Origin of the sequence: Polaribacter uvawellassae (genome assembly GCF_039748955.1) — a bacterium.
In the GTDB taxonomy this organism is placed as follows: domain Bacteria; phylum Bacteroidota; class Bacteroidia; order Flavobacteriales; family Flavobacteriaceae; genus Polaribacter; species Polaribacter uvawellassae.
In genome coordinates, this window is record NZ_JBDIZN010000001.1 from 115,344 (window position 1) to 173,014 (window position 57,671).

The window sequence follows — 57,671 nt, forward strand, 5'->3', positions numbered from 1 at the left end:
CCTAAAATGGGAACCAAATTAAAAACAGTAAAACGAGAAGGTGTAGATGTTGTTTTTGCGTTGGATGTTTCTAAAAGTATGTTGGCAGAAGACATTGCGCCAAACAGATTAGAAAAAGCAAAACAAATTATTTCTAAAATTATTGATAAATTAGGAAGCGATAGAGTTGGTATTATTATTTATGCAGGAAATTCGTATCCGCTTTTACCAATAACAACAGATCATGCGGCTGCAAAAATGTTTTTACAAAATGCAAATCCAGATATGGTTTCTAGTCAAGGAACAGCCATCAACGAAGCATTAAATTTGGCAAAAACCTATTATAATAATGATGAACAAACCAATCGTTTTTTAATTATTATTTCTGACGGAGAAGATCATCAAGAAGACACAAAACAAGTTGCCCAAAACATGTCTAAAGAAGGTATAAAAGTATATACAATTGGTGTTGGAACAGAAAAAGGTGGCCCAATTCCGATGAAAGTTAGCGGTTCTTTAATTGGTTATAAAAAACACAAAGGAGAAACGGTAATTACTAAAAGAATGCCAGAAATGTTAGAAGCAATTGCAAATGCAGCTAGCGGAAGATATATTGATGGAAACAAAACCGAAAAACCAGTTGATTTTATTGAAGAACTAATTGCAAATGCACAAAAAAACGAATTTGAAACCAAACAATTTTCAGATTATAAAGACCAATTTCAGTGGTTTATTGGGCTTGGAATTTTCTTTTTGTTAATTGATGTTTTCTTTTTAGACAAGAAAACAAAATGGGTTAAAAAAATCGATTTATTTAACGAGCACTAAATACAAAATTATGAAAGTACATTATTCATTTTTACTGTTTCTGATGTTTTTTACATCACTTTTAACCGCTCAAGAAGTTAAAGATTCTATCGCTTTACAAAGAGAAGCAAGAAGTTTGTTAAGAGAAGGAAACGAATTATATCAGCAAGAAAAATACACAGACGCAAGTGTGTTATTTAAAAAAGCTTTAGAAAAAAGCTCGACTTATAAAAAGGCGAGTTATAATTTAGGGAACGCTTTATATCAACAAAAAAACTTTAAAGAAGCCGTGCCGCAATACGAAGTTTCTGCAAAAAGTGCTGAAGACAAATATACAAAAGCTGAGTCTTTTCATAATATTGGGAATGCTGCGATGGAGCAAAAACAATATCAACAAGCGGTAGATGCTTATAAAAATGCATTGAGAAACAATCCGAATGATGATGAAACTCGTTATAATTTAGCCGTTGCTAAAGAATTGTTGAAAAAAGAAAACGAGAAAAATAAAGATAAAAAAGACGACAAGAAGGACGATAAGAAAAAGGATAACAAAGACAAAAAAGATAATAAAGATAAAAAAGGCGACAAAGATAAAAACGACGATAAAGGAGATCAAAAGAAAGACGATAAGAAGGACGACAAAAAGAACGATAAAAAAGACGGAGATAAGGACAAAGATCAAAAAGATAAGAAAAATCCAAACGATCAAAAAAATAATCCGCAAAATCCTAAGCCAAAAAAGGGAAATATGACACCTCAACAAATTAAACAATTGTTAGAAAGTTTAAACAACGAGGAAAAGAAAACCCAAAAGAAAATGAATGTTAAAAAATCTAAAGGAACTAAAGTTAAGCAAGAAAAAGATTGGTAATTTCTGTTTTAATTTTTTTTAAAAGATATTATTTTTGACGATCAAAAAAATGAAAAACAAAAGTATTTACATTGTTCTATTTCTGAGTTTTATAGCTCAATCTATTTTTGCTCAAGTAGCCTTTAAAACTACTGTGAGCAAAAGTAAATTAGGTGTTAATGAACGCTTTAGAATTGTATTTTCTATTAACAAACAAGGAGCGGATAATTTTTCGCCGCCAAGTTTTAAAGATTTTAAAGTTGTTGCTGGTCCAAGTCAATCTGTAAATCAATCTTGGATAAACGGAGATGTAAGCTTTTCGCAATCGTACACGTATATTGTTGAACCAAAAGCTGTTGGAACGTTTTTAATTTCTGGAGCAACAATTCAATTAAACGGAAAAACTCTGACGTCGAATTCGGTAAAAATGAATATTCTAAAAGCAGTAGATGTTCCTCCAAATCCAAACGATCCAAATTATATTGCGCAACAAAACGTGCATTTAGTTGCAGAAGTTTCTAAAACGCAACCTTATGTTGGCGAAGGAATTTATGTAGAATATAAATTATATGTAAGCGAAAATATTAGTGTTAAAGATTTTTCTGTAACAGACACACCACAATATATTGGTTTTTGGAATCAAGATATAACAATTAATAATTTACAGATTAAAAGCGGAATTTATAACGGAGAAAACTACAGATATGTAGTGCTAAAAAAAGCATTGTTAATTCCTACTAAATCTGGTAAATTATTGATTGAACCAATGAAAATGGATATCTTAATTGGTGTGCCAACTGGAAGAGGAGATTTCTTTGGAAACCCGATTACTAGAAATATTACAAAAGTATTTTCATCAGCAAAAAGAGATATTAACGTAAAACAATTGCCGTTAGAAAATAAACCTGAAAACTTTAATGGTGCAGTTGGAGAATTTGATTTTGCAATAACTTCTAGTAAAAATGATTTAAAAGCAAACGAATCTTCACAAATAAAAGTTGCTGTAACCGGAAAAGGAAATTTAAAATTATTTGAACTTCCTGAAATTGAAACTCCAAAAGAGTTAGAAATTTACACACCAGAACACAAAGAGGCTATCAGAACTACGTTAAGCGGAATTCAAGGTTCTGTGTACAATTTATATACCGTTGTACCACAGTTTAAAGGAAAATATAAGATTCCTAAAGTATCGTTTTCATATTTTAATCCATCAGAAAAAAAATACAAAACCATTACAACAGAAGACCTGTTTGTTAATGTTTTAGAAGGAAAAGAAATTGTAAATACAACAAATACTATTGTTAAAAAAGATGTTGCCGTAACTGGAGCAAATTTTAGATATATTCAAACTAAAAGTAATTTTGAACCATCACAAAAAGTAGATTTCTTTAAATCAACTTGGTTTTATTTGTTGCTTTTACTACCGTTAATTGCAATTCCGATTGGAATTATAATTTACAATCTTTCATCAAAAAGAAATAATGATCTTGTTGGTGTAAAACAACGAAAAGCTGATAGATTAGCAAGAAAATATTTATCCGTTGCAAAGAAACAATTAGGTAATAAAGAAAAGTTTTATATCGCTTTAGAAAAAGCGTTACACAATTATTTAAAAGCAAAATTACAAATAGAAACTTCTGATATTAGCAGAGATAATATTATAGAAATTCTAAATTCTAAGCATATAGATAAGGTTACAATTAATGCCTTTATTGATGTATTAAATAATTGTGATATTGCTCGTTATACGCCAATTACTGTGGTAATGATGAATGATGATTTTGAAAAATCGATAAAAGTAATAACCGCATTAGACAAACAATTATAACAGATGAAAAAACTATTTTTCTTTTTATGTATGCTGTCTTCAACAATTTTTGTTGCGCAAACAAGCACAAAAATATTGTTTGATAATGCGAATCTTTTATACAAAGAAGGCAAGTTTGAAGAAGCAATAAAAATCTATCAAGAAATAGAAGCAAAAGATTCTATTTCTTCTACTTTATATTACAATTTGGGTAATTCTTATTACAAATTAAATAAAGTTGCTAGTACAATTTACAATTACGAAAAAGCATTATTATTAGATCCACTAAATAAAGATGCAGCAAACAATTTAGAGTTTGCAAAAAGAATGACAATTGATAATATTGAAGAACTTCCTAAAACATTTTTACAACGATTAGAAATTAATTATTTACAAAAACTATCATACAATCAATGGGCAATGTTAACAATTGTGTTTTCGTTTTTAGCTGCTACATTATTTCTGTTTTTTTACTTTTCAACGATTTCTAACAAAAAAAGAATTTACTTCTTAACCAGTATTTTATCTTTTCTCTTACTGATTATTTCGATGTTTACAACGTATCATCAATATCAAAAAGCAATCAACACAAAATATGCAATTGTGTTTTCAGCTAAAACATCTGTTAATAATGCCCCAACTTTAAATTCTGATGTCGTTTTTGAATTGCATGAAGGAACAAAAATTAGTGTTTTGGATGCCTTAGATAATTGGAAAAAAATAAAATTAGCTGATGGAAAAATTGGCTGGATTTCTTCCGATGACATTAAAATGTTAACTGAGTAATTCAGTTTATTTATTTTCTAAAAACGCTTCATCAACCATAATAATAAAAATTAAACTTCACTATTTTTTACTCTAAACTTGAAAAAAAATAGAAAAATAAAACAACTTTTAGGTTTTATTTGTAAACTTGCTTACGCTATCAGCAAACATAATTAAGATAGCAAAAAGTAATTCGAGCTTAATTATAAAAGATAAAAAATTACAAAACTTCTTGAAAACTAAATAATATGAATTTAAAAAACGTATTTAAAAATAATAAAGAGTGGATTAAAAATAAAATAACATCTAACCCAAACTACTTTGATGAGTTAGGTAAAGGTCAAGGTCCAGAATTATTATATATAGGTTGTTCAGACAGTAGAGTTACTGCAGAAGACTTAATGGGTTTAGGTCCTGGAGAAGTTTTTGTGCATAGAAATATTGCTAATATGATTACTGGTACAGACTTAAATGCAATGTCTGTGGTAGAATATGCTGTTGTACACTTAAAAGTAAAAGACATTGTAGTTTGTGGTCATTATGCATGTGGAGGTGTAAAAGCGGCAATGCAACCTGAAGATTTAGGAATTCTAAATCCGTGGTTACGTAACATTAGAGATGTGTATAGAATTCATAGAGACGAGTTAAACAGTATTACTTGTGAAGATGAAAAATACGATAAACTAGTAGAGTTAAACGTACAAGAACAATGTATAAATTTAATTAAAACAGCAGCAGTTCAAAAAGCAATTAGAGAAAGAGGTTTAAAAGTTCACGGTTGGGTTTTTGATATTCATTCTGGAAAATTAATCGATTTAGAAATTGATTTTAATACTATTTTAGAATCTATCAGAGAAATATATCGATTAGATTAATTAATATTTTTTATTCTACTTCTTTTATAATAGTATCAATTACATCTTCGTCAACTCCGTCTTCTTTTATTATTGATGGAAAAATTGTAGGCGCAATGCTTTTTACTGGTTTGTATAAAATAGATTCTTCTAGAGTTTCTTTATCTACAAAAGTAATTGAAGAGTTCATTCTATCAAAAAAGATAAAAATAATACTTAAAACCAATCCTATTTTTACCAAACCAAAAACACCGCCAAATATTTTATTTACCATTCCTAATGCGGCTAAATCTGCAAGTTTTGTTAAAAATTTTCCTATCAAACTAACAACTACAATTATCAAAATAAAAGTAATTGCAAATGCTGCTAAAGAAATTTGTTTTTCTGACCACGAAACACTTTCTTTTAAAAAATCTCCAATAAAATAAGAGAAATGAATTGAACCCCAAACACCGCCAATTAAAGCAACTAGCGAAGCAACTTCTATAAATAGACCTTTCATTAAACCTCTAACAAATCCAAATAATAAGAATACGGTAATTACAATATCAAAAACATTCATGCAGCACTATTTTGTTTATCTGCGCTAACTTACTAAAAAAGAACCAAAATATTATAGATAGTATGTATCTTTGTTGCTTATCTTGAGTTTATGACAGAAATTACTTCTTTAAAAGAAAAATGGAACTTGTTAGTTGTTAATTTATCAGCTCAATTTGCTGATGGAGATCCTTTAGATATTGATGCAATTATTTATTTAATTGGCATTCAAGAATTGGGACAAGGCCACCGAAAATTTAAAAAAGACGAAAAAATAAACTTAATGCATATTGCAATTTGCAAATTGTTAGAACCTTATGGTTATTACGAATTTGAGTTTTTTGACGACGATGGTTGGCCACATTATAAAGCAAAAACAGAGTTGCCTAATTTAAAACCTGGCGAACAATCTGTATTGATGAAAGAAGCAATTGTTTCTTATTTTGAAGGATTAGATTTTTTTAAGTAACAGATAATTTTCGAATCATAACCGATAGTAATTTCGGAAAAAAACGTTTTGTATAAACGCCTAGTTTTTCTTTAAATCCGGCAATATAAACTTCTTCTTTTTTAGCAAATATAGCTTTTACCATCATTTTTGCAAATCTATTCGGATCAATTCCGTTTTGTGTTGCAACATCCATTTTATTTTGTGCAGTTCCATTGCCAGTTAAGGCATTTATAGAAACATTGGTGTTTACAAATCCAGGGCAAACCAACGTAACTGAAATATTATTTTTATGATTTTCTGCTCGTAAACTATCAAAAAAACCATGCAAGGCATGTTTAGAAGCTGCATAACTTGAACGTAAAGGAGTTCCTATTTTACCAACAATACTTGTCGTTACAACAAATTGTCCGTTTTTATTTTCAATAAAATGAGGCAATAATGCTTTTGATAACGCAACAGTTCCTAAATAATTTATGTCCATAATTCGTTTATCAACAGCAATTGTGGTTTCGCTTGCTAATGATCGTTGACTAATTCCGCCATTATTTACTAAAATATCAATTCTTCCAAACCAATTTATTGCTTCAGTAACTTTTGTTGCTAAACTCACATATTCTTCTAAATCTAGCGGTAAAATTTTAATTGTATCTGAGTTTTCACATTCTTCTTTTACAGCCAATAATTTTTCTTCGTTTCTTGCTGATAAAATTAATTTTGCATCTAATTTAGAGAGCTGTATTGCCAATGCTTTCCCGATTCCAGATGATGCTCCGGTAATCCAAACAACTTTATTTGTGAAATTCATGTTAATAATTTTAAAGCAATGTAATTATTTTAAGTTATAAATAGTAATTTTGGAACGCTTCTTGAAACTTATCAAGAAATTAAATCCTATTTAATGAAAAAATTATTTTTACTACTCGCACTCATTTCATTTAGTTTACAAGCTCAATTTAAAATTAGTGGAGAAATGAATCCGCCTGGAAAATATACTTGGGTTATTTTATATAAAATTGAAGGTGCAAGACAAGTATTTGTAAAAAGTGGTAAAGTTGCAAATGGAAAATTTTCTTTTGAGTTACCGGCAGATGCAAAACCTGGAGCTTATAGAGTAAATTACAAAACAGAAGGAAGGGGATTTGCAGATTTCTTATTCAACAAAGAAGATGTTGCTTTTACTTTTAATCCAGAAAAAGCAGAAGAAACCATTCGTTTTTCTAAATCTACCGAAAATAAATTATACCAAGAATACATTACAATTGTTTCTTCTCAACAATATAAAACCGATTCTTTACAAATTGCTTATTTAAAAGATCCACAAGCTAAAACAGCTAGTTTATACAAAACTCAATTAGCAAAAATTGCTGCTTTACAAAAGCAATATTTAGCAAAATCTAAAGGTAAAATGGTGTATCATTTTATCAAAGCTACCAACAGACATAATAGTTCGGTTATTGCAAAAGATCCGCAAGTGTATTTAAAATCTATTAATGATCACTTTTTTGACACGATAGATTTTGACAATCAAGCGCTTTATAATTCTACTTTTTTGGTTGATAGAATTACAGATTATGTGTTTTACATGAACTATTCTGATGATCCAGCAAAACAAAAAGAATTATATAAAACAGCTGTAAAAGTGGTTTTATCAAAAACTAAAAATCAAACATTTAAAAAAGATCTTATTGAGTTTTTAATAACGCAATTTGTAAATGCTAATAATATTGAATTTGCAGATTATGTATTGAATTCTTACTATAAAAAACTTCCCACAAGTCTTCAAAGTACCGAGTTTACAGTTAATTATTTAGAACGAACAGCTGTAGGAATTGGAAGAATTGCGCCAGAAATTACTTGGAATACTAGTGGTAAAAACTATAAACTTTCTACCATTAACGAAGCAAATAATTATGTATTGGTTTTTTGGAGTACAGGTTGTGGGCATTGTTTAAGAGAAGTTCCGCAATTATATGAATTTACAAAAGACATTAAAAACTCAAAAGTAATTGCTTTTGGAATGGAAGACAACGATAGCGACTGGAAAAAACACACTAAAAAATATACCAATTGGCATAATGTTCTGGGTTTAAAAAAATGGGAAAATACAATTGCAAGAAAATATCAAATTTATGCTACGCCAACTTATATTGTGCTGGATAAAAACAAGAAAATTATAGCAAAACCAGAAACTCTAGAAGAACTTAAACAAATTATTAAGTATATAGAATAAGACTTAAAAAAATAGAAAAGCGTCTTTTAAATGTTCTATTTGAAAGGCGTTTTTTTGTTTTACAATTGCAATAATATCAAACCTAACTTCTACATCTAAATCGTTTTCTACCACAAAATTATCCATCGCAGAAACTAGTAATTTTATTTTTTTAGGATTGATAAAATCCTGTGGATTTCCAAAGTCAGAAGTAGAGCGTGTCTTTACTTCTACCGCAGCTAAAATGTCTTCTTTTTGGACAATAATATCAACTTCTGCTTTTAAAAAACGATAATTACGCGCAATAATTTTATAGTTATTTTGCACCAAATAATCAACCGCTAATTGTTCTCCTTTTTCACCAAGTATATTATGTTCTGCCATTTTTTATTCATCAAAAACCAAGGTAGAAATTCCTTCTTTAGTAACAATCATTTCTACAGTTCTTCCAAGAATTAACGATCTATTATCTGGTTCGTGTCCTGCAGGAAAATTAAACAATACAGGAAAATCATAATCAGCAACAACATCTAAAATTAATTGCTCCATAGAACTTCCCCATTTTAAAGAGTTTGTTTTTATCTTAGAAATATCTCCAACAATAATTCCTTTGCAATTATCAAAAAAACCTGCACGTTTTAAACTTTGCAACATTCTATCCATACTGTATTTATACTCGCCAACCTCTTCTATAAATAAAATTTTACCATCGGCATTCATTTCACTTTCTGATCCTAACATCGATGCCAATAAAGAAAGATTTCCGCCAATCAATTCTCCTTTTCCAGCTCCTTCTATATTCTCTTTAACAGAAACCAAACTGTAACTTAATTGCTCTCCAAAAATTGATTTTTTAAACGACTTTAACGTTTCTACAATCTTTTCAGCATCATCACCTAAACTTGTTCCCATCATTGCATGAATCGTTTCGTAACCCAATACATTTAAATGAGAATGTAAAGCGGTAATATCAGAATAACCGATTACCCACTTTGGACTTTCTATAAATTTTGTATAATCTAATCTATCTAAAATTCTGACTGTTCCGTAACCGCCTCTACCAGCCCAAATTGCTTTTATATTCGGATTGTCCATTGCTGTTTGAAAATCTTCTGCTCTTTCTTCATCAGTTGCAGAAAAATGACCTGCAGTATCAAACAAATGTTTTCCGTAAACAACATGTAAACCCCAACTTTCTGCCAATTCTTTTGCTTTATCTATAACATCTTTTCGGTTTGTTAAGATTCCTGCAGGAGCAACAATTGCAATTGTATCACCTTTTTGTAAATATGGTGGTGTAATTAAATTAGTTTTTGTGTTTTCTTGTGCATGTGTTTGATTGTTCGTAATAACAAACGAGAATAATACAATCAATAAAAGTTTTGTTGCTTTCATAAAAAAATGATTTTTGTAAATGTATCTATTTTTGACGGCTTAAAAAAATGAGTTTTCGTTGCTTTTCCGTACTTTTGCATTTCAAAAATCTGTCCAAAACAGGTTTTTAAATAAAATCAAAACGATAGAAATGAATACTCCAAAAAGATATACAATTACTGCTGCCTTACCTTATACAAACGGACCTGTACATATTGGTCATTTGGCAGGTGTTTATGTTCCTGCAGATATTTATGCACGTTATTTACGTTTAAAAGGCGAAGATGTTGTTTTTGTTTGTGGATCTGATGAACATGGAGTGCCAATTACTATCAAAGCAAAAAATGAAGGAATTACACCGCAAGAAGTAGTTGATAAATACCATAAAATCATTAAAAATTCATTTGCTGAATTCGGAATTTCTTTTGATAATTATTCAAGAACTTCGGCGGAGATTCATCATAAAACGGCTTCAGATTTCTTTACCAAATTGTACAATGATGGTGAATTTATTGAAGAAATTACAGAACAATTGTATGATGCTGAAGCAAATCAGTATTTAGCAGACCGATTTGTGGTTGGAACTTGTCCAAAATGTGGCAATGAAGAAAGTTATGGCGATCAATGTGAAAGTTGTGGAACAAGTCATAATGCCACCGATTTAATCAACCCAAAATCTTCAATTACAGGAAATGTTCCTACGTTAAAAGAAACAAAACACTGGTTTTTACCGTTGGATAAACACGAAGCATTTTTAAAAGAATGGATTTTAGAAAGCCATAAAAACGATTGGAAACCAAATGTATTAGGACAAGTAAAATCTTGGATTGATGATGGTTTACGACCAAGAGCTGTAACCCGTGATTTAGATTGGGGAATACCTGTTCCGGTTGAAAGCGCAGACGGAAAAGTATTATATGTTTGGTTTGATGCGCCGATTGGATACATTTCTGCAACCAAAGAATGGGCACAGCAAAACAATCAAGATTGGGAGCCATATTGGAAAGATAAAGACACCAAGTTGGTTCATTTTATAGGAAAAGATAATATTGTTTTTCACTGTATTATTTTTCCAGCCATGTTAAAAGCACACGGCGATTATATTTTACCAGAAAATGTGCCTGCAAACGAGTTTTTAAATTTAGAAGGCAATAAATTATCAACGTCTAAAAATTGGGCGGTTTGGTTGCACGAATATTTAATTGACTTTCCAGAAAAACAAGATGTATTGCGTTACGCATTAACCGCAACGGCGCCAGAAACAAAAGACAACGATTTTACTTGGAAAGATTTTCAAGCAAGAAACAACAACGAATTGGTTGCCATTTTTGGCAATTTCATCAATCGTGTCGTTGTTTTAACAAATAAATATTACAACGGACAGGTGCCACCTGCAGGAGAATTTTCTGAAGTTGATGAAGAAACATTGGCTGCTTTAAAAGAATTTCCGAATGTAATTTCTAGATCCATTGAACGTTATCGTTTTAGAGAAGCATCACAAGAATTGATGAATTTAGCACGTTTAGGAAACAAATATTTGGCTGATGAAGAACCTTGGAAAGTAATTAAAATTGATGAAGAACGTGTAAAAACAATAATGAATGTTGCTTTGCAAATTGCAGCTGGTTTAGCCGTTTTATCAGAACCTTTTTTACCATTTACATCAACAAAATTAAAAGGAATTTTAAATATTAATGAAACATTAACTTGGAATAATGTTTCAGAAAATGATGTATTGTTAAATGCAAATCATCAAATCAATAAAGCAGAGCTGTTGTTTGCTAAAATTGAAGACAAAGAAATTACAGCGCAATTAAACAAATTACAAGCTACAAAAACAGCAAACGAAAACGCTAAAAAAACAGTAGAACCACAAAAAGAAACCATCGAATTTGACGATTTTACCAAATTAGACATTCGTGTTGGAACTATTTTAGAAGCAACAAAAGTTCCGAAAACTAAAAAATTATTGCAACTAAAAGTAGATGTTGGCATCGATGTAAGAACCATCGTTTCTGGAATTGCAGAAAGTTTTAATCCAGAAGATATTATTGGACAACAAGTTACTGTTTTGTGCAATTTAGCACCAAGAACATTGCGTGGAGTTGAAAGTCAAGGTATGATTTTAATGACGGATACACCAGACGGAAAATTGGCTTTTGTAGAACCAGCTGAGAAAATTAAAAATGGTGGGCAAATAAGTTAACGACTTAAAGTTGTTGCTTTTTCTCGTATAATTTCTCCGATTAGTTTATTTTCAATTTTGCTTTCTAACCAAGATAAAATATCTAAATATAGAAAAGCTCTTTTTTCATACGGGTGATTTTCGAACTTCTGTAAACGCGCATAAATTTTCTTAAATTCATTTTTAATTTGATGCGGATATACATCACTTAAAGCTTTTATAGAAACAATAAATTCTTTTTGAACCGCTTGTAGATTTTGCATTTTCAACAAGAATTTGTAGGTATCCTTAAACTGTCTTTCTAAATGATAATCCATGCCACACTCGAAATGTGCAATCAAATTTAAAACTCTTGCAAAACACTGTAAATCTTCTGCAGCTTGTAAATTTTTAGAATCTATAATCTTAGTTAAATAGGTGATGCATTTTCTGTTTTCGCCCATTCCAAAATACAAACAAGCAATTTTGTAATATAAAATTACAATATGATGATCGTCTAATCTAGTTGTGTATTTTTTAATCTTTTGTTCTATTTCTTTTACCAAATATTCTCCTTCGTTAAAAGTGCCTTCTAAGAAATGTAAATGCAATTGATTGGCAGTATAATATTGAAAAATTAACAACTCTGTATTGCTATTTATCGGGATTTGCTCTTGTTTAATTTCTTCTTTAAAATAATTGAGTTCTTCTTTAAACTTCGAATAGTGTTTTAGAAAAAAAAGCGATTCTAATAAGTAGTTTTTTCCTTTTAAATAAAACACGGGATGTTGAGAAATTATTTTTTTATTTCCTTTAAACAATTGCATCCATTTGTGTGCATATTTATAGCACATTAAAAAATCTTGCAGCAAAAAACTTTTCCAAACATAGGCTTTATATAACCATAATTTTTCTCTAAATCCAAGTGTATTCATATCAAATTCTGGCATTCGAGCATTAAAATATGAAATCACTTTTTCAAATTCTTCATCGTTTTTTGCCGGCCCAGATTTTAATAAAATACTATATAACTGTAAAGATAAATTAGACAATTTACTTGTAATTACATTTTGCTGACTTAACTCTTTTGCTTGTTCTGAAAGTTCATCGGCTCTAGTACTAATACTTCTTGTAATGTATTGTGTTTCAATTACTTTTTCGAGTTCAACAATTTCATAAGCAATGTTTTTTTCTTCGTTTTCGATCGCCATTGATTTGGCTTTTTCCAACAATTTTAAACTCTGTTTGTACAGTCCTTTTTGATATAAAACGGTTGCAAAATCTAATTGCTCTCTTATTTGAATTCTGATATTTTGATGCAACGGATTTAAGCGTAAACTAATTAAGATTTGACGATATAAATGAGCTTTTAAATTTGATAATTGCAATTTTGTTACAATTCCGCTTTCTAAAATTTGTTGTTCATCATAGTTTTTTAATTTTTCTAAAAACTTAAATAATGAAAAAAATTTAGCATCGGTATTTCCGCCTAATCGTCCAACATATAAATTGAATTGTCTTTTTTCTGATTTAGACAACGATTTAATCAATACAAATAATGCATCGTTATTATTATTGACCAACGTAGATGGTTTTCTCATAGTATTCTGATTGTCAGAATTTTATTTGTTAAATAATACATTTAAACATCGTAAAGAATGCGTAAGAATACCCTTACTTAGAAAACCCAATATATAAATTTGAATTAGATAAAAAAACTATTAGTAATCATGCAAGATCATAAAGTCCAAATTTTTGATACAACTCTTCGAGATGGCGAACAAGTTCCGGGTTGTAAATTAGACACAAAACAAAAATTGGTTATTGCCGAACGATTGGATGTCTTAGGCGTAAATGTTATCGAAGCGGGCTTTCCTGTTTCTAGTCCGGGCGATTTTAATTCGGTTTCAGAAATTGCTAAAATTGTAAAAAATGCTACAGTTTGCGGATTAACAAGAGCCGTAAAAAAAGATATTGAAGTTGCAGCAGAAGCATTAAAATATGCAAAAAAACCAAGAATTCACACAGGAATTGGCACTAGTGATTCTCATATAAAATTCAAATTTAATGCTACTAGAGAAAAAGTTATTGAACGTGCAGTTAATGCTGTTTCTTATGCAAAATCTTTTGTAAATGATGTAGAGTTTTACGCAGAAGATGCTGGGAGAACTGATAACGCTTTTCTAGCGAAAATCTGTGAAGAAGCAATTAAAGCTGGAGCAACAGTTTTAAATATTCCTGATACAACTGGTTATTGTTTGCCAGAAGAATATGGAGCAAAAATGAAATACTTACGTGAAAACGTAAAAGGAATCGAGAATGTAATTCTTTCATGTCATTGTCATAACGATTTAGGAATGGCAACAGCAAACTCAATTGCTGGCGTAATTAATGGCGCTCGTCAAATAGAATGTACCATCAACGGAATTGGAGAACGCGCAGGGAATACAGCTTTAGAAGAAGTAGTAATGGTATTGAAACAACATCCATATTTGAATTTAGAAACCGATATCAACACAAAACTATTATACGATACAAGTTTATTAGTTCGAGAAAGTATGGGAATGCCTGTACAACCAAACAAAGCAGTTGTTGGCGCAAATGCTTTTGCACATAGCTCTGGAATTCATCAAGACGGCGTTATAAAAAACAGAGAAACCTATGAAATTATGAATCCTGAGGATGTTGGAGTCACAGAAAGTGCCATTGTATTAACAGCAAGAAGCGGAAGAGCAGCGTTGGCATACAGAGCTAAAAAAGTTGGTTACGAACTAACAAAAGTTCAGTTAGATAAAGCCTACAATTTCTTTTTACAAATTGCTGATAGACAAAAAGAAATTCATGATAATGATATTCATTTAATCATGAAAAGTGTAGATACATTTTCTAAAATAGCAATTGCCTAATGGGAAAAACATTATTTGATAAAGTTTGGGATGCACACGTTGTAGATACCATTGAAAATGGTCCACAAATTTTATATATCGATAAACACTTAATTCATGAAGTTACAAGTCCGCAAGCTTTTAACGAATTAGAACAACGCGGAATTCCAATTGCAAGACCTGATAAAATTGTGGCAACGGCAGATCATAATACACCTACCGAAAATCAACATTTGCCAATTAAAGATGCTCTTTCTAGAAAACAACTAGAGCAATTGTCTGAAAATTGTAAAAAAAACAACATTCCGTTGTATGATTTAGGTCATAAAAACAACGGAATTGTACATGTTATTGCTCCCGAATTAGGAATTACGCAACCAGGCATGACGATGGTTTGTGGCGACTCTCACACTTCAACTCATGGCGCTTTTGGAACGATTGCATTCGGAATTGGTACAAGTCAGGTTTCACAAGTTTTTGCAAGTCAATGTTTGTTGTTAGAAAAACCAAAAAGTTTACGAGTAAATGTAAATGGAACATTAAAAAAGGGGGTTTTACCAAAAGATGTGATTCTTTACATCATTGCAAAACTAGGCACCAATTCTGGAACAGGATATTTCTGTGAATACGCAGGAAATGTCTTTGAAGAAATGACGATGGAAGGAAGAATGACAGTTTGTAATATGAGCATTGAAATGGGTGCAAGAGGCGGAATGATTGCTCCAGATGAAACTACTTTTGAATATGTAAAAGGAAAAGAATTTACTCCGACAGGAGATGAATTTGATAAAAAAGTTGCCTATTGGAAAACATTAGCAACCGATGAAACTGCTGTTTTTGATCAAGAATATTGGTTGGATGCTGCTGATATTGAGCCGATGATTACCTACGGAACAAACCCAGGAATGGGAATAAAAATCACAGAAAATATTCCGAGTTTTAATGATGCTTCATTTGAAAAATCATTGGAATACATGAACTTTAAAAAAGGAGAATCTTTACTCAACAAAAAAATAAACTATGTCTTTATTGGAAGTTGTACCAATTCTAGAATTGAAGATTTTAGAATTGCAGCAAACTATGTAAAAGGCAAACAAAAAGCAGCCAATGTGAATGCTTGGTTGGTTCCAGGATCGCAAAGAGTTGCGAAACAAATTGCAGAAGAAGGTTTACAAACAATTTTTGAACAAGCTGGTTTTTCCCTAAGACAACCAGGTTGTTCAGCTTGTTTGGCAATGAATGATGATAAAATTCCGGAAGGAGAATATTGTGTTTCTACATCCAACAGAAATTTTGAAGGAAGACAAGGACAAGGTTCTAGAACTATTTTGGCAAGTCCGCTAATTGCTGCCGCCACTGCTGTTGAAGGAAAAATTATTGACATTACTAAACAGTTTGAAAACACATTATAAATTAAAAAGATACTCGCTTTCGCGAGCATAAAATGGAAAAATTTACACAATTAACATCAAGAGCAATTCCGTTAGCCACAGAAAATATTGACACCGATCAAATAATTCCTGCTCGTTTTTTAAAAGCTACAGACAAGTTAGGTTTTGGTGAAAATGTTTTTAAAGATTGGCGTTTTCATAAAGACGGAAGTATCAATGAAGAGTTTCCGTTAAATGACACAACATTCAGTGGAAGTATTTTAGTTGCAGGAAATAACTTTGGTTGTGGCTCTAGTAGAGAACACGCAGCTTGGGCTTTGGTTGGTTATGGTTTTAAAGTAATTGTTAGTAGTTTTTTTGCTGATATTTTTAAAGGAAACGCACTAAATAACGGATTATTACCGGTTCAAGTTTCAGAAGATTTTTTAAAGAAACTGATGGTTCATTTACAGAAAAATCCCACATCAGAAGTAACTGTTGATTTAGAAAATCAGCTTTTAAAATCAGCCATGGGAACTGCTGCTTTTGAAATTGATGCCTACAAAAAAACATGCATGTTAAATGGATATGATGATATTGATTATTTAATCAGCAAAAAAGATAAAATAACCGCATTTGAAAATCAAATGTTATAAAGCAGTTCCGATTGCGTTAGCGATTGAAGTGGCATCCTTTTAATGTCAGTTCGAGTTCGCAAAGCGAGTATCGAGAACAAATTAAAAGATAGAACGAAAAGCGCGACCCTTGTGGGAACGCCCAAAATATAAGAAACAATGAAATATACAATTGCAGTAATTCCTGGAGACGGAATTGGACCAGAAGTAACCGCGCAAGCAAAAAAAGCATTGAATGCAATTGCCGATGTTTACAATCACACTTTTATTTACAAAGAAGCACAAATGGGTGCGTGTGCAATTGATGCAACTGGAAATCCGTTGCCAGATGAAACACTTACAATTTGTAAGAAGTCTGATGCCATTTTATTTGGCGCCATTGGTCATCCGAAGTATGATAATGATCCGTCTGCAACCATAAGACCAGAACAAGGATTGTTGAAATTGCGTAAAGAATTGGGTTTGTTTTGCAATGTTAGACCTGTAAAAGCATACGAACAATTAATTGTAAATTCGCCCTTAAAAAAAGAAATCATAAGCGGTACAGATATTTCTATTTATAGAGAATTGACAGGCGGAATTTATTTCGGAATTAAAGAAATAAGTGATGATGGGCAAGTAGCTTTTGATGGTTGCTCCTATTCAGTTGAAGAGATAGAACGCATTGCGCATTTGGCTTTTAAAGAAGCGCAAAATAGACGTAAAAAACTAACCTTGGTTGATAAAGCAAATGTATTAGAAACTTCAAGATTATGGAGAAAAACGGTTACAGCAATGGCGAATCAATATCCAGATGTAGCGTTAGATTTTTTATTTGTTGACAATGCAGCGATGCAATTAATTTTAAATCCGAAACAATTTGATGTGATTTTAACAGAAAATTTATTTGGAGATATACTTTCTGATGAGGCTAGTGTTATTGGAGGATCAATCGGGTTATTAGCTTCTGCATCCGTAGGAAAAAAGAATGCATTGTTTGAACCAATTCACGGTTCGTTTCCGCAAGCAGCCGGAAAAGATATTGCAAATCCGTTAGCTTCTATTTTATCTGCTGCCATGTTGTTAAAACATTTAGGCTTGTTTAAAGAAGCTGATGCAATAGAAAGAGCTGTAGAAAAATCGTTGGTTTTAGGGATTACAACAGAAGATATTAAAGGAAAAAATTCGTTTTCTGCATCAACATCTAAAGTTGGCGATTTTATTGCAGATTATATTGAAAATCAAAATGATAGCAACCTTAATTTTACAAATATCCATATGGGACAAAGTACTATTATCTAAAACAAAATTTTATATTAATTTGATCTAAAAGAGCATTTTCTTTAAAAAGGAAAATGCTCTTTTTTTTATTTTTCCCTTAAAAAATTTGAAGTATTATTTTCTAATAAATCAGATAAAATGATATCATTTGCTTTGGTATCTCTAAAAGCAACCAAAGTTCTGATTGAAAAAGTTCGCAATGCATCGTACACACTTAAGGTGCTTACGGCAGAATCTTTTCGTCCAACAAAAGGCAACACATCTGGTCCACGTTGGCATTTGGTGTTGATATTTACTCTACAAACCTGATTAACCAACGAGTCTATTAAAGGCGCTAATGTATTAGGATTGTTGCTAAATAAACTTACTTGTTGTCCGTAATTTGAGTTTGAAATATAGTCTAAAGGTTCTTGAATATTTTTAAATGACAAAATCGGAACTACAGGTCCAAATTGCTCTTCATGATACACTTTCATCGTTTCATTTACTGGATATAAAACTGCTGGATTCACAAAACTCAATATGGTTTCTCCTCCATCTTTATTCAGAATTTTTGCTCCTTTTGACAGTGCATCTTCAATTAATTCTTGAATGTATGCAGGTTTGTTTGGTTCTGGTAACGGAGTAATATTTACGTTTTCTTCCCAAGGTAAACCTCCTTTTAATTTTTGTACTTCTTCAACAAATTTTTGATTAAATGCTGCTACAATATCTTCGTGTACAAATAATATTTTTAAGGCCGTACAACGCTGTCCGTTAAAAGCCAACGAGCCTAAAATACATTCTTTTACCGCCAAATCTAAATCGCAATCTGGTAAAACAATTCCAGCATTTTTAGCTTCTAATCCCAACACCAAACGCAATCTGTTTTTCTTTGGATGATATTCTTGTAAAATATTTGCAGATTTACTATTGCCAATTAACGCCAAAACATCTACTTTTCCTGATTTTAAAATCGGAGTTGCCAAAGCTCTTCCGCTTCCGTAAATGATGTTTACAACCCCTTTTGGAAAACAAGTTTGAAACGCTTTTAATAATGGAGATAATAATAAAATTCCGTGTTTTGCCGGTTTATAAATGGTGGTATTTCCCATAATTAACGCCGGAATCAACAAGCAAAAAGTTTCGTTTAACGGATAATTATATGGACTTAAACACAACACAACACCTAACGGAGCTCTACGTACTTGTGCTATAATTCCGCTATGATTTTTAATTTCAGAATGCTTTTGATCCATTTCTCGTAAGGTAGAAATAGTATCATTTATATATTCAATAGTTCTATCAAATTCTGCACATGATTCTTCATACGGTTTTCCAATTTCCCACATTAACCAGTTCACAACATCATCTCTGGTTTCCAACATCATTTTAGCAAAATTTTCAATACAAGAAATGCGTTCTTCGACTTTCATTGTTGGCCATTCTCCTCTTCCTTTATCATATGCATTACACGCAGATTCTAAAGATTCTAACGCTTCTTTTTCTTGAAGATTTGGAATTGTTCCTAATAAAGTTGGTTGTAATTTTCCTTCTTTATTTTCTTGATAAATAGGAGAAAAAACCGATGTTATTGCTCCTTTCCATTCTTTTAACTCGCCATTTACCAAATACGTATTTTGATTGTATGACTTTTGAATGTTGTATTTCTTTGGAATTGTACTATTTGTAAAAATGTTTTTCAATGAAATAATTGATTAAATTTTATGCAAGTTATATCAAATATTGAAATAAATCGGGTTTATCGTTTAAATAATCTCCATAGAAATTCTTGTTTTTCATTCTTTGAATTAACGGTTTTAAGTCGTTTTTGTCTTTAATTTCTATTCCAACAATTGCAGGCCCATTCTCACGATTGTGCTTTTTAGAATATTCAAAATGTGTAATATCATCTTCTGGTCCTAAAATATCTGCAACAAATTCTTTTAAAGCTCCAGCTCTTTGCGGAAAACGAATGATAAAATAATGTTTTAATCCTTCATACAATAAAGCTCTTTCTTTAATTTCTGCTGTTCTAGTGATGTCGTTATTAGATCCACTTATCACACAAACTACATTTTTACCTTTAATTTCATCAGTAAAAGTATCTAATGCAGCAATTGTTAATGCTCCTGCTGGCTCAACTACAATTGCATCTTTATTGTACAAATCTAAGATGGTTTGACACACTTTTCCTTCATCAACTGTAATCATTGCATCTAAATTTTCTTTACAAATTTCAAAAGTCAAGTCGCCAACTTGCTGCACTGCTGCACCATCAACAAATTTATCAATGGATTTTAGACTTACATTCTTGTTTTTCTCAAAAGCTGTTTTCATTGACGGAGCACCCAAAGGCTCAACGCCTATAATTTTAGTTTTCGGAGACAACATTTTAAAAACTGATGACAATCCAGAAGCTAAACCTCCACCGCCAACTGGCACAAAAACATAATCTATTGGTGCATTTGTTTGTTCTAAAATTTCTAATCCAACTGTAGCTTGCCCTTCAATAATTTTTGGATCATTAAACGGATGTACAAAAGTTTTCCTTTGTATTTCACACGCCAATGCTGCTTCTTTTTGAGCGTCATCAAAAGTATCTCCAACTAATTTTACAGTTACATATTTTCCTCCAAACATGGCTACTTGTTCTAGTTTTTGTTTTGGTGTTGGAGTTGGCATAAAAATAGTTCCATGGATTTTTAATTTATGACACGCAAAGGCAACACCTTGCGCATGATTACCAGCACTGGCACATACAATTCCGTTTTCCAATTCTTTTGCTGATAAAGAACTAATTTTATTGTATGCGCCACGAATTTTATACGAACGTACTTGCTGTAAATCTTCTCTTTTCAATAGAATATTTGCAGCAAATTTTCTAGAATAATTAATGTTTTGAGACAAAGGAGTTACCGTAACTACATCTTTTAATGTAGTTACAGCACTTTTAATATCTTCTAAATTTGGGTAATATGTTATTGTTTGTACGTTCATTTTTTGTTTTCATCTATAATATTGAGTGTGACATCGAGTGAATTTAATTTTTTGAAATAAAAATCAAACTCACTCGAAATGACAACTGATTTAAAGTTGTATCATCGCTGTCATTGAGGCTCTTAAAACGGCTCCAACTTTTTCTACTTCGTGTTCTCTAATCACTTTATTTACGGCAATTAATTCTTGATTATCTACATCATTTCCTAAGCTAAACTTTTTGCCAATCACATCGGTTTTTACCGTTTTCATAAAGTCAGTTAACAACGGTTTACACGCGTGATCAAACAAATAACAGCCATATTCTGCGGTATCAGAAATTACACGATTCATTTCGTACAATTTTTTACGAGCAATGGTATTGGCTATTAACGGAGTTTCATGCAACGATTCGTAATACGCAGATTCTGCAATAATTCCAGATTCGGTCATGGTTTCAAAAGCCAATTCAACTCCAGCTCTTACAAAAGCGACTAATAAAGTTCCATGATCAAAATATTCTTGTTCTGGGATTTCTTGTTTTGTAGCAGTTGTTTTTTCAAATGCTGTTTCTCCAGTTGCCGCTCTCCAGTTTAATAAATTTTTATCATCATTTGCCCAATCTTCCATCATAGTTTTAGAAAAATGACCAGACATAATATCATCCATGTGTTTATGGAATAACGGACGCATAATGTCTTTTAATTCTTCAGAAATTTTAAAAGCTTTTATTTTTGCTGGATTCGATAAACGATCCATCATGTTGGTAATTCCGCCATGTTTCAAAGCTTCGGTAATCGTTTCCCAGCCATACTGAATCAATTTTGCAGCATAACTTGGTTCAATTCCTTCTTCTACCATTTTATCAAAAGACAAAATTGCTCCGGTTTGCAACACGCCGCATAAAATGGTTTGTTCTCCCATTAAATCCGATTTTACTTCTGCCACAAAAGATGATTGTAATACACCTGCTTTATGTCCGCCAGTTGCAACAGCATAGGCTTTTGCCTGTTCCAATCCTTTTCCTTCAGGATCATTTTCTGGATGCACTGCAATCAATGTTGGTACACCAAATCCTCTTTTATATTCTTCTCTAACTTCCGAACCTGGACACTTTGGCGCAACCATAATCACGGTTAAATCTTTACGAATTTGCATGCCTTCTTCAACAATATTAAATCCGTGAGAATATGATAAGGTTGCTCCTTTTTTCATCAAAGGCATCACAGCGTTTACCACATTTGTATGCTGTTTATCTGGCGTTAAATTCAATACCAAATCTGCTGTTGGCACCAACTCTTCGTAAGTTCCCACTGTAAATCCGTTTTCAGTTGCGTTTAAAAAAGAGGGTCTTTTTTCTGCAATTGCTTGTGGTCTTAACGTATAAGAAATATCCAATCCAGAATCTCTCATATTTAATCCTTGGTTTAATCCTTGAGCACCACAACCAATAATTACAATTTTTTTTCCTTTTAATGCCGATACGCCATCTTCAAATTCTGAAGATTCCATAAATCTACATTTTCCTAATTCTGTTAATTGATCTCTTAATGATAACGTGTTAAAATAATTTGTCATTTTTGTTTTATTAAATAAATGTCCTCGACCTAAGAGTATTGGACATTAAATTGGTAATTTTTTAATTTTGATGCAAAACACATCCAATCAGACTATTGCTCTGCGATTAAAATGCGGCTAGCATTTCTGAAATATTCATGGGTTCTTTGCTTACTGATATTCTTCCCGATCGTACAAATTGCATTAATTTATAAGGCTTTAAATCTTGGTATAATTGTTCTGTTTCCTCACGACTCCCTGTTTTTTCGATCACAAAAAAATCTTTAGAAACCGTTACAATATTTGCATGATTTTCTTTGATAATATTTTGTATTTGAGAAGTTTCTAACAATGAATCTAAAGCCACTTTATACAGTGCTGTTTCTTGATAAATGGTTTCTTCATCGGTATGTGCAAAGGCTTTTATGACTTCTATTTGCTTCTCTAATTGTTTTACAATTTTTTCTGCTTGATTTGCTGTCATTGTTGATACAATAACAAATCTATTTACATTTTCAATTTCTGATTGAGACGTTGTTAAACTTTCAATATTGAAATGTCTTTTCGAAAATATTGATGAAACTCTGTTCAATAAACCGATATTATTTTCTGTATATACCGAGATGGTAAACGATTGCATTTCTGTGTTCATGTTTTTATTTTTATTGAAGAAAAAGAGAAAAGAGATGACTTTTCTTCAAATCCTAAATTTTTAATTTTATTCTGATGTCTTTTCTTCTGTCTCTCTTTTCTCTATTCTTGTTTCTATTTTCATTTATAATTTAACTCAATCTAATGTCTGAAACCGATGCTCCAGTCGGAATCATAGGAAACACATTGTTTTCTTTTTCTACACAAACTTCTAAAAAATACGAATCTTTAGAAGCGATCATTTCTTTAATTGCTGATGTTAAATTTTCTCTTTTTGTAACTCTTTGAGCGTCGATATGATATCCTTTTGCGATAGCCACAAAATCTGGATTTGTCATTTCTGTAGATGCGTATCTTTTATCAAAAAATAATTGTTGCCATTGACGAACCATCCCTAAAAACTCGTTGTTTAAAACCACAATTTTTACCGCTGCTTTGGTTTGAAAAATGGTTCCCAATTCTTGAATGGTCATTTGATAACCGCCATCGCCAATTATGGCAATTACTTCTCTTTCTGGTGCACCCATTTTAGCTCCAATTGCTGCTGGCAATGCAAATCCCATCGTTCCTAATCCGCCAGAAGTAATATTGCTTTTTGTTTGATTAAATTCTGCATATCTACACGCAAACATTTGATGCTGACCAACATCAGAAACAATAACAGCGTTCCCTTTTGTTATTTGGTTGATTTCTTTCAACACTTCGCCCATTGTAATGCCTTCTTTCGTTGGATACAATTCATCTTTAATTACTTTATCAAACTCAATGGCATCATAATCTCTAAATTCTTTCAGCCAAGACTCATGCGATTTTTCTTCTACCAAAGGCAGTATTTTTGATAATGTTTCTTTTGAATTCCCTAAAACAGCAACATCCGTTTTTACATTTTTATCAATCTCTGCAGGATCAATATCAAAATGAATCACTTTTGCTTGTTTTGCATATCTCGATAAATCTCCAGTTACACGATCGTCAAATCGCATTCCGATGGCAATCAACACATCACACTCATTTGTTAATTTATTGGGGCCATAATTTCCGTGCATTCCAACCATTCCAACATGTAATGGATGTTTAGATGCCAAGGCAGACAAGCCTAAAATTGTGCAAGCAGACGGAATTCCTGTTTTCTCAATCAATGCTTTAAATTCAGCTTCAGCTTTTCCTAAAATTACGCCTTGACCAAAAACAATCATGGGTTTTTTTGCAGTATTAATCAATGCTGCCGCAGCTAACAACTGACTTTTATCTACATCTGGAACCGCTTTATAACTTCGAATGGATGTGCATTTTTTATATTCAAAATCAAACGTATCAAACTGAGCGTTTTTTGTAATATCAATTAAAACGGGTCCTGGTCTTCCAGAACAAGCAATGTAAAATGCCTTTGCTAACACTTCAGGAATTTCTGCAGCTTCTGTAATTTGATAGTTCCATTTTGTAACCGGAGTAGAAATTCCGACAATGTCTGTTTCTTGAAAAGCATCAGAACCTAATAAATGTTTTCCTACTTGACCAGTAATACAAACCATCGGTGTAGAATCTATTTGTGCATCGGCGATACCTGTTACCAAATTTGTTGCTCCAGGCCCAGAAGTTGCCATTGCAACACCAACTTTTCCTGTAACTCTTGCAAAACCTTGTGCGGCATGCGTTGCGCCTTGTTCATGTCGTACTAAAACGTGTTGCAATTTATCTTGATATTTATACAACTCATCATAAATTGGCATAATTGCTCCGCCCGGATATCCATAAATTAAATCAACTCCTTCTGCTAATAAGCATTGTATTACTGCTTCTGCTCCAGAAATATGTTGCGTTTTTTGGTGCTTTGTTTTCGTTTCGGTTTGTGTGTGTGTTTCCATAACTCTATTTTTAAAATGCATCTGTTACACATCCTTTTGATGCTGATGCTACTGTTTTTGCATATTTGTATAAGACTCCTTTGGTGTGTTTTAAAGCTGGACTTTTCCAATTTGCTTTTCTTTTAGCTAGTTCTTCCTCAGAAAGCAACACATTTATTGAATTGTCTTCTGCGCTAATTTTTATGATATCGCCAGTTTTTAACAAGCCAATGACTCCTCCTGATTGTGCTTCTGGCGTAATATGACCAACCACAAATCCGTGTGTTCCTCCAGAAAATCGTCCGTCAGTTATTAAAGCAACCGATTTTCCTAAACCAGCTCCCATAATTAGCGACGTTGGTTTTAACATTTCTGGCATTCCTGGTCCGCCTTGTGGCCCAACATATCGAATGACAACCACATCTCCTTTTTCAACTTCTCCGTTAGAAATCCCTGTATTTGCCTCTTGTTCTCCGTCATATACCACCGCTTTTCCTTCAAAAAGCAATCCTTCATTTCCACTGATTTTTGCTACAGCTCCTTCGGATGCTAGATTTCCATATAAAATTTGAAGATTTCCTGAAGATTTTAACGGGTTCTCTTTCGGATGAATTACATCTTGCTCATCATCAAAAGAAAGCGGCTCAACATTGGCTAAATTTTCTGCTAAAGTTTTTCCAGTAACTGTTAAACAATCGCCATATAAATAACCATTATCTAATAAATATTTCATCACGGCTGGAGTTCCGCCAACACCATGAACATCTTCCATTAAGTATTTTCCGCTTGGTTTTAAATCAGCAATTAACGGAGTTCTATCACTTACGCGCTGAAAATCTTCCAAAGAAAAATCGATATCCGCAGCATGAGCAATCGCTAAAAAGTGTAACACCGCATTTGTTGATCCGCCCAAAGCATTTACAATCGCTATGGCATTTTCTATTGATTTTTTAGAAATAATATCCAAGGGTTTTAAATCTAATTCCAATAAATTTTTAATTGCCAAAGCAGTTCGTTCACTTTCTGATAATTTATTAGGATTTTCTGCTGGAATTGATGAATTGTACGGCAAAGAAAATCCCATGGCTTCAATGGCAGAAGCCATGGTATTTGCAGTGTACATTCCACCACAAGCTCCAGCACCAGGAATAGCTCTTTTAATTATTTCTCGGTATTCTTTTTCGTCAATTTCCCCAGCTACTTTTTGTCCGAGTGCTTCAAAAGCTGAAACAATATTTAGTTTTTTTCCTTTGTAATTTCCTGAAGCAATTGTTCCGCCATACATCATAATTGATGGACGGTTTAATCGCAACATTGCAATAACTGCTCCTGGCATATTTTTATCGCAACCAACTACAGAAACTAATGCATCATAACTTTGAGCATTCATGACTGTTTCAATAGAATCTGCAATAATATCTCTAGAAACTAAGGAGTAATTCATTCCTGAAGTTCCCATCGAAATTCCATCAGAAACACCAATCGTATTGAATCCTAATCCGACTAAACCATTGATATTGCATTCAACTTTCACCTCTGCTGCCAAATTATTTAAGTGCATATTACACGGATTACCATCGTAACCAGTACTGGCAATTCCTACTTGTGCTTTTTGCATATCTTCATCAGTCAAACCTACTGCATACAACATGGCTTGTGATGCTGGTTGTGATTCGTCTTGCGTTAATCTGCTACTGTGTTTATTGAGTTTCATTACTATTTTTCAATTTTTTAAAGAGTTCGAAATTAGGTGTTTGTACTATTTTGTTGATGCTGTTTTTTTTTAATTTGCTTATATTCATTTTAATAAAAAATACTATAAATTGCTGATTTACTTATTTTTACATTAATGTTTTTATGACTTCTAATTAAAATTATTTATAAAAAAAACCTGTATCAATTGATACAGGTTTATGCTTTTTATTAACAATAACTATCTGTATCAACTCGGTGGTGAGCTAATAATGACAATAATTGTAATAATAATACTGTTGCTAAAATTCATTTTTAAATTTGTTTCATAAAAAAAGCCTTCCGAATTCGGAAGGCTTTTATAATATTTTAAAATTATAGATACACTTCCTTATCCTTGCTTTTGAATTGCAATGACAATAATAGAAATGATATTGATAATTTGTGTGTTCATTTTGATGGGACAAATATCAAAAATTATTTTAAACTGACAAGCATTTTTTTGAGAATAAATTTTATCCATAAAAAAAGAGCATCATTTTGATGCTCTTCTCTTTTCATAGCAAGTTTTTTTATTGCTTGCCACCCAACATTAACATTTCGTTACAAACAACTTCTGTGATGTATTTTTTAGTTCCATCTTTATCTTCGTAACTTCTAGACGTTAATTTCCCTTCAATAGCAACTTCACTTCCTTTTTGTAAGTATTTTTCAATGATTTCTGCTGTTTTGTTCCACGCAACAACATTATGCCATTGTGTGTCTGTTACTTTTTCGCCTTGTGCGTTTTTGTAAGTTTCATTTGTAGCAATAGACATTTTTGCTAATTTTTTACCACTTTCTAAAGTGATGATTTCTGGATTGTTTCCTAAGTTTCCAATTAACTGTACTTTGTTTCTTAACGTACTCATAAGATAAGGTTTTAAACACTTCGACTTTGCTCAGTGCAAGTTTATAATAATTTTTGTCAATTCGTTTTGACATGGCAAAGATGCGACGCCTTCCAAATTTTATTCGGTTTAAAAGCGCTTACTTTCGTATGTAAGCGTTTGTAGTCGTTTGTAAATGTTTTTTAGTATCTTTATAAACATCAAAAAAATAAAGCAATGGAAACAAAGAAATGTTTAGAATGTGGCGAAAAAATAGTGGGGAGAATAGATAAAAAATTCTGTACAGATTATTGCCGTAACTCATACAACAACAAGGTAAACACAGAAAGTAAAAACCTAATTAGAAATACCAATAATCGTTTGCGAAAAAACTTTAAAATTTTATCAGAATTAAATACAACAGGTAAAACAAAAGTGACAAGAACTAAGTTATTTGACAAAGGGTTTGATTTTCATTTTTTTACATCTATTTATAAAACCAAAACCGGAAACGTCTATTTTTATGTGTACGATCAAGGCTATTTGGCCTTAGAAAATGATTATTTTTTGTTAATTAAAAGAGAATAAAAAGCATTATCAATTTAAAAATAAAACGATTATTTAAAAATTAGTACATTTATAAAAACCAAACCATAAAATGAAAAAATTTGCTCCTATATTTTCTTTTCTAATCATAATATCTATAATTTATTGGAGTTTTGCTGACATAAAACCTTCATATTCTGAAAATAAAACAGTTTCTGAAACTGAGTTTTCTATCAACAATGCACTAAAAAATTTAAAAGAGATTTCTAAAACTGCACATTATACGGGTTCAGAAGATCATATAAAGGTTCAGAATTATATTGTAACAGAACTTAAAAAATTAGGACTACAGCCAGAAATTCAACATCAAGTTGCAATTAATAATAAATGGAGAGCGGCAACAAATAATGCCAATATTATTGCAACTATTAAAGGTAGTGAAGTAGGAAAATCATTGGTTTTGTTATCGCATTACGATTCGAATCCTCATTCTTCTTTAGGGGCAAGCGATGCTGGTTCTGGAGTTGTTACAATTATAGAAAGTGTAAGAGCTTTTTTAGCACAAAACAAAACACCAAAAAACGATATTCATATTGTAATTACAGATGCAGAAGAAATAGGGCTTTTAGGAGCAAAAGCTTTTGTTGATGCGCATCCGTTGGCAAAAAATGTTGGTTTGGTTTTAAATTTTGAAGCTCGTGGAAGTGGCGGACCAAGTTATATGTTGATGGAAACCAACGGTAAAAACAGTAAGTTATTAACTGAGTTTCTTAAAGCAAAACCTAATTATCCCGCAGCAAATTCTTTAATGTATAGCGTGTATAAAATGCTACCAAACGATACAGATTTAACTGTTTTTAGAGAAAACGGGGATATAAATGGGTTTAATTTTGCATTTATTGGAGATCATTTTGACTACCATACAGCACAAGATTCTTACGAAAGATTAGACAGAGAAACCTTATTACATCAAGCAGATTATTTAATGACAACCTTAAATTATTTTGCTTTTTCTGATCTTTCAAATTTAAATAGTACGGCCGATCATGTGTACACAAATTTTCCGTTTACAAAATTATTGCATTATCCTTTTTCTTGGATTTTACCTTTATTAATTGGAGCAATTTTATTTCTTTTCATATTGCTTTTCTTCGGAATTGCACTAAATAAAATTACCATAAAAGGAATGTTAAAAGGATTTACTCCTTTTACAATCTCGTTGGCTACTTGTGTCGGAGTTTCTATTTTATTATGGAAAGGAATTCTGTTAATTCACCCTCAATACAATGATATTTTACACGGATTTACTTATAACGGATATGAATATATTGCTGCATTTGTATTGCTAAACTTGTGGTTATTATTTAAAATTTATCGCCCATTTTTTAAAAATAATACTGGAGCAGATTTAGTAATTGCGCCAATACTATTTTGGTTGATAATTAATGTACTTATCTTTATATATTTAAAAGGAGCGGCGTATTTTATAGTTCCTGTTTATTTTGCATTAATCACTTTAGCTGCATTTATTTTTATTGACATTAAACGATCTACAAAAATTACAATTGCTACCATTTTGGCAATTCCTATTTTATTTATGTTTGCGCCACAAGTAAAAATGTTTCCAGTTGGATTAGGATTAAAAAATCTGTTTATCAGTGGTTTATTTTTGGTGTTAATTTTTGGATTAATGATTCCGGTTTTTGCTTCTTATAAATCAAGAAAAACATTGGTTAAATTAATTGGTTTAAGTACCGTTATGTTCTTTGCTTTTGCAACCTATAATAGTGGTTTTGATGAAAATAAGAAAAAGCCAAATAGTGCCGTTTTTATTAATAATGTCGATACAAATCAATCATATTGGGCAACGTATGATTCAAAAACTGACAATTATACAAAACAATTTTTAGGAGACAACCCAACAAAAGGAAATGTAACAGGAACAACATCGAAAAGCAAGTATAATACTTCTTATAAGTTTCATAAAAAGACAGAAAATAGAGCAATAAATCCGCCATTAATATCAAAATTAACAGACACAATTATTGGAGATTTAAGAAATATAACCTTAATGATAAAACCTCAACGTGCAGTTAATAAATTAGAATTAGTAACAAACGACTCAATAGTTTTTAATGCCATTGGTGTGCAAGGTGTGTTGTTAGACAAAAAGAAAGAAAACGATACTTTTAAAATAAAAAAAGGAACCATTTTAAGTTACTTTTTAGCCGCAAAAGATTCTGTTTTAAAGGTAGATTTCGCCATCAATAAAAACAGCATTCCAAATATTAGTTTGATAGAGTCTTCGTTTGATTTACAAACCAATTCGTTGTTTAAAGTTCAACCAAGAACCAACGAAATGATGCCAATGCCATTTGTAACAAATGATGCTGTAATTACTTTACAAAAACTAAAACTGTAATCTATTTTATTTGAGAAACACGCAATGTATTTACCATTCCTTTTGCCTCAACTGGCATAGAAGTTAAGTTGACAACAAAATCGTTTGTATTTACAAATCCATTTTCTTTTGCAATTCTATTAATATCCACAACTGTATCATCTGTACTAACGTTTCTATTATAAAAGAAAGATTTAACTCCCCAAAGTAAACTCATTTTTGCTAAAATTCTTTTTTCTGATGAAAATGCTAAAATATAAGATGCTGGTCTCCAAGCAGAAATTTGAAAAGCTGTATAACCACTATTTGTTAATGTTGATATTGCTGTAGCTTCTACGTCATTTGCCATTAATGCTGCATGATGACAAACAGATTTTGTAATAAAACGTTCAGTTCTAATATGTGGTGGCGCTTGTGGCACTTTTATTAAAGGCGAATTTTCTACACTTTTAATAATTTCTGTCATTTTTTCAATTACTCTTATTGGATGTGCTCCAACCGAGGTTTCTCCAGACAACATTACTGCATCTGCTCCGTCCATAATTGAGTTGGCAACATCGTTAACTTCTGCTCTTGTTGGAACAGCATTTGTAATCATTGTTTCCATCATTTGAGTAGCAATAATTACAGGAATTCTTGCCATTTTTGCTCTTTGCACCAACATTTTTTGAATTAAAGGAACTTCTTGCATTGGTATTTCAACACCTAAATCTCCACGAGCAACCATTAAAGCGTCACAATACGGAAGTAATGCATCAATATTCTGAACAGCTTCTGGTTTTTCTATTTTAGCAATAACCGGAACTCTATAATCTGATTTTTGCTTAATTAAATCGTGTAATTTTCTTAAATCTTCTGGATTTCTAACAAATGAAAGTGCAATCCAATCTACATTCTGCTCTATTGCAAAAATGGCATCTTTCATATCTTTCTCAGTTAACGCAGGTAAAGATATTTTTGTGTTAGGTAAATTCACGCCTTTTTTAGAAGACAAAACACCACCTACTTTTACTTTTGTGGTTACTTCGTTTTTTTTATTTGTCGTTACAACTTCAAAAAGTAATTTTCCGTCATCAACCAAAATTTGTTCTCCTTTTTTAACATCTTTAGGGAAATTTTGATAGGTCATAAATGCTCTTTCAGTGGTTCCAATACATTCATCTGTAGTAAAAACAAATGTGTCGCCAGTTTTTAAAACTACATTATCATCCATTACGCCAACTCTTAATTTTGGACCTTGTAAATCTGCTAAAACGGCAACATGTATGTTTTTTTCTTCGTTAATTTCTCTAATATCTTTTATTCTCGCTTTTACATTATCGTTATCAGCATGAGAAAAATTAATTCTAAAAACATTAACCCCTTTATCAACCAATTCAGAAATTATTTCTTTGGTGTTTGTTGCAGGTCCTAATGTTGCTATTATTTTTGTTTTTTTATTGTTTGACATATTTTAAAAAATTAAAAAATCTTTCGATTTTAATGTGTTTGGATCAATTTTATATGATGTAATTATTTGGTTGATAGCATTAATTTCTTCAACTTTTTTAGCGATATAATCAGAATTAAAATCGCCTTCTAATTTTAGAAAAAAATCTACTTTTTTTTTCTCTGGGATTAAATAGGTTGTTATTTCGTTTGATGGAAATAATCCTGTAGAAATTTCTTCTAAATGATTTGTATATTGATTAGAAATTAAAAACCAAGATTGACTAAATTTTGTGTTTTCATACTCGTAAATACAGAATGTTGCATTATTGTTTTTATTTTCAAAATCTAAGCTAAATTTCGATTTCACAAAATTTATATTTAATTTTTGATTTAATAAATAAGCTAATTTATACTCTTCTAATGTAGAATGAATCCCTATTAGAGTATAATTGTTATCAGAAAAATCATTTAATTCTAACGAGTGTATCTGCAAAGCTAAACAATTTAGGGTTCTTAATATCTGTAAACTAAATAATGGCTAAATTACATATTGTTTCTGATAATGTAATTAAAAAAAGGAGAAACGAAGAAGTAAAAAAGTTAAGAATTTGTTATTTCGTCTTGTAAAGCATAATAAACTCTTTTTGATGCTTGTTCTTCTGCTTTTTTCTTAGAAGTAGACCTTCCTTTTGCTACTAAAGATCCATTAATACTAATCTTTACACTAAAATGTTTTACATTTTCGTTTCCAGAATCTTCGTAAATATCGAAGTTGTATTGTTTTTTTTGTTTCTGACACCATTCAATTATCAATCCTTTATAGCTTGTAATTTTACCTTCTAATTTCGGAATGTCAACATAATTAAGGATAACGTTTTCGTAAATAAATTTTTTGCAATAATTATAACCTCTATCAAGATAAATTGCTCCAATTAATGACTCAAAAATGTTTCCATAAATATTATCACCAACATTTTCTCTATCAAAATTACTTTTTACGTACTTTATTAAATCTAAATCTTTACCAAGTTCATTTAAATGTTCTCTACTTACAATTTTAGATCGCATTTGGGTTAAATATCCTTCTGAACCTTTAGGTACTTTTTTATACAAATAAGAGGCAATTATAGAACCTAACATGGCATCGCCTAAAAACTCTAATCTCTCATAATTAAGAGGATTGCCTTTATCGTCTTTTAATTTTAAAGATCTATGCGTAAATGCTTTTTTATAAAAGCTTAGTTTTTTTGGAGAAAAATTAAGTAGTGCTTTTAGCTCGTAGTAGAAACCCTCGTCTTCTTTTTTTGGGGGGTTTACAATTTTACGAATAAAATTCATGTAGTATTAATCAATTTTTTTAAGCGCAACACAAGCATTATGTCCTCCAAAACCAAATGTATTGCTTATAGCAATTTTAACATCTCGCTTTTGCGACTTATTAAACGTGAAGTTTAGCTTGTTATCAATTTGGTCATCATCTGTAAAATGATTAATTGTAGGAGGAACTTCGCCGTTATTGATTGCTAAAATCGAAGCGATTGCTTCAATTGCACCAGCGGCTCCTAATAAGTGACCTGTCATTGATTTTGTAGAATTGATATTGATATTATAAGCATGCTCTCCAAAAACTTCTAAAATCGCTTTAGATTCAGCTATATCTCCTAATGGAGTAGAAGTTCCGTGCATATTAATAGCATCTACATCTTCTGGATTAATTCCAGCATCTCTTAAACAATTTAACATAACATTTCTTGCTCCTAATCCTTCTGGATGTGGTGCAGTAATATGATGCGCATCAGAAGACATTCCGCCTCCAATAACCTCAGCATATATTTTTGCTCCACGAGCTTTTGCATGTTCATATTCTTCAAGAATTAGCGCTCCAGCGCCTTCTCCTAAAACAAATCCTTCTCTATCTTTATCAAACGGTCTAGATGCAGTTTCTGGACTATCATTTCTTGTTGATAGCGCATGCATTGCGTTAAATCCTCCCATTCCAGCAATTGTAACAGCAGCTTCAGAACCACCAGTAACGATAGCGTCAGCTTGCCCTAATCGGATGTAATTTAAAGAATCTATAATAGCGTTTGATGATGATGCGCAGGCAGAAACCGTTGCAAAATTTGGTCCTCTAAAACCATGTTTAATAGAAATTTGCCCAGGAGCAATATCAGCAATCATTTTAGGAATAAAGAATGGGTTAAATCTTGGTGAACCATCTCCAGTAGCAAAGTTTAATACTTCGTTTTGAAAAGTTTCTAATCCTCCAATTCCTGAACCCCAAATTACACCAATCCTATCTGGATCATGATCTACTGAGTTTAAACCAGAATCTGCAATTGCTTCATCTGATGCAACCATTGCATATTGAGAGAAACGATCCATCTTACGGGCTTCTTTTCTGTCAATAAAATCTGTTGCATTAAAGTTTTTCAATTCACATGCAAAACGAGTTTTGAACTTAGTAGCATCAAAATACGTTATAGGCGCAGCTCCGCTAACACCGTTAACTAAACCGCTCCAATATTCTTGTATATTATTACCAATTGGTGTTAATGCACCAAGTCCAGTTACAACAACTCGTTTAATTTGCATATAAATATTACTTTTTAGCTTCTTCTATATAGCTTACTGCTTGACCAACTGTACCAATGTTTTCTGCTTGGTCGTCTGGTATTTGGATATCAAATTCTTTTTCGAATTCCATAATTAATTCCACAGTATCTAAAGAATCTGCTCCTAAATCGTTTGTAAAGCTAGCTTCATTTGTTACTTCGTTATCGTCTACTCCTAATTTGTCTACGATAATAGCCTTTACTCTTGATGCAATGTCTGACATAATTTTCTAAGTTTTAAAATTTAAATCGGGGACAAAAATACGAATCTTATTATTTAATTCTACTTTTTCCACGAAAATTCTTGAATCTAAATTAAAAAAAATCTTTAAACTTTTAGCAATCTAAACAATATTGTTAATAATTATTCCTTTTTTTGTAGTGAAACTAATTAATTTAGAATGAAAAGAATTGCCATTTTTGCTTCGGGTTCTGGCTCTAATGCAGAAAATATTATCGATTATTTTACCAATAAAAAAACAGCAATTGTTAGCAAAGTTTTTTGCAATAATCCGAATGCAAAAGTTTTTGAAAGATGTAAACGATTGCAAATTGAAGCTGTTTTGTTCTCAAAAGAAGATTTTTTCAAATCTGATGTTGTTTTAAATCAACTTAAAGAGGTTGCAGACTATATTGTATTAGCTGGTTTTTTATTAAAAATTCCGTCTTCTATTATTGATGCTTTTCCAAATAAAATTATCAATATTCATCCTGCCTTATTACCAAAATATGGCGGAAAAGGAATGTACGGAATGCGCGTTCATAATGCTGTAAAAGAAAATAAAGACTCTGAAACCGGAATTACAATTCATTTTGTAAATGAAAATTATGATGAAGGAGCAATTATTTTTCAAGCAATAACAAAACTTAACGAATTTGATTCTGCAGAAGATATTGCACAAAAAATTCATGTTTTAGAATATAAACATTTTCCGAAAGTAATTGAATCGGTTATTTTACAATAAATGACAACAAAAAAGCAAAAATATTATGTGGTTTGGGCAGGTAGAAAAAAAGGTGTTTTTTCTTCTTGGGAAGATTGTAAAAAACAAATTGATGGTTTTGAAGGTGCACAATACAAAGCTTTTGCTGATAAAAAAGAAGCACAATTAGCTTACAATAAAAATTACTTTTCATATAAAGGAAAGAATACAAAAAAAGCAACATTAACTGAATCCGAAAAGAAAAAATTGGGCAAACCAATTTTAGAAAGTATTTCTGTGGATGCTGCGTGTAGTGGAAATCCTGGTAAAATGGAATATCGTGGCGTATTAACGCACAACAAACAACAAATTTTTATCAAAGGCCCGTTTGAAAAAGGAACTAATAATATAGGTGAGTTTTTAGCGCTCGTTCATGGATTAGCATTGTTAAAAAGCAAGAAAAAAGAAGATATTCCTGTGTATTCTGATTCTAAAATTGCCATGAGTTGGATTCAAAAAAAACAATGTAGAACCAATTTGGTTTTTGATGCTTCTAATAAAGATTTACTAGAATTGATAAAACGCGCAGAAAAATGGCTCAAAGAAAATTCGTTTAAAAACCCAATTTTAAAATGGGAAACCAAAGCTTGGGGAGAAATTCCTGCAGATTTTGGGAGAAAGTGAGTCAGTTATCAGTTATCAGTTATCAAAAATAAAAATTCTGCTACTTAGCAAACAGTTTCTAGCTCAACATCATCACAGCTTTTTTTACAGCTGCAATAAAAATGTCAATTTCATTTTTTGTGTTATAAAAAGAAAACGAAGCTCTCACGGTTCCAGGAATGTTATAAAAACTCATAATTGGTTGTGCACAATGATGTCCTGTTCTTACAGCAACGCCTAATTTATCTAAAATTACACCAATATCGTATGAGTGAATTCCTGCAACATTAAAAGAAATAACAGCAGTCTTTTTTGATGTTCCGTAAATTACAACTCCGTCAATTTCTTGTAGTTTTTTAGTTCCGTATTGCAGTAATTCTTCTTCGTAAGCAGCAATTTTATCAAAACCAATCGCGTTCATATAATCTAATGCAACTCCAAAGGCAATTCCGCCACAAATATTTGGTGTTCCTGCTTCAAATTTATGTGGTAAACCTGCGTAGGTAGTTTTTTCAAAAGTTACAGTTTCAATCATTTCTCCACCACCTTGATATGGCGGTAATTTTTGCAACCATTCTTCTTTTCCGTATAAAACTCCAACTCCCGTTGGTCCACAAATTTTATGAGCAGACGCAACATAAAAATCGACATCTAATTCTTGTAAATTGGGTTTTATATGCGGTGTTGCTTGGGCACCATCAATTAAAACTGCAGCACCAACTTTATGTGCTTTTTCAATAATTTCTTTTATCGGGTTGATCGTTCCCAATGCATTTGAAACATGATTACAGAAAACCATTTTTGTTTTTAACGAAATAATTTCATCAAAAGCATTTATGTCTAATGTTCCGTTTTGCAACATCGGAATCACTTTTAAAACAGCGCCTGTTTTTTCGCACAACATTTGCCAAGGCACAATATTAGAGTGATGTTCTAAGGCAGAAACTATAATTTCATCTCCTTTTTCTAACAATTCAGAAAAACCAGAGGCAACCATATTTATTCCATGCGTTGTTCCTGCTGTAAAAATGATTTCATTCGCTTTCTCAGCATTAAAATGTTTCTGAATTTTAAGTCGTGCTTCTTCGTATTTATCGGTTGCTTCTTGACTTAAAGAATGAACTCCGCGATGAATATTTGCATTGTAATTGCTATAATAGTCAACAATGGCATCAATCACCATTTTTGGCGTTTGCGACGTAGCTGCATTGTCAAAATATACCAAAGGCTTACCATTAACTTGTCTTTGTAAAATTGGGAAATCTGCTCTAATTTTTTCTACTGGAAACATCATCTTGTGTATTGAAATACAAAAATAACTTTTGTAAGTGAGACATCCATATAACAAGCGTTAAATTATTATATTTACTGCTACTATTTTATATTGTTTATCAAATGAAAATTCTAAAAAGAGGCTTGCTCTTACTTATTTCTGTTGTTTTAATACTTATTGTCTATAATTATCCGAAATTAAATATTATTGCTGGATATTCTTCAAAAAACATGAATTCATCTGTGTTTTTGGCTGGAAGAACCATGCAATTTACAGACAGTACTGACAATAATTTTTCTCCAATTAATTTAGGCTCAGATAAAGTTAATAAAGCACAAAAAACAAGCTCGGCATCCGTTTTTGGTTTGTTAACTAGAACTGCAATTTATAGGGAAGGTTTGGGGAGTGTTTTAATTACTGATGATTTTGATACTACGTTAAAGGTTGAAACTCCAAAAAGAACACAACCAGATAATACAACTCCGTTTCCGATTGGAAATGCAGATCAAAAAGATTCGATTTTATCAAATGTAAATTACATTAAGCTAACTAAAACGGTTGATAATCTTTTCACAAACAATACACAAACAAGAGCTGTTGTTGTGATTCATAAAAACCAAATTATTGCTGAGCAATACGACAAAGGTTTTACAAAAGATTCACGAATTTTAGGGTGGTCTATGACCAAAAGCATTATGAGTACTGTGTACGGAATTCTGCAAACGCAAGGAAAAATTAATGTGTTTGATAAAGCGCCAATTGCCGAATGGCAAAATGATGATAGAAAAGAAATTACCATCAATAATTTATTACAAATGAATTCTGGCTTAGCTTGGGATGAAAACTACAACGAAATTTCTGATGTTACTAAAATGTTGTTTTTAGAAAAAGACATGACGAAAATTCAAGCAGAAAAACAGTTTGTAGGAAAGCCAAATCAGACTTGGAATTATTCTTCTGGAACAAGTAATTTGTTATCAGGAATCCTTAGAAGCAAATTTAAAACGCATCAAGAATATTTAGATTATTGGTATGCCGAATTTATCGATAAAATTGGTATGAATTCTATGCTTATTGAAAATGATATGACAGGAAGTTATGTTGGTTCTTCTTACGCTTGGGCAACGCCAAGAGATTGGGCAAAGTTTGGATTACTCTATTTGAATAAAGGAAATTGGAATGGCGAACAGCTTTTCGATGCTACTTGGGTTGATTATATTACAATTCCGACTAATGGTTCTGACGGAACTTATGGCGGACATTTTTGGTTAAATGCTGAAGGACAATTTCCAGATATTCCTAAAAATATGTTTTACGCAAGCGGATATCAAGGTCAATTTGTGTTTGTTTTTCCAGATCAAGATTTGGTTGTGGTAAGAATGGGCTTAGCTCATATTGATATTAATGGATTTTTAAAAGGAGTTTTGGAGAGTATTAAATAAAAAAACCACGCAAATTGCGTGGTTTATATTTTATACAAAAACAAGTTTGTTGCTTATAAATCAAATCCTAAATTGACTCCTAATTTAGAAGCAATTAGTTTATTAATTCTAGATTTTACCTCCGGAATTTTTACACTTTCTAATACCGTATTTGCAAACGCATACATTAATAATGCTTTTCCTTCTTTTTTCGGGATTCCGCGTTGTTGCATATAAAACAGTGCATCATTATCTAACTGACCAATAGTACAACCATGAGAACACTTTACATCATCAGCAAAAATCTCTAATTGTGGTTTTGCGTTAATTGTTGCTTTATCACTTATCAACACATTATTATTTTGTTGATAAGCGTTTGTTTTTTGTGCTTCTTTTTCTACAATTACTTTTCCGTTAAAAACACCCGTAGAACGTTCGTCAAAAATTCCTTTATAATCTTGATGAGATTCACAATTTGGCTCAATATGATTTACCAACGTATGATGATCTACGTGTTGTTTTCCTTCAATAATTGTAATTCCTTTTAAAATAGAGTTAACGTGTTCTCCTTTTTGATAAAAGTTTAAATTATTTCTAGTGATATTTCCTCCAAATGAAAATGTATGCACCGAAACTTCGCTGTTTGTTTTTTGCTCAATATAAGTGTTGTCAACTAACGAAGCATTGTCTTTATCGTTCTGAATTTTATAAAAATCTACCGTTGCATTTTTTGCAGCAAAAATTTCAGTAACAACATTTGTTAACGCTGCATTTTCGGTTAAACTTTGATGGCGTTCTATAATTTGAACATGTGCATTTTCTTCAACCACAATTAAGTTTCTTGGCTGAACCATTGTTGCAACATCATTTCCTGTTGTGAAATTGATAATTTGAATTGGTTTTTCTACCTCAACATTTTTAGGAATACGGATGTATGCCCCTTCGTTTGTAAACGCTGTATTTAAAGACGTTAAATTATCTTGCTTTGCAATTTTATTAAAATATTTTTCAATAATTGCATTGTATTTAGGTTTTGGTAAAACCGCTGACATTAAGCAAATATCTTTACCTTCGTGAGTTGTGTCAGATAAAAATGAACTATATTTTCCATCAACAAAAACAATTTTATACGTGTCTATATCATGAATAAAATACTTCTTTACATCTGCAAATTCAATCGTATTTTCTTTGTTTGGAAAAATGCTGAAATCGTTCTTTAAAACTGAATTTAATGACGTGTATTTCCATTCTTCCAATTTTCTAGTTGGAAAACCTAATTTTTCAAAATTATGTAACGCTTCTGAACGAATATCATGAATTGCTGTATTCATATTGATATCATTTTCAAATGCTACATAAGATTCTATTATTTTATCTTTTAATTCCATTCTTTTCAGTTTTCAGTTTCGGTAAGCAGTTATAAAAACTGTTACTGCAAACTAATTTAAACTAATTCCTTTTTAATCCAGTCGTATCCTTTTTCTTCAAGCTCTAACGCTAAAGAAGCATCGCCAGTTTTTACGATTTTACCATCGTATAAAACATGTACAAAATCTGGAACAATGTATTCTAATAAACGTTGGTAATGTGTAATTACAATTACTGCGTTATCTTTAGATTTTAGTTTGTTTACGCCGTTTGCAACAATTCGCAATGCATCAATATCCAATCCAGAATCTGTTTCGTCTAAAATTGCCAATTTTGGCTCTAACATTGCCATTTGAAAGATTTCGTTACGTTTTTTTTCTCCTCCAGAAAAACCTTCGTTTAAAGAACGCGATAAAAACTTACGATCAATTTCTAACAATTCTGATTTCTCACGAATCATTTTTAACATGTCTTTAGCAGGCATGTCTTCTAAACCTTTTGCTTTACGAGTTTCGTTAATTGCAGTTTTGATAAAGTTGGTAACAGAAACTCCAGGAATTTCTACTGGATATTGAAACGATAAAAACACACCGTTATGTGCTCTTTCTTCAGGAGCTAATTCGCTAATATCTTCTCCATTTAATTCAATAATTCCGTTTGTAACTTCATATTCTTCTTTTCCAGCAACAATATTTGCCAAGGTGCTTTTTCCTGCTCCGTTTGGTCCCATGATTGCATGAACTTCTCCAGCTTTTACTTCAATATTCAATCCTTTTAAGATTGCTTTATTGTCTATGCTTGCGTGTAAATTGTTTATTTTTAACATTGTTTTATGCTATTGGCTTTAAGCTATAAGCTTTAAGCAGATTTTTTATAATTGATTCGTTTTCAAAGTAACTTTTTCGTTAATTATCCAACACTTCCTTCTAAACTAATTTCTAATAATTTTTGTGCTTCTACGGCAAATTCCATTGGCAACTTATTAAGTACTTCTTTACTAAATCCGTTTACAATTAATGCAATTGCTTTTTCTGTATCAATTCCTCGTTGATTACAATAAAACAATTGATCTTCTCCAATTTTACTTGTTGTTGCTTCGTGTTCTATTTGTGCTGTTTTATTTTTTGCTTCTATGTACGGAAACGTGTGTGCACCACATTCATTTCCCATCAATAAACTATCACACTGCGAAAAGTTACGTGCATTTTCTGCTCTAGAGTTTATTTGCACCAAACCTCTATAAGAGTTTTGTGATTTTCCCGCAGATATTCCTTTAGAAATAATAGTTGACTTGGTATTTTTACCTAAGTGAATCATTTTGGTTCCTGTATCAGCTTGCTGAAAATGATTGGTTACTGCAATTGAATAAAATTCTCCAACCGAATTATTTCCTTTTAAAATACAAGAAGGATATTTCCATGTTACAGCAGAACCTGTTTCTACTTGCGTCCAAGAAATTTTTGCGTTGGTTTCACAAATTCCTCTTTTGGTAACAAAATTAAAAACACCACCTTTTCCGTTTGCATCTCCTGGGAACCAGTTTTGTACAGTCGAATATTTTATTTCTGCATCATCCATTGCAATTAATTCTACAACTGCAGCGTGCAATTGGTTTTCATCTCTACTTGGCGCTGTACAACCTTCTAAATAACTTACGTAACTTCCTTTATCTGCAACAACTAAAGTTCTTTCAAATTGTCCTGTTCCACCTTCATTAATTCTAAAATAAGTTGATAATTCCATCGGACAACGAACGCCTTTTGGAATGTAACAGAAAGATCCGTCAGAAAAAACAGCAGAGTTTAATGCTGCGTAAAAGTTATCAGAAGTTGGAACAACAGTTCCTAAGTGTTTTCTCACCAATTCTGGATGTTCTTGAATTGCTTCAGAAATTGGCATAAAAATAATGCCTTTTTCGCCTAAAGTTTTCTTAAAAGTGGTAGCAACAGAAACAGAATCCATTACAATATCAACAGCAACATTTGCCAAACGTTTTTGTTCATCTAAAGAGATTCCAAGTTTTTTAAAAGTCTCTAATAAATCTGGATCAACTTCGTCTAAAGAATTTAATTTTGGTTTCTTTTTAGGTGCAGAATAATAGGCAATTTCTTGAAAGTTAGGTTTAGGATACTTTACATTTGCCCAATCTGGTTCTTCCATTTGTTGCCAAACTCTAAAAGCTTCTAAACGCCAATCGGTCATCCATTGTGGTTCGTTTTTCTTTTTAGAAATTGCACGCACAACATCTTCGTTAAGTCCTTTTGCAAACTTATCACTTTCTATATCTGTATAAAAACCATATTCGTATTCTTTGGTTTTTAGTTCTTCTCTTAAATTATCTTCTGTGTACTTCATAATCATTTAAAGATTGAAAAATTAAAAAATTTAATAAATCTCACTTCTTTTTAAATAGTTAATGAATTTTGATAATTGCTTTGAAATATCTTCAACTGCTATTATTAATTCTTTCACTTCTTTATTTTCTAGGTATCCTAGTTGTTCACAAATCCTTAATAAACTTCTAACTTCTCCGCTAGAACCTTTACTTATATATAAGAATTTTACAAATTGTTTGTTTGACTGTAATTCAAAACCTTCTGCAATATTTATCGGAATCGAAATCTGACTCTGAACTTGTTATTTTATATATGATGATTGAAAATTCAAATGCTTTTTGATACACTTCTAAATCTTCAAATCGTTTCATTTTTCAATCCTTTAATTTTTGAATCTTTCAATCTTTCAATAGTTTTTACAACGAAAAACTCTCTCCGCATCCACAAGTTCTATTAGCATTTGGATTGTTAAAAACAAAACCTGTTCCGTTTAAACCTCCAGAATACTCTAGTGTTGTGCCAACCAAATACAAGAAACTTTTTTTATCAACAATAATTTTAATAGCATTGTCTTCAAAAACTTTATCGTCTTCATCTTGATTCTTATCAAACTTTAAATCGTATGATAAACCAGAACAACCTCCACTTTTTACACCAACGCGTACAAAGTCTTTAGAAGCGTCAAAACCATCATCTGCCATTAATTCTATGACTTTTTTCTTCGCGATGTCTGAAACTTTTATCATAATTCTTATATAGATTAAATCCAAATTAGGTGCAAATATAACTACAAAATCTGATTTTCAAAGCCTTTTAACATGAATAAAACTGATTGTTTGATTGGTAAAATTAATACCTACTTCTAAAGTTGATTTAAGAAAACATTCTTTTGTTAATGAACTGTTAAAAAAATGCTATAAACTTTGTAAACAAGGAATTAAACTTACTTTTATTCCATAACTAAAACAAACCTAATGAAACGCATTTTTACTGCAATCGTATTTTTAATTGCTACTCAAATTACCGCACAAGAAAAAGCTTGGCCAGAAGATTTAATTACTGTTCCTGTGAAGACTAATTATCAAAAAACTTCTACTTATGCAGAAGTGATGTCTTTTATTTCTGCATTGCAGAAAGGGTCAGATTTATTGCATTTAGAATATATGGGAACTAGTAAAGAAGGAAAAAAAATTCCAATGGTAATTCTAGCAAACCCAAAAATTACAACTCCTGCTGAAGCGAAAGCTTCAGGAAAACCTGTTTTTTACATTCAAGGGAATATTCATTCTGGAGAAGTTGAAGGGAAAGAAATTGTGCAGCAAATTATGCGCGATATTTTATTAGGTAATAAAAAGCATTTATTAGAGAATCAGATTTTAATTTTTGCGCCGATTTACAATACAGATTCTAACGACAAAATGAAGCAAGGAAGAAGACCTTCTCAAGAAGACAGTCCGGTTGAAGTTGGAATTAGAGCTAACAGTCAAGGATTGGATTTGAATAGAGACGGAATTAAAATGGAAGCGTTTGAAACGGCAGGATTAATTCAAAATGTAATTTTAAAATGGGATCCAGAAATGTTGGTAGATTTACACACCACAAACGGAACTTGGCATGGTTACGGAATAACGTATGCACCAAGTTATCATTACGCTGGTGAAAAAGCACCTTATGATTTTACCTGGGATATTTTGTTTCCTGAAGTTACTAAAAATATCGATGAAAATTACAAAGTAAAAATTGGTCCTTACGGATATTATTCTACAAGACAAGGTTGGCCACCAACTTCAATTTACACGTATAATCATCATCCAAGATATATTGTAAATCAAATGGGATTGCGAAATAAAGTCGGAATTTTAAGTGAAGCTTTTGCACACGATCGTTTGTATGAAAGAATGAACGGAACGTATGGTTTTGTTGCAGAAATCTTAGAATTTACGCATAAAAATGGTAAAAAAATGGCAGCAATTAATGCAAAAGCAGAAAAAGACGCCATTCAAAATGTAATTGAAAATGCTGGAAAAGTTGATAAAGGTGTTCGTTATAAAATGGTTGCATTAGATAAAAAAATAGAAAATTACAGAACCTATGATTACATTCCATATGTTAAAAAAGACGGGAAGAAAGGATATTTGCGTTCTGGAAAAATAATTGACGTGCCAAATGTTACCAACTTATCAAAATTTGATGCAACAGTTAGCACAAAATTACCAAGAGGATATTTCTTACCAAAATCTATGAAATTTATTGTAGATCATTTAAGAAAACAAGGAATAAAAGTTACACAATTAAAAAGTCGTAAAAGAGCAACTGGAGAAATATTTATGGTTGATAAATTAAACAATTCTAGACGTAAATTTGAAGGGCACAATATGGCAACTGTAGAAGGAAAATATGTTGCAAAAACGCAAACTTTTAGAAAAGGTGATTTTTGGATTGACATGGCGCAACCTTTAACAAATTTAGCTTTTTACATGCTAGAACCACAATCTGATGATGGTTTAGTTTCATGGAATTTCTTTGATGAATATTTAAAATCTCAAGGTGTAGAAACAAAAACGGTTGCATATCCGGTTTTTAAATATTACTCTGTAAAATAAACCAAAAATTATGTCTATTCGAGCGTAGTCGAGAACTATAGTTTCTCAAAAGTAGGTTTCGACTACGCTCAACCAGACAAATATTTAATCATCCTTTTTAAGCATTTTTTTTTGCTATAAAAACAAATAGAATTGCTGTATCTTTGCGGCATGATTGAAGATAAAAACCAAGACAAAACCTCACTTTCTGAATTAGGAGAATTCGGATTGATAAACCATTTAACAAAGCATTTTAACACCAAGCATTCATCAACAGTAAAAGCTGTTGGAGATGACGCTGCGGTTTTAGATGCATCTGATAAACAAACGGTAATTACTACCGATTTATTAATTGAAGGTGTGCATTTTGATTTGAGTTATATGCCGCTAAAACATTTAGGTTACAAAGCGGTAATGGTAAATTTATCTGATGTGTATGCAATGAATGCATCTGCAGAACAAATTACAGTTTCTATTGCGGTTTCTAATCGTTTTCCGCTAGAAGCAATTGAAGAATTGTATTCGGGAATTCAGTTAGCTTGTAAAACATATAATGTAGATTTAATTGGTGGCGACACCACTTCATCAACAAAAGGAATGTTGATTTCTATCACTGCAATTGGTAAAGCAGCAAAAGAAGATGTTGTGTATAGAAGCGGCGCAAAAGAAACTGATTTAATTGTTGTTTCTGGAGATTTAGGTGCTGCTTATTTAGGCTTACAAGTTTTAGAAAGAGAAAAACAAGTTTTTAAAGTTGACCCTAACAACCAACCAGATTTAGATAATTACACGTATTTAATTGAACGTCAATTAAAACCAGAAGCACGTAAAGATGTTGCTGGATTGTTAAAAGAATTAGAGGTAAAACCAACTTCTATGATTGATATTTCTGATGGATTATCATCCGAAATTATGCACATCTGCTCGCAATCTAAAGTTGGGTGTAAATTGTATGAAGATAAATTTCCGTTAGATCCGCAAGTAATTTCTACTTGCGAAGAATTTAATATGGATTCTACAATGATTGCTTTAAGTGGCGGCGAAGATTATGAGTTGTTGTTTACAGTTCCTATTGCTGATTTTGATAAGATAAAAGGAAATCCAAATTTTTCTATTATTGGTCATATTACTGAAGAAAATCAAGGAATGAATTTAGTGACACGCGCCAACCAAGAAATGGAATTAAAAGCGCAAGGTTGGAATGCGTTGAAGGAAGAATAAAAAGAATTCTTCTTTTGCTTTTGCTATATTTACTGCGAAATGAAAATAAAAAAACTTATACCTTTTTTTCTGTTGCTTATTGTTTTTGGTTGTAGCAAATCAGAAAACGATGATATTTCTACTTCTGAATTAGATTGGTTTACTTTTTCTACTCCAGAAGCACAAGGAATGGATTCTAATGTTTTAAACAATGCGTATCAAAAAGCAATATCGCTTGGATTTGTAGACGGAATCATTATTTCTAAAAACGGCTATATTGTTGGTGAAAAATATTTTAACAATTATTCAGAATCTAAACCTCATAATGTAAAATCTGTATCAAAAAGCATCCTTTCTGCAATCACTTATTTTGCAATAAACGAAGGAGCTTTTGACATGAATGATAAAGTTTTAAACTTTTTTCCAGAATATAATAACTCAAGTTTAGACACAAGAATAGCAGATATTACTATTGAGCATTTACTAAAAATGCGAATGGGAATTCCAGCTGAATTTGACGACAACTACAATGTTTATACAGATTTATATAATTCTAGTAATTGGATACAATCTACTTTAGAGTTTCCTTTAAAAAATGATCCAGGAGATGCAATGAATTATAACACGTTTCAAACACATTTACTTTCTGGTATTATTACAAAAGCAACAAAAAAGAACACTTTTGATTTTGCTTCTGAAACACTATTTAAATTAATGAAAATTGATATAGATTCTTGGGAGCAAGATGCACAAGGTTATTATTTTGGCGGAAATTCTATGTTTTTTACACCAAGAGAAATGTATCTTTTTGGGAAATTATATTTAAACAAAGGAAAATTATTTAACACTCAAATTATTCCAGAAAGTTGGGTAAATGCATCTTTAACTTCTTCAACAAATTTTTCTAATTTAGAAATCGGAGCGTTTAAAAATTACAATTATGGTTATTTATGGTGGCTCGGAGAAATAAACAATTATAAATTGTTTTTGGCTTATGGTTATGGCGGACAATTAATTGCCGTTTTTCCTGATATTGATTTAATCATCATTACTACAACAGAAAATGCTGTTACACCAACAGATGCATCGAATCAAGAAGTAAAAATGTTTAATTTTATTTCTGAAAACATTTTGCCCGCTATTAAATAAAAGCAATTGTTCTAATTCCTTTTACTATTTTTTACAAATTGCTGTAAAACATCAACCAACTCAATTTTATTTTCAATATGACTCATATGTCCATCATCAAAAACAACCGTTTCTAAATGGTTATTTTTTGCTTCTTTTAAAGAAATTTCGTAATCCAATACAGGATCTTTCTTGCCAATAATAAGTAATTTTTGACATGATAAACGCTGTAAAACATGTTCTCTATTTGGTCTAATTCTCATGCCTTCTTGGCATGCAATATAACCTTGAACAGGTGTTTGCAATGCTTCTTTCAAAGCAACTCTCATATCGTCTTTAAAAGTAATTCTACTTTGTTCACTAAACAAATTCGTAAAAGACATCTGAACCATGTTTTTAAAGTTATTCTGAACTAACTTATTTGCTCGAGCTCTTAATATTTTTCTTTCATCATCATCTGCTAAAGAAGTTGAATTCATTAAACACAAACCTTTTAAGTTATTCGGATTTTTTTCTGCAAACGCCAAAGCAACATATCCGCCCATTGAATGTCCAATAATAATTGGTTTTCTAATTCGTAAATGTTTTAAAACTGCTTCAACGGCTTCTGCCATCAATTCCATAGAATGAATATATCCAATACAATCTGTTTTACCATGACCTAATAAATCGATACAAATTACTCTATTTTGCTTAGAAAGTTCTTTTGTTATGGAATTCCACATAGAAGAATTCTCTAAAAAACCATGCAAAAGCACAATTGTAGAACCTTTTCCTATTGATAAAAAAGATATTTTAGTGTTTTTATAGAGGATACTATTTTGCATTAAACAAAAATATGTATCTTTATTCAGGTATATATTATTTTTTAACATGTTTTCATCACCTTTTAAAAATATTACTAAAAGAACTGAAAAGAAGCTAACGTTTAGTCTCTTCTTCTTGTTAATTTTAAGTGCTATTGTTTTAAGATATTTTAATGCTTTTTTAGATAACGCTTCTGCTCCATACGGAATTTTCTCTTTTGAGTTAGCAGGAAACCTTGATAAATCTGTAGAGATTATCAACTCATGGTCTCCATTAGCAAAAACATATGCTGGCTTAAGTTTAGGTTATGATTTTCTTTTCTTATTGATTTACACATTATTTATTTCACTTTTAATTCATAAAATAAACCAGCGATTATGGATTGGGAAACCCTTTTATAAGATTGGTGAATTATTAATTTGGTCTATGTTTATTACTGCAATTTTTGATGCAGTAGAAAACGTTGCATTGATAAAATTATTAATTGGCAGTTATAAAGAGTATTGGTCTTCAGTCGCTCACGCTTTTGCTATTGGAAAGTTTGTTTTAATTGGTATTTCAATTTTATATCTTATTTATAATACTATTTTATTACTTTTCAAGAAATCTTCTTAAATTGAATAAAACAAAAGAAATTTTAATCGTTGGTTTTGCCCTGTTCTCCATGTTTTTTGGCGCTGGAAACTTAATACTTCCTCCATTTTTAGGAGTTCAATCTGGAGAAAGTTGGAGTTTAGTTACACTTGGATTTTTTGTTACCGCAGTTATTATTCCAATATTCGGAATTATAGCGCACGCACGTTTACAAGGCACAATGTTCGATTTTGGTAAAAAAGTATCGCCAACATTTAGTTTAGTTTACTGTTTAATTGTTTACGCTATTTCCATAACATTACCAGCACCAAGAACTGCTTCTGTAACACACGAAATGGCTATTGCTCCATTTTTCGGAACTTCATCTTTACTAACAAGCGCTGTTTATTTTGCGTTGGTTTTTGTGTTTGTAATGAATCGTTCTAGAATTTTAAACCTCATCGGAAAATTCTTAACTCCTTTTATAATCATCATTTTATTAGCTGTTATTTTTATTGGTATTACAACAAGTCCAGAAGTTATAAATCCAACAACTTTTAAAACTCCTTTTGTGAGTGGTTTATTAGAAGGATATCAAACTTTTGATGCAATTGGCGCAATTGTAGTTGGTGGCGTTTTAGTAATTTCTATGAATTTTAAAAAAGAAACTTCTTTTAAAGTGAAAAAAGAACTGATTTCTAAAGCTGGTATTGTAGCTGGAATTGGCTTACTAATTATTTATACTGGCTTAATTTATAACGGAGTTTATTTTAGTAGTTCTTTTGCAGAAAATGCAACAAGAACAGAAATCTTAACGAGTATAAGTACACAAACTTTAGGAAACATCGGTACTGCTTTTTTAAGTGTTTTAGTCGCTTTGGCTTGTTTTACTACTGGAGTTGGAATTGTAACCGGTACTTCAGATTACTTTAAAGGATTGTTTAACAACTCGCAAAAAGCATATACAATTACGGCAATTATTGGTTGTGGTTTAGGGGTTTTAATTGGCCAGTTTGATGTGCATTATATTATAGTAATTGCGCTTCCAGTTTTAATGTTTATCTATCCAATAACTATTGTTTTAATTTTATTAAATGTATTGCCAGAAAAATTAGCTTCTCCAACAATTTTTAAAGCTGTAGTTGGTGTTACCTTTTTGTTTAGCATTCCAGATTTTTTAAAGTTTATAATAAACCCAGAAAAACTAACAGGAATTCAAAGTTATATCCCATTTTCTGAACATAGTTTGGGTTGGGTTTTGCCTGCTTTATTTATTTTTACAGTTGTAAATATTTTTAAAAATTTTAAAATAAAGACGGCATAATTGATTTTTTTTATCTTCCTTTTCGCATTCTTATTGGACCTAACCATAACCAAAACCCAGTAATGGTAAATAACAATAATGCCAAACTCATTACTGTTGTATAAATCAATTTAATTGGATCTCCAGAAGTATTAAAATAGATATCTAATGCAGAGCCATCATGAATTCCTTCAACAAAATCTGATCTACGTCTTTCTACATGCAGCAAGTTTCCTGTTGCTCCATCTACTTGAATTCCGTAGTAGTTTTCAAAGATAAATTTTGCGGTTCCTTTGTTTTTTCTAATATCAATTCTATCAACAACAGGCGCTACTTCTAAAGAAATGTGGTCTTTAAAATAGGCATTTGCTTTTGTATGTAAACTATCAATTGGCAACCAGTTTTTTAATTCTGTAGAAGATCCTTCATAGGTTTTTGAAAGTAAATAATCAAAGCTGTTTTTTTTCCATCCAAGTAGTAATGCACTTATAGAAACCACAAAAAAGAAAACAAATAATGTTGCTCCAGTAATTCGATGCACTTTTCTAAAGATTCGTAAAACTTTGGCTTGTTTTTTCTTATTTGCTTTTTTACTCATGAGGCTTTATCAGAAGTAAGCGAAAATATCGAATTTAATCGAATCTTTATCTTTTTAGAAATGAAAAAAGCGAGTTCACACTCGCTTTTAACATTATTTTATGTTTTGCTATTGATTCATTAAATCTTCAATTTCTTCGGCTAAAATTGGAATATTTTGCATCAAGTTAAATGGCTCTCCTTTTTCTTGAATAACAACATCATCTTCTAAACGAATTCCCATATTTTCTTCAGGAATGTAGATGCCAGGTTCAACCGTAAAAACCATATTTGCTTTCATTGGTTTTTTTAATTCGCCATAATCGTGCGTATCTAATCCCATATGATGTGATGTTCCGTGCATAAAATATTTTTTATACGCAGGCCAATTTGGATCTTCATTTTGTACATCAGCTTTGTCAATTAAACCTAAACTTAACAATTCTGAAGTCATAATTTTACCAACTTCTTTGTGATATTCTGCCCAAATTGTTCCAGGAACTAACATTTTTGTTGCTTCGTCTTTTACTTTATTTACTGCGTTGTAAACGGCTCTTTGTCTATCTGTAAAACGTCCATTAACTGGAATTGTACGAGTCATATCAGAAGAATAATTTGCGTATTCTGCTCCAACATCCATTAGCAACATATCGCCATCTTTACATTGTTGATTGTTTTCTATATAATGCAATACACAAGCATTGTAACCAGAACCAATAATTGGCGTGTACGAAAATCCATTAGAACGATTTCGTAAAAATTCGTGCATAAATTCTGCTTCAATTTCATACTCCATAACTCCAGGTTTTACGAATTCTAAAATTCTTCTAAACCCTTTTTCTGTAATATTACAAGCTGTTTGTAACAACTCTAATTCTTGTGGTTCTTTTACGCCACGAATATTTTGCAAAATAGGAAAGCTTTTAGCCCAATTATGTGCCGGAAATTTATCTTTAACGCTTTTGATAAACCGATCTTCTCTACTTTCTAATATTACTGATTGACGGTAATGTTCGTTGGTGTTAAAATAAATTGTTTCTGCTTCAGTCATTAAATCAAAGAACACCTTGTCAAAATCGCTTAACCAATACACGGTTTTTATTCCTGATGTTTCTGTTGCTTGTTCTTTGTTTAGTTTTGCTCCTTCCCAAATTGCAATGTGATCATTAGTTTCTGTAACAAATAAAACTTCTCTGTGTTTTTTATCTAAAGCATCAGGAAATAATAGTAAAATACTTTCTTCTTGATCTACGCCACTTAAATAAAAAATATCTCTGTGTTGATGAAAAGGCAATGTGCTATCTGCACCAGTTGTAAAAGTATCGTTTGAGTTGAAAACAGCTATCGATTTTGGCTTCATTTGAGCCATAAATTTTGCTCTATTTTTTATAAAAAGTTGATTATCTATTAAATGATATTTCATAAGTGTAAGTGTTTAAAAGAACAAATGTAATAATTTATACAACGAAGATTTATGATTTACTTTGAAAGAACTAATGTAGTTTCACTATAAAGAGCGTGTAATATTCTCAAGGGTTATTGATTTTCAAATGGTTATAAAAAATAAAAAAAATGATAAATGCTAAAATAATATTAAAATAATCTGTTTATTGTTTATAAATATAGTATCTTTGCAGCTAATATTATTTTAATTATTATTACAATGAGTAAAGGTACAGTAAAATTTTTCAATGAGTCTAAAGGATTTGGATTCATCACTGAAGAAGACAACAACAAAGAACATTTCGTACACATTTCTGGATTAATCGATGAGATTAGAGAAGGTGATGAAGTAGAATTTGACTTACAAGAAGGTAGAAAAGGAATGAACGCAGTTAACGTAAAAGTTATCTAAGATATACACTTTTTTTTATTAAAAAACGCCTATCAATTTATTTGATAGGCGTTTTTGATTATAAAGTTGTTTGAAATTATCTTCTTTTACTACTATCTCTTCTAGAAGAACGATTGTCGTTTCGTTTTCTACTATTATTCCTAGGTTTTTTTGAATTATTTCTTGGAGTATGATTTTTCTTTTTTGGTTTATTAGAATTTTGTTTTCCAGGTTCCGTAGTATTATTTGGTTCAAAACCTTCAATAACTTCTGATTCTAATTTTTGACCTAATAATTTTTCTATTTGCCTTACATATTCCATTTCCTCAATACAAACAAGAGATAATGCTTCTCCTTTTGCACCAGCTCTACCAGTTCTTCCAATTCTGTGAATATAATCTTCAGGAACATTTGGTAATTCAAAATTGATAACATGTGGTAATAATGGAATGTCTAAACCACGAGCAGCAATATCAGTTGCCACTAAAACTCTAATATTATTTGTTTTAAATTGTGCCAAGGCTTTTGTTCTAGCGCCTTGACTTTTATTTCCGTGAATTGCGGCAGCAGAAATTTTACTTGCTACTAATTTTTTGGTAAGTTTATTTGCACCATGTTTTGTTCTAGTAAAAACCAACACTTGTTTCCAATTTCCATCAGAAATTAACTTTGTAATTAATGCTGTTTTTTGCCCTTTATCTACACGATATATTTTTTGATCTACTTTTTCTGCAGTAGAATTTTGCGGTGTAGCTTCTACCAAAACAGGATTGTGAAGAATTTTAGCAGCTAAGTCTTTTATTTCTTTAGAAAATGTTGCAGAAAACAATAAATTTTGACGCTTAGCAGGCATCAAACTCATAATTTTTTGAATATCTCTTAAAAAACCCATATCCAACATTCTGTCGGCTTCATCCAGCACTAAAATTTCAACTCTTTTTAAAGACAATGCTTTCTGGTTTTCTAAATCAAGTAATCTTCCTGGTGTTGCAACTAAAACATCTACTCCTTGTCTAATTGTTGCTATTTGAGCTTTTGCTTTTACACCACCAAAAACAACAGTAGATTTCATGTTTAAATACGCTCCATAATCTCTAACATTATCATAAACCTGAGCAGCTAATTCTCTTGTTGGTGTTAATATTAACGCTCTAATTGGTCTAAATTTATTACTTCTAGTAGCATCTAAAATTTGTAACATTGGCAAAGTAAATCCCGCTGTTTTTCCAGTTCCTGTTTGTGCTGAAGCCAATACATCTTTTCCTTCTAAAATTAAAGGAATTGCTTTTTTTTGAATTGGAGATGGAGTTTTATACCCTTGTTTTTCAACAGCTTTTAACAAAGCGTTGTTTAATCCTAATGATTGAAATGACATACATGTGTTTTATAAAATGACGTCTAAGAGGAATTGTCATTTAAGAGTTTATGCAAAGGTACGTTGATTTCTGTCGTATATGATAACATTTTGTTAAAACTAAGAATTGCATCCATTTAATTTTTGCTATCTCTTTTACATATACTAACTTTAACCACCAAATAACTAATCATGAAAAAAATAACTACTTTTTTTGCAGCTTTGCTTGTTGTATCGTCAATTAATGCTCAGCAAACTACTTCTGCTAATCAGATTGAAGAAGCTTTAAATCAAAAAGATGCTTTAACTCAAAATTCTATTGTAAAAGACATCAAATTTACAAACATTGGGCCAACTGTAATGAGTGGGCGTGTTGCCGATTTAGATGTAAACCCAAACGATCCAACTGAGTTTTATGTTGGATATGCTTCAGGTGGTTTATGGCACACAAAAAATAACGGGATTACGTTTACACCAATAATGGACAATTCTCAAACTCAAAACATTGGAGATATTGCTGTAGATTGGAAAAACAATACGATTTGGGTTGGAACTGGAGAAAAAAATTCATCAAGATCTTCATATGCAGGAATTGGAGTTTTAAAGTCTACCGATAATGGAAAAACATGGGAAAATGTTGGACTAACAGATTCGCATCACGTAAGTAGAATTATCATCAACCCAAACAATTCAAACGAAGTTTTAATTGCTGTAATTGGTCATTTATATTCTTCGAATAAAGAAAGAGGAATCTTTAAAACAATTGATGGCGGTAAAACCTGGAGTAAAAAATTATACATTGATGAAAATACTGGTTTTATTGACATAGAACCTGCACCAAATAATTTTAATGTTTTATATGCTGCTTCTTGGGAACGTGATAGAAAAGCATGGAACTTTATTGGAAGCGGTTCTAATTCTGCTATTTACAAAAGTGTTGATGGTGGAGAAAACTGGAAAAACATTTCTGGAAACGGTTTTCCTACTGGAAGTGGAGTTGGTAGAATTGGTTTAGCTGTTTATGATGAAAACACCGTGTATGCACTTCACGACAGTCAATTTGAGTTTAAAGAAACGAAAGGAAAAAACAATCCGACAGCGATTGCTCTAAACAATCAAATATTTCAAAATATTACTTCAGAAGAATTTGTAAAACTAGATAACAAAGAAATTGACACTTATTTAAAATCTCTTGGTTTTCATGAAAAATACAGAGCTTTAAACATTAAAAACTTTGTACAATCTAGTGCTTTATCACCAGGAGAAGTTCCTGCTTTTTTACAAAGCACTCAAGCCGTTACCGCTGCAGCGGTTACTGGTGCAGAAGTTTTTATGACCACAAACGGTGGTAAATCTTGGAAAAAGAAAAATAAAGAAAAATTAAGTTTGTATTCTTCTTATGGATACTATTTTGGAGAAATCAGAGTTGATCCACAAGATAAAAATGCTATTTATATTTTAGGAATTACTTTACACAAATCTAAAGATGCCGGACAAACATTTACATCAATCGGAAGAGAAAATGTACATGCAGATCATCAAGCTTTTTGGATAAACCCAAAACGGTCTGGACATTTAATTAATGGAAATGATGGTGGAGTTAATATGAGTTATGATGATGGAGAAAGTTGGAGCAAATTAAATTATGCACCAGTTGGTCAATATTATTCTGTTTTTGCAGACAATGAAAAACCATATAATGTGTATGGCGGACTTCAAGACAACGGAGTTTGGTACGGACCAAACAATGCAAGAATTGATAAAAGATGGGAAGGCTCGGGTCAAAACCCTCATAAATCCATTCTGGGAGGAGACGGAATGCAAGTTCAGGTTGATAGTAGAGACCATAATATTGTGTATACAGGTTCTCAATTTGGAAGTTATTTTCGTTTAGATTTAGGAAAAGGAACACGTACTTACATCACACCAAAAAGTAAAGTAAAAGGAGAAACTTTTCGTTTTAACTGGCAAACACCAATTTTATTATCGCCGCATAATCAAGATATTGTATATTTTGGAAGTAATAAATTACATCGTTCTTTAAATCAAGGAAACGAATGGAGTACTATTTCAGATGATTTAACTTCTGGAGAGAAAAAAGGAAATGTAGCGTACGGAACACTAACAACAATTAGCGAAAGTCCTTTTAAATTTGGAATGATTTACGTGGGTTCTGATGATGGTCATGTAAACCTAACAAAAGATGGTGGAAATTCTTGGCAAAATATTTCAAGTTCATTTCCAAAAAACTTATGGGTTTCTAGAGTGATTGCATCAGCACATAAAAAAGAACGTGTTTATGTTACATTAAATGGGTATCGTTGGGATGATTTTACATCATACGCATACATGTCTGATGACTATGGTGTAACATGGAAAAATATTGGAAATAACATTCCTACTTCTCCAGTAAACGTAATTAAAGAAGATCCAGAAAATGAACATATTTTATACTTAGGAACAGATAACGGATTATATGTTACTTTTGATAATGGAGGTTCTTGGCATCCATTTAGTAACGGATTTCCAAATGTTGCTGTTCATGATTTAGTGATTCAAAAAAGAGATAAAGATTTGGTTGTTGGTACGCACGGAAGAAGTATCTATAGAGCAAACATCTCAAAATTGCAAAGCTTTAATTCTTACAAATCAAAAGCAACTCATTTATTTGATATAGAAACTATTAGATCTTCTTCTCGTTGGGGAAGTACTAGATGGGGAACACCATTTACTCCAGAATTAGACATTTCTGTATTCTCTAGTTCTGCGAAGAAAATAAAAGTTTCTGTGTATGCAAACAACGTATTGGTAAACTCTTTTTCTGTAAATGCAAATAGAGGCTTTACGTCATTTAAATACGATGTTTCTTTTTCTAAAAGTGGAAAAAGAGCTTTTGAAAGAGCAAACAAAAAAATTAAATTAAAAGAAGCTCAAAACGGAGTTTTCTATTTACCTAAAGGAAAATATACTGTAAAAGTTGATAACGAAGAACAAACATTAGAAGTAAAATAATCACTTGTCTTTTACAGTAACTAAATTTAGAAGTCAGTACTTTTATCTTATGAAAAAAGTACTGATTTTTTATTGCTTTCTATCTAGCCTTAATAGTTCTTCTCAATCTAATTGGCAGCAGTTTAAAAAACTATCTTGTGTAGAAAAAACGTGGGTTGTTTTTCATCCTTTTAAAGCAAAAAAAGCTTTTAACATTTCCGAAGAAGCTAGAAGAATTACAGACTCAGTTGCAAAAACATCCTTATTAGATGGCGATAAAAGCGGTGGACAAGTTGATGCTTTTCGTCATGCTTATTGGATGGCGCGTTTGCGCCAAGAAATTGGAAAAAATGCGGCATTAAAACTTGGGAAAGCACATGAAAAAAGCAACTATCAGCAGTATAAAAAACATCAATTAGAAGATGGTGAAAATCCTGATGAAGTTTCTTCAGAAATGGATTTATTTAACAATGCTGTTGGTGTTACTTACACGAAAAAAGGAGTTGCGTATCCAAAAAATGGATTGATTTATAGAATTGTAAACGGCATTTTGGCGGGCAATTATAAAGTGATTAAAAAAGATCAAAACCGAAATTATCTAACTTGTGATGATGAAATAATTGCTAAAAAATCTCTAAAAGGAAAATGGAAAAACGACAAATGTTTGATAAATTCTAACTATTAATTATTTAAACAAATTCTAAATACTACAGAAAACAAAAAAGTTGTTTGTTTAAGCTTATCAATAGATGTAAATTTGTACCAATTCTTAACTAACAAAAAATGAGCGGAATCTTAAATTCTTCGATTGCCAGAAAGTTTGCC

53 protein-coding genes (2 of these 53 cut by a window edge) are annotated in these 57,671 nt (G+C 31.3%); 26 read left to right on the forward strand and 27 right to left on the reverse strand.

The annotated features are described in order from the left end of the window. From ABDX67_RS00565 to ABDX67_RS00585, 5 genes are all read left to right on the forward strand, one after another. Window positions 1–807, forward strand: the 3' portion of a protein-coding gene (locus tag ABDX67_RS00565) for a VWA domain-containing protein (protein WP_347172724.1). The gene continues 225 nt to the left of window position 1, outside the view; 807 of the gene's 1,032 nt are visible here — the last part of the coding sequence; its start codon lies off the left edge, out of view; its stop codon occupies window positions 805–807. A 10-nt stretch (window positions 808–817) separates the two neighbouring features. After that, window positions 818–1,657: a tetratricopeptide repeat protein gene (locus ABDX67_RS00570; RefSeq protein WP_347172726.1), complete on the forward strand. Its 840-nt coding sequence runs from the start codon at window positions 818–820 to the stop codon at window positions 1,655–1,657. Window positions 1,658–1,706: 49 nt separating this feature from the next. Next, window positions 1,707–3,464 carry a BatD family protein gene (locus ABDX67_RS00575; protein WP_347172727.1) on the forward strand — a complete coding sequence of 586 codons (1,758 nt, stop codon included), beginning with the start codon at window positions 1,707–1,709 and terminating at the stop codon, window positions 3,462–3,464. A gap of 3 nt (window positions 3,465–3,467) precedes the next feature. Further along, a complete protein-coding gene (locus tag ABDX67_RS00580; protein WP_347172729.1) occupies window positions 3,468–4,229 on the forward strand; it encodes a tetratricopeptide repeat protein in 762 nt (253 codons plus the stop codon). A gap of 227 nt (window positions 4,230–4,456) precedes the next feature. Next, window positions 4,457–5,083: a carbonic anhydrase gene (locus ABDX67_RS00585; protein ID WP_347172730.1), complete on the forward strand. Its 627-nt coding sequence runs from the start codon at window positions 4,457–4,459 to the stop codon at window positions 5,081–5,083. A gap of 10 nt (window positions 5,084–5,093) precedes the next feature. Here the strand turns inward: ABDX67_RS00585 and ABDX67_RS00590 are convergent, their stop codons facing one another. Further along, the gene (locus ABDX67_RS00590; RefSeq protein WP_347172731.1) at window positions 5,094–5,624 is read right to left on the reverse strand and encodes a CvpA family protein; all 531 of its coding nucleotides are present in this window, start codon (window positions 5,622–5,624) and stop codon (window positions 5,094–5,096) included. Between the two features lie 90 nt (window positions 5,625–5,714). Here ABDX67_RS00590 and ABDX67_RS00595 point away from each other — a divergent pair, with 90 nt between their 5' ends. After that, window positions 5,715–6,071 carry a hypothetical protein gene (locus ABDX67_RS00595; RefSeq protein WP_347172733.1) on the forward strand — a complete coding sequence of 119 codons (357 nt, stop codon included), beginning with the start codon at window positions 5,715–5,717 and terminating at the stop codon, window positions 6,069–6,071. Here the strand turns inward: ABDX67_RS00595 and ABDX67_RS00600 are convergent. Beyond that, complete coding sequence (locus ABDX67_RS00600) at window positions 6,064–6,858, reverse strand: SDR family oxidoreductase (protein ID WP_347172734.1); 795 nt, start codon at window positions 6,856–6,858, stop codon at window positions 6,064–6,066. The genes ABDX67_RS00595 and ABDX67_RS00600 overlap by 8 nt on opposite strands. A 93-nt stretch (window positions 6,859–6,951) precedes the next feature. Here ABDX67_RS00600 and ABDX67_RS00605 point away from each other — a divergent pair, with 93 nt between their 5' ends. Beyond that, window positions 6,952–8,283: a redoxin domain-containing protein gene (locus tag ABDX67_RS00605; RefSeq protein WP_347172735.1), complete on the forward strand. Its 1,332-nt coding sequence runs from the start codon at window positions 6,952–6,954 to the stop codon at window positions 8,281–8,283. Window positions 8,284–8,286: 3 nt separating this feature from the next. Here the strand turns inward: ABDX67_RS00605 and ABDX67_RS00610 are convergent, their stop codons facing one another. Both ABDX67_RS00610 and ABDX67_RS00615 read right to left on the reverse strand, forming a co-directional pair. After that, window positions 8,287–8,646, reverse strand: coding sequence for a YraN family protein (locus tag ABDX67_RS00610; protein WP_347172737.1), 360 nt, complete (start codon window positions 8,644–8,646; stop codon window positions 8,287–8,289). Between the two features lie 3 nt (window positions 8,647–8,649). Continuing rightward, entirely contained in the window at window positions 8,650–9,657 is a 1,008-nt protein-coding gene (locus ABDX67_RS00615; RefSeq protein WP_347172739.1) for a S66 peptidase family protein, read from the reverse strand. Window positions 9,658–9,787: 130 nt separating this feature from the next. Here ABDX67_RS00615 and metG point away from each other — a divergent pair, with 130 nt between their 5' ends. Continuing rightward, window positions 9,788–11,842: a methionine--tRNA ligase gene (gene metG, locus ABDX67_RS00620; RefSeq protein ID WP_347172740.1), complete on the forward strand. Its 2,055-nt coding sequence runs from the start codon at window positions 9,788–9,790 to the stop codon at window positions 11,840–11,842. On the opposite strand, the gene ABDX67_RS00625 is transcribed toward metG, so the two are convergent. Further along, window positions 11,839–13,401, reverse strand: a complete 1,563-nt coding sequence (locus ABDX67_RS00625; RefSeq protein ID WP_347172742.1) for a hypothetical protein — start codon at window positions 13,399–13,401, stop codon at window positions 11,839–11,841. The two genes, metG and ABDX67_RS00625, sit on opposite strands and share 4 nt — an antisense overlap. Window positions 13,402–13,530: 129 nt before the next feature. Here ABDX67_RS00625 and ABDX67_RS00630 point away from each other — a divergent pair, with 129 nt between their 5' ends. From ABDX67_RS00630 to leuB, 4 genes are all read left to right on the forward strand, one after another. Then, window positions 13,531–14,706, forward strand: coding sequence for a 2-isopropylmalate synthase (locus tag ABDX67_RS00630; RefSeq protein WP_347172743.1), 1,176 nt, complete (start codon window positions 13,531–13,533; stop codon window positions 14,704–14,706). Next, window positions 14,706–16,097, forward strand: coding sequence for a 3-isopropylmalate dehydratase large subunit (gene leuC / locus ABDX67_RS00635; RefSeq protein ID WP_347172745.1), 1,392 nt, complete (start codon window positions 14,706–14,708; stop codon window positions 16,095–16,097). The genes ABDX67_RS00630 and leuC overlap by 1 nt, the downstream gene beginning before the upstream one ends. A gap of 32 nt (window positions 16,098–16,129) precedes the next feature. After that, window positions 16,130–16,711: a 3-isopropylmalate dehydratase small subunit gene (gene leuD, locus ABDX67_RS00640; RefSeq protein ID WP_347172747.1), complete on the forward strand. Its 582-nt coding sequence runs from the start codon at window positions 16,130–16,132 to the stop codon at window positions 16,709–16,711. A gap of 138 nt (window positions 16,712–16,849) precedes the next feature. Continuing rightward, window positions 16,850–17,971 carry a 3-isopropylmalate dehydrogenase gene (gene leuB / locus ABDX67_RS00645; protein WP_347172748.1) on the forward strand — a complete coding sequence of 374 codons (1,122 nt, stop codon included), beginning with the start codon at window positions 16,850–16,852 and terminating at the stop codon, window positions 17,969–17,971. 65 nt (window positions 17,972–18,036) lie between these two features. Here the strand turns inward: leuB and ABDX67_RS00650 are convergent, their stop codons facing one another. The 7 genes from ABDX67_RS00650 to ABDX67_RS00680 form a co-directional block, all read right to left on the reverse strand. Next, window positions 18,037–19,635: an NADP-dependent glyceraldehyde-3-phosphate dehydrogenase gene (locus ABDX67_RS00650; protein ID WP_347172749.1), complete on the reverse strand. Its 1,599-nt coding sequence runs from the start codon at window positions 19,633–19,635 to the stop codon at window positions 18,037–18,039. A gap of 28 nt (window positions 19,636–19,663) precedes the next feature. Beyond that, window positions 19,664–20,929, reverse strand: coding sequence for a threonine ammonia-lyase IlvA (ilvA, locus tag ABDX67_RS00655; RefSeq protein WP_347172751.1), 1,266 nt, complete (start codon window positions 20,927–20,929; stop codon window positions 19,664–19,666). A 90-nt stretch (window positions 20,930–21,019) separates the two neighbouring features. Continuing rightward, window positions 21,020–22,486, reverse strand: a complete 1,467-nt coding sequence (gene ilvC / locus ABDX67_RS00660; protein ID WP_347172752.1) for a ketol-acid reductoisomerase — start codon at window positions 22,484–22,486, stop codon at window positions 21,020–21,022. Window positions 22,487–22,592: 106 nt separating this feature from the next. Continuing rightward, window positions 22,593–23,117, reverse strand: coding sequence for an acetolactate synthase small subunit (ilvN, locus tag ABDX67_RS00665; protein ID WP_347172753.1), 525 nt, complete (start codon window positions 23,115–23,117; stop codon window positions 22,593–22,595). Window positions 23,118–23,247: 130 nt separating this feature from the next. Beyond that, a complete protein-coding gene (gene ilvB / locus ABDX67_RS00670) occupies window positions 23,248–24,981 on the reverse strand; it encodes a biosynthetic-type acetolactate synthase large subunit (protein ID WP_347172754.1) in 1,734 nt (577 codons plus the stop codon). Between the two features lie 10 nt (window positions 24,982–24,991). Then, window positions 24,992–26,674: a dihydroxy-acid dehydratase gene (ilvD, locus tag ABDX67_RS00675; protein ID WP_347172755.1), complete on the reverse strand. Its 1,683-nt coding sequence runs from the start codon at window positions 26,672–26,674 to the stop codon at window positions 24,992–24,994. A gap of 550 nt (window positions 26,675–27,224) precedes the next feature. Continuing rightward, window positions 27,225–27,563: a single-stranded DNA-binding protein gene (locus tag ABDX67_RS00680; protein ID WP_347172756.1), complete on the reverse strand. Its 339-nt coding sequence runs from the start codon at window positions 27,561–27,563 to the stop codon at window positions 27,225–27,227. A gap of 195 nt (window positions 27,564–27,758) precedes the next feature. Between ABDX67_RS00680 and ABDX67_RS00685 the strand changes: the two genes are divergently transcribed. Then, window positions 27,759–28,109 (forward strand): hypothetical protein, encoded by a 351-nt coding sequence (locus ABDX67_RS00685; RefSeq protein ID WP_347172757.1) that lies wholly within the window; start codon window positions 27,759–27,761, stop codon window positions 28,107–28,109. A 70-nt stretch (window positions 28,110–28,179) separates the two neighbouring features. Beyond that, window positions 28,180–30,489 (forward strand): M20/M25/M40 family metallo-hydrolase, encoded by a 2,310-nt coding sequence (locus ABDX67_RS00690; RefSeq protein WP_347172759.1) that lies wholly within the window; start codon window positions 28,180–28,182, stop codon window positions 30,487–30,489. A 1-nt stretch (window position 30,490) separates the two neighbouring features. Here ABDX67_RS00690 and pyk read toward each other — a convergent pair whose 3' ends face one another. The 5 genes from pyk to ABDX67_RS00715 all read right to left on the reverse strand — a co-directional run bounded on the left by pyk (window position 30,491) and on the right by ABDX67_RS00715 (window position 34,738). Beyond that, window positions 30,491–31,918 carry a pyruvate kinase gene (pyk, locus tag ABDX67_RS00695; protein ID WP_347172760.1) on the reverse strand — a complete coding sequence of 476 codons (1,428 nt, stop codon included), beginning with the start codon at window positions 31,916–31,918 and terminating at the stop codon, window positions 30,491–30,493. A 3-nt stretch (window positions 31,919–31,921) separates the two neighbouring features. Then, on the reverse strand, window positions 31,922–32,392 hold the full coding sequence (locus ABDX67_RS00700) for an IPExxxVDY family protein (RefSeq protein ID WP_347172762.1): 471 nt from the start codon (window positions 32,390–32,392) through the stop codon (window positions 31,922–31,924). A gap of 107 nt (window positions 32,393–32,499) precedes the next feature. Continuing rightward, a complete protein-coding gene (rnc, locus tag ABDX67_RS00705) occupies window positions 32,500–33,237 on the reverse strand; it encodes a ribonuclease III (protein WP_347172764.1) in 738 nt (245 codons plus the stop codon). A gap of 6 nt (window positions 33,238–33,243) precedes the next feature. Further along, a complete protein-coding gene (gene fabF / locus ABDX67_RS00710; RefSeq protein WP_347172765.1) occupies window positions 33,244–34,494 on the reverse strand; it encodes a beta-ketoacyl-ACP synthase II in 1,251 nt (416 codons plus the stop codon). Between the two features lie 7 nt (window positions 34,495–34,501). Further along, a complete protein-coding gene (locus tag ABDX67_RS00715; protein ID WP_068702406.1) occupies window positions 34,502–34,738 on the reverse strand; it encodes an acyl carrier protein in 237 nt (78 codons plus the stop codon). Window positions 34,739–34,915: 177 nt separating this feature from the next. On the opposite strand from ABDX67_RS00715, the gene purN reads away from it, so the two are divergent. Both purN and ABDX67_RS00725 read left to right on the forward strand, forming a co-directional pair. Further along, window positions 34,916–35,479: a phosphoribosylglycinamide formyltransferase gene (gene purN, locus ABDX67_RS00720; protein ID WP_347172768.1), complete on the forward strand. Its 564-nt coding sequence runs from the start codon at window positions 34,916–34,918 to the stop codon at window positions 35,477–35,479. After that, window positions 35,480–36,121, forward strand: a complete 642-nt coding sequence (locus ABDX67_RS00725; protein ID WP_347172769.1) for a ribonuclease H1 domain-containing protein — start codon at window positions 35,480–35,482, stop codon at window positions 36,119–36,121. It begins immediately after the preceding gene. Window positions 36,122–36,179: 58 nt separating this feature from the next. On the opposite strand, the gene ABDX67_RS00730 is transcribed toward ABDX67_RS00725, so the two are convergent. After that, window positions 36,180–37,391: an aminotransferase class V-fold PLP-dependent enzyme gene (locus ABDX67_RS00730; RefSeq protein ID WP_347172771.1), complete on the reverse strand. Its 1,212-nt coding sequence runs from the start codon at window positions 37,389–37,391 to the stop codon at window positions 36,180–36,182. Between the two features lie 104 nt (window positions 37,392–37,495). On the opposite strand from ABDX67_RS00730, the gene ABDX67_RS00735 reads away from it, so the two are divergent. After that, on the forward strand, window positions 37,496–38,815 hold the full coding sequence (locus tag ABDX67_RS00735) for a serine hydrolase domain-containing protein (protein WP_347172773.1): 1,320 nt from the start codon (window positions 37,496–37,498) through the stop codon (window positions 38,813–38,815). Between the two features lie 53 nt (window positions 38,816–38,868). Here ABDX67_RS00735 and sufD read toward each other — a convergent pair whose 3' ends face one another. The 5 genes from sufD to ABDX67_RS00755 all read right to left on the reverse strand — a co-directional run bounded on the left by sufD (window position 38,869) and on the right by ABDX67_RS00755 (window position 43,244). Then, window positions 38,869–40,182: a Fe-S cluster assembly protein SufD gene (gene sufD, locus ABDX67_RS00740; RefSeq protein ID WP_347172775.1), complete on the reverse strand. Its 1,314-nt coding sequence runs from the start codon at window positions 40,180–40,182 to the stop codon at window positions 38,869–38,871. Between the two features lie 56 nt (window positions 40,183–40,238). Next, the gene (gene sufC, locus ABDX67_RS00745) at window positions 40,239–40,988 is read right to left on the reverse strand and encodes a Fe-S cluster assembly ATPase SufC (RefSeq protein ID WP_347172776.1); all 750 of its coding nucleotides are present in this window, start codon (window positions 40,986–40,988) and stop codon (window positions 40,239–40,241) included. Window positions 40,989–41,071: 83 nt separating this feature from the next. Beyond that, window positions 41,072–42,517 carry a Fe-S cluster assembly protein SufB gene (gene sufB / locus ABDX67_RS00750; protein ID WP_347172777.1) on the reverse strand — a complete coding sequence of 482 codons (1,446 nt, stop codon included), beginning with the start codon at window positions 42,515–42,517 and terminating at the stop codon, window positions 41,072–41,074. 30 nt (window positions 42,518–42,547) lie between these two features. Then, entirely contained in the window at window positions 42,548–42,784 is a 237-nt protein-coding gene (locus tag ABDX67_RS13480; protein WP_430438062.1) for a four helix bundle protein, read from the reverse strand. A 130-nt stretch (window positions 42,785–42,914) separates the two neighbouring features. Beyond that, window positions 42,915–43,244 (reverse strand): HesB/IscA family protein, encoded by a 330-nt coding sequence (locus ABDX67_RS00755; protein ID WP_347172778.1) that lies wholly within the window; start codon window positions 43,242–43,244, stop codon window positions 42,915–42,917. A gap of 228 nt (window positions 43,245–43,472) precedes the next feature. On the opposite strand from ABDX67_RS00755, the gene ABDX67_RS00760 reads away from it, so the two are divergent. The 3 genes from ABDX67_RS00760 to ABDX67_RS00770 all read left to right on the forward strand — a co-directional run bounded on the left by ABDX67_RS00760 (window position 43,473) and on the right by ABDX67_RS00770 (window position 47,429). Continuing rightward, the gene (locus ABDX67_RS00760) at window positions 43,473–45,101 is read left to right on the forward strand and encodes a M14 family metallopeptidase (RefSeq protein ID WP_347172779.1); all 1,629 of its coding nucleotides are present in this window, start codon (window positions 43,473–43,475) and stop codon (window positions 45,099–45,101) included. A gap of 150 nt (window positions 45,102–45,251) precedes the next feature. Then, entirely contained in the window at window positions 45,252–46,301 is a 1,050-nt protein-coding gene (thiL, locus tag ABDX67_RS00765; RefSeq protein ID WP_347172781.1) for a thiamine-phosphate kinase, read from the forward strand. A gap of 39 nt (window positions 46,302–46,340) precedes the next feature. Further along, the gene (locus tag ABDX67_RS00770) at window positions 46,341–47,429 is read left to right on the forward strand and encodes a serine hydrolase domain-containing protein (RefSeq protein WP_347172783.1); all 1,089 of its coding nucleotides are present in this window, start codon (window positions 46,341–46,343) and stop codon (window positions 47,427–47,429) included. Window positions 47,430–47,440: 11 nt separating this feature from the next. Here the strand turns inward: ABDX67_RS00770 and ABDX67_RS00775 are convergent, their stop codons facing one another. Continuing rightward, window positions 47,441–48,235, reverse strand: coding sequence for an alpha/beta fold hydrolase (locus ABDX67_RS00775; RefSeq protein WP_347172785.1), 795 nt, complete (start codon window positions 48,233–48,235; stop codon window positions 47,441–47,443). 46 nt (window positions 48,236–48,281) lie between these two features. Here ABDX67_RS00775 and ABDX67_RS00780 point away from each other — a divergent pair, with 46 nt between their 5' ends. Together ABDX67_RS00780 and brnQ are read left to right on the forward strand one after the other, a co-directional pair. Then, complete coding sequence (locus ABDX67_RS00780; RefSeq protein WP_347172786.1) at window positions 48,282–48,830, forward strand: hypothetical protein; 549 nt, start codon at window positions 48,282–48,284, stop codon at window positions 48,828–48,830. 1 nt (window position 48,831) lies between these two features. Next, window positions 48,832–50,112: a branched-chain amino acid transport system II carrier protein gene (gene brnQ, locus ABDX67_RS00785; RefSeq protein WP_347172787.1), complete on the forward strand. Its 1,281-nt coding sequence runs from the start codon at window positions 48,832–48,834 to the stop codon at window positions 50,110–50,112. A gap of 10 nt (window positions 50,113–50,122) precedes the next feature. Here brnQ and ABDX67_RS00790 read toward each other — a convergent pair whose 3' ends face one another. Both ABDX67_RS00790 and ABDX67_RS00795 read right to left on the reverse strand, forming a co-directional pair. After that, window positions 50,123–50,689, reverse strand: a complete 567-nt coding sequence (locus ABDX67_RS00790; RefSeq protein ID WP_347172788.1) for a PepSY domain-containing protein — start codon at window positions 50,687–50,689, stop codon at window positions 50,123–50,125. A gap of 108 nt (window positions 50,690–50,797) precedes the next feature. Next, window positions 50,798–52,090, reverse strand: coding sequence for an aminopeptidase P family protein (locus tag ABDX67_RS00795; RefSeq protein WP_347172790.1), 1,293 nt, complete (start codon window positions 52,088–52,090; stop codon window positions 50,798–50,800). A gap of 240 nt (window positions 52,091–52,330) precedes the next feature. Between ABDX67_RS00795 and ABDX67_RS00800 the strand changes: the two genes are divergently transcribed. Further along, the gene (locus tag ABDX67_RS00800) at window positions 52,331–52,522 is read left to right on the forward strand and encodes a cold-shock protein (RefSeq protein ID WP_347172792.1); all 192 of its coding nucleotides are present in this window, start codon (window positions 52,331–52,333) and stop codon (window positions 52,520–52,522) included. Between the two features lie 76 nt (window positions 52,523–52,598). Here the strand turns inward: ABDX67_RS00800 and ABDX67_RS00805 are convergent, their stop codons facing one another. Next, entirely contained in the window at window positions 52,599–53,876 is a 1,278-nt protein-coding gene (locus tag ABDX67_RS00805) for a DEAD/DEAH box helicase (protein ID WP_347172794.1), read from the reverse strand. Window positions 53,877–54,047: 171 nt separating this feature from the next. On the opposite strand from ABDX67_RS00805, the gene ABDX67_RS00810 reads away from it, so the two are divergent. From ABDX67_RS00810 to ABDX67_RS00820, 3 genes are all read left to right on the forward strand, one after another. Continuing rightward, window positions 54,048–56,867: a VPS10 domain-containing protein gene (locus ABDX67_RS00810; RefSeq protein ID WP_347172796.1), complete on the forward strand. Its 2,820-nt coding sequence runs from the start codon at window positions 54,048–54,050 to the stop codon at window positions 56,865–56,867. Between the two features lie 49 nt (window positions 56,868–56,916). Beyond that, the gene (locus ABDX67_RS00815; protein ID WP_347172797.1) at window positions 56,917–57,531 is read left to right on the forward strand and encodes a DUF6973 domain-containing protein; all 615 of its coding nucleotides are present in this window, start codon (window positions 56,917–56,919) and stop codon (window positions 57,529–57,531) included. Window positions 57,532–57,629: 98 nt separating this feature from the next. Continuing rightward, window positions 57,630–57,671, forward strand: the beginning of a protein-coding gene (locus ABDX67_RS00820) for a succinate dehydrogenase cytochrome b subunit (protein WP_347172799.1). 636 nt of this gene lie beyond the right edge of the window; 42 of the gene's 678 nt are visible here — the first part of the coding sequence; it begins with the start codon at window positions 57,630–57,632; the stop codon falls past the right edge of the window.

Excerpts from the sequence above, each read along its gene's own strand:
- ABDX67_RS00570 (WP_347172726.1), top strand. The coding sequence starts at position 818 with ATGAAAGTACATTATTCATTTTTACTGTTTCTGATGTTTTTTACATCA.
- ABDX67_RS00575 (WP_347172727.1), top strand. The coding sequence starts at position 1,707 with ATGAAAAACAAAAGTATTTACATTGTTCTATTTCTGAGTTTTATAGCT.
- ABDX67_RS00580 (WP_347172729.1), top strand. The coding sequence starts at position 3,468 with ATGAAAAAACTATTTTTCTTTTTATGTATGCTGTCTTCAACAATTTTT.
- ABDX67_RS00585 (WP_347172730.1), top strand. The coding sequence starts at position 4,457 with ATGAATTTAAAAAACGTATTTAAAAATAATAAAGAGTGGATTAAAAAT.
- ABDX67_RS00590 (WP_347172731.1), bottom strand. The coding sequence starts at position 5,624 with ATGAATGTTTTTGATATTGTAATTACCGTATTCTTATTATTTGGATTT.
- ABDX67_RS00595 (WP_347172733.1), top strand. The coding sequence starts at position 5,715 with ATGACAGAAATTACTTCTTTAAAAGAAAAATGGAACTTGTTAGTTGTT.
- ABDX67_RS00600 (WP_347172734.1), bottom strand. The coding sequence starts at position 6,858 with ATGAATTTCACAAATAAAGTTGTTTGGATTACCGGAGCATCATCTGGA.
- ABDX67_RS00605 (WP_347172735.1), top strand. The coding sequence starts at position 6,952 with ATGAAAAAATTATTTTTACTACTCGCACTCATTTCATTTAGTTTACAA.
- ABDX67_RS00610 (WP_347172737.1), bottom strand. The coding sequence starts at position 8,646 with ATGGCAGAACATAATATACTTGGTGAAAAAGGAGAACAATTAGCGGTT.
- ABDX67_RS00615 (WP_347172739.1), bottom strand. The coding sequence starts at position 9,657 with ATGAAAGCAACAAAACTTTTATTGATTGTATTATTCTCGTTTGTTATT.
- metG (WP_347172740.1), top strand. The coding sequence starts at position 9,788 with ATGAATACTCCAAAAAGATATACAATTACTGCTGCCTTACCTTATACA.
- ABDX67_RS00625 (WP_347172742.1), bottom strand. The coding sequence starts at position 13,401 with ATGAGAAAACCATCTACGTTGGTCAATAATAATAACGATGCATTATTT.
- ABDX67_RS00630 (WP_347172743.1), top strand. The coding sequence starts at position 13,531 with ATGCAAGATCATAAAGTCCAAATTTTTGATACAACTCTTCGAGATGGC.
- leuC (WP_347172745.1), top strand. The coding sequence starts at position 14,706 with ATGGGAAAAACATTATTTGATAAAGTTTGGGATGCACACGTTGTAGAT.
- leuD (WP_347172747.1), top strand. The coding sequence starts at position 16,130 with ATGGAAAAATTTACACAATTAACATCAAGAGCAATTCCGTTAGCCACA.
- leuB (WP_347172748.1), top strand. The coding sequence starts at position 16,850 with ATGAAATATACAATTGCAGTAATTCCTGGAGACGGAATTGGACCAGAA.
- ilvA (WP_347172751.1), bottom strand. The coding sequence starts at position 20,929 with ATGAACGTACAAACAATAACATATTACCCAAATTTAGAAGATATTAAA.
- ilvC (WP_347172752.1), bottom strand. The coding sequence starts at position 22,486 with ATGACAAATTATTTTAACACGTTATCATTAAGAGATCAATTAACAGAA.
- ilvN (WP_347172753.1), bottom strand. The coding sequence starts at position 23,117 with ATGAACACAGAAATGCAATCGTTTACCATCTCGGTATATACAGAAAAT.
- ilvB (WP_347172754.1), bottom strand. The coding sequence starts at position 24,981 with ATGGAAACACACACACAAACCGAAACGAAAACAAAGCACCAAAAAACG.
- ilvD (WP_347172755.1), bottom strand. The coding sequence starts at position 26,674 with ATGAAACTCAATAAACACAGTAGCAGATTAACGCAAGACGAATCACAA.
- ABDX67_RS00680 (WP_347172756.1), bottom strand. The coding sequence starts at position 27,563 with ATGAGTACGTTAAGAAACAAAGTACAGTTAATTGGAAACTTAGGAAAC.
- ABDX67_RS00685 (WP_347172757.1), top strand. The coding sequence starts at position 27,759 with ATGGAAACAAAGAAATGTTTAGAATGTGGCGAAAAAATAGTGGGGAGA.
- ABDX67_RS00690 (WP_347172759.1), top strand. The coding sequence starts at position 28,180 with ATGAAAAAATTTGCTCCTATATTTTCTTTTCTAATCATAATATCTATA.
- pyk (WP_347172760.1), bottom strand. The coding sequence starts at position 31,918 with ATGTCAAACAATAAAAAAACAAAAATAATAGCAACATTAGGACCTGCA.
- rnc (WP_347172764.1), bottom strand. The coding sequence starts at position 33,237 with ATGAATTTTATTCGTAAAATTGTAAACCCCCCAAAAAAAGAAGACGAG.
- fabF (WP_347172765.1), bottom strand. The coding sequence starts at position 34,494 with ATGCAAATTAAACGAGTTGTTGTAACTGGACTTGGTGCATTAACACCA.
- ABDX67_RS00715 (WP_068702406.1), bottom strand. The coding sequence starts at position 34,738 with ATGTCAGACATTGCATCAAGAGTAAAGGCTATTATCGTAGACAAATTA.
- purN (WP_347172768.1), top strand. The coding sequence starts at position 34,916 with ATGAAAAGAATTGCCATTTTTGCTTCGGGTTCTGGCTCTAATGCAGAA.
- ABDX67_RS00725 (WP_347172769.1), top strand. The coding sequence starts at position 35,480 with ATGACAACAAAAAAGCAAAAATATTATGTGGTTTGGGCAGGTAGAAAA.
- ABDX67_RS00730 (WP_347172771.1), bottom strand. The coding sequence starts at position 37,391 with ATGTTTCCAGTAGAAAAAATTAGAGCAGATTTCCCAATTTTACAAAGA.
- ABDX67_RS00735 (WP_347172773.1), top strand. The coding sequence starts at position 37,496 with ATGAAAATTCTAAAAAGAGGCTTGCTCTTACTTATTTCTGTTGTTTTA.
- sufD (WP_347172775.1), bottom strand. The coding sequence starts at position 40,182 with ATGGAATTAAAAGATAAAATAATAGAATCTTATGTAGCATTTGAAAAT.
- sufC (WP_347172776.1), bottom strand. The coding sequence starts at position 40,988 with ATGTTAAAAATAAACAATTTACACGCAAGCATAGACAATAAAGCAATC.
- sufB (WP_347172777.1), bottom strand. The coding sequence starts at position 42,517 with ATGAAGTACACAGAAGATAATTTAAGAGAAGAACTAAAAACCAAAGAA.
- ABDX67_RS00755 (WP_347172778.1), bottom strand. The coding sequence starts at position 43,244 with ATGATAAAAGTTTCAGACATCGCGAAGAAAAAAGTCATAGAATTAATG.
- ABDX67_RS00760 (WP_347172779.1), top strand. The coding sequence starts at position 43,473 with ATGAAACGCATTTTTACTGCAATCGTATTTTTAATTGCTACTCAAATT.
- thiL (WP_347172781.1), top strand. The coding sequence starts at position 45,252 with ATGATTGAAGATAAAAACCAAGACAAAACCTCACTTTCTGAATTAGGA.
- ABDX67_RS00770 (WP_347172783.1), top strand. The coding sequence starts at position 46,341 with ATGAAAATAAAAAAACTTATACCTTTTTTTCTGTTGCTTATTGTTTTT.
- ABDX67_RS00775 (WP_347172785.1), bottom strand. The coding sequence starts at position 48,235 with ATGCAAAATAGTATCCTCTATAAAAACACTAAAATATCTTTTTTATCA.
- ABDX67_RS00780 (WP_347172786.1), top strand. The coding sequence starts at position 48,282 with ATGTTTTCATCACCTTTTAAAAATATTACTAAAAGAACTGAAAAGAAG.
- ABDX67_RS00790 (WP_347172788.1), bottom strand. The coding sequence starts at position 50,689 with ATGAGTAAAAAAGCAAATAAGAAAAAACAAGCCAAAGTTTTACGAATC.
- ABDX67_RS00795 (WP_347172790.1), bottom strand. The coding sequence starts at position 52,090 with ATGAAATATCATTTAATAGATAATCAACTTTTTATAAAAAATAGAGCA.
- ABDX67_RS00800 (WP_347172792.1), top strand. The coding sequence starts at position 52,331 with ATGAGTAAAGGTACAGTAAAATTTTTCAATGAGTCTAAAGGATTTGGA.
- ABDX67_RS00805 (WP_347172794.1), bottom strand. The coding sequence starts at position 53,876 with ATGTCATTTCAATCATTAGGATTAAACAACGCTTTGTTAAAAGCTGTT.
- ABDX67_RS00810 (WP_347172796.1), top strand. The coding sequence starts at position 54,048 with ATGAAAAAAATAACTACTTTTTTTGCAGCTTTGCTTGTTGTATCGTCA.
- ABDX67_RS00815 (WP_347172797.1), top strand. The coding sequence starts at position 56,917 with ATGAAAAAAGTACTGATTTTTTATTGCTTTCTATCTAGCCTTAATAGT.